Source organism: Streptomyces sp. NPDC002795, from assembly GCF_042888725.1.
In the GTDB taxonomy this organism is placed as follows: domain Bacteria; phylum Actinomycetota; class Actinomycetes; order Streptomycetales; family Streptomycetaceae; genus Streptomyces.
Window position 1 is genome coordinate 80,252 of sequence record NZ_JBIAQB010000011.1, and the last position, 57,671, is coordinate 137,922.

General features: G+C 70.6%; 41 protein-coding genes, 1 tRNA gene, 3 pseudogenes and 1 riboswitch (1 of these 46 cut by a window edge). Of the genes and pseudogenes, 14 read left to right on the forward strand and 31 right to left on the reverse strand.

The genetic code is table 11. From position 1 onward, the window contains the following. Window positions 1-495 precede the first annotated feature (495 nt). Window positions 496-1,524: pseudogene (locus ACFYWS_RS30275) on the reverse strand (ABC transporter ATP-binding protein); the annotation flags it as partial. A gap of 179 nt (window positions 1,525-1,703) precedes the next feature. On the opposite strand from ACFYWS_RS30275, the gene ACFYWS_RS30280 reads away from it, so the two are divergent. Beyond that, window positions 1,704-3,167 (forward strand): aromatic amino acid ammonia-lyase, encoded by a 1,464-nt coding sequence (locus tag ACFYWS_RS30280; protein ID WP_389281706.1) that lies wholly within the window; start codon window positions 1,704-1,706, stop codon window positions 3,165-3,167. A 104-nt stretch (window positions 3,168-3,271) separates the two neighbouring features. Then, complete coding sequence (locus ACFYWS_RS30285; protein WP_389281708.1) at window positions 3,272-4,153, forward strand: MurR/RpiR family transcriptional regulator; 882 nt, start codon at window positions 3,272-3,274, stop codon at window positions 4,151-4,153. A 239-nt stretch (window positions 4,154-4,392) separates the two neighbouring features. On the opposite strand, the gene ACFYWS_RS30290 is transcribed toward ACFYWS_RS30285, so the two are convergent. Then, a complete protein-coding gene (locus tag ACFYWS_RS30290) occupies window positions 4,393-5,784 on the reverse strand; it encodes a cystathionine beta-synthase (protein ID WP_389281709.1) in 1,392 nt (463 codons plus the stop codon). A gap of 158 nt (window positions 5,785-5,942) precedes the next feature. On the opposite strand from ACFYWS_RS30290, the gene ACFYWS_RS30295 reads away from it, so the two are divergent. From ACFYWS_RS30295 to ACFYWS_RS30305, 3 genes are all read left to right on the forward strand, one after another. Then, on the forward strand, window positions 5,943-6,977 hold the full coding sequence (locus ACFYWS_RS30295; protein WP_389281711.1) for an SGNH/GDSL hydrolase family protein: 1,035 nt from the start codon (window positions 5,943-5,945) through the stop codon (window positions 6,975-6,977). Window positions 6,978-7,268: 291 nt separating this feature from the next. Next, a complete protein-coding gene (locus ACFYWS_RS30300; RefSeq protein WP_389281713.1) occupies window positions 7,269-8,489 on the forward strand; it encodes an acetyl-CoA C-acetyltransferase in 1,221 nt (406 codons plus the stop codon). A 244-nt stretch (window positions 8,490-8,733) separates the two neighbouring features. Beyond that, entirely contained in the window at window positions 8,734-9,552 is an 819-nt protein-coding gene (locus ACFYWS_RS30305; RefSeq protein WP_389281715.1) for a hypothetical protein, read from the forward strand. Window positions 9,553-9,611: 59 nt separating this feature from the next. Here the strand turns inward: ACFYWS_RS30305 and ACFYWS_RS30310 are convergent, their stop codons facing one another. Then, entirely contained in the window at window positions 9,612-9,923 is a 312-nt protein-coding gene (locus ACFYWS_RS30310) for a hypothetical protein (RefSeq protein WP_389281716.1), read from the reverse strand. Between the two features lie 87 nt (window positions 9,924-10,010). Here ACFYWS_RS30310 and ACFYWS_RS30315 point away from each other — a divergent pair, with 87 nt between their 5' ends. Then, the gene (locus ACFYWS_RS30315; protein ID WP_389281718.1) at window positions 10,011-10,241 is read left to right on the forward strand and encodes a DUF4287 domain-containing protein; all 231 of its coding nucleotides are present in this window, start codon (window positions 10,011-10,013) and stop codon (window positions 10,239-10,241) included. A gap of 81 nt (window positions 10,242-10,322) precedes the next feature. Here ACFYWS_RS30315 and ACFYWS_RS30320 read toward each other — a convergent pair whose 3' ends face one another. From ACFYWS_RS30320 to ACFYWS_RS30330, 3 genes are all read right to left on the reverse strand, one after another. Next, entirely contained in the window at window positions 10,323-11,228 is a 906-nt protein-coding gene (locus tag ACFYWS_RS30320; RefSeq protein ID WP_389281719.1) for a Bax inhibitor-1/YccA family protein, read from the reverse strand. A gap of 145 nt (window positions 11,229-11,373) precedes the next feature. Further along, window positions 11,374-12,549, reverse strand: coding sequence for a 4-hydroxybenzoate 3-monooxygenase (locus tag ACFYWS_RS30325; RefSeq protein WP_389281721.1), 1,176 nt, complete (start codon window positions 12,547-12,549; stop codon window positions 11,374-11,376). Window positions 12,550-12,785: 236 nt separating this feature from the next. Beyond that, window positions 12,786-12,868: transfer RNA gene (locus ACFYWS_RS30330), tRNA-Leu, on the reverse strand. A 391-nt stretch (window positions 12,869-13,259) separates the two neighbouring features. On the opposite strand from ACFYWS_RS30330, the gene ACFYWS_RS30335 reads away from it, so the two are divergent. Together ACFYWS_RS30335 and ACFYWS_RS30340 are read left to right on the forward strand one after the other, a co-directional pair. Continuing rightward, window positions 13,260-14,033 (forward strand): ABC transporter ATP-binding protein, encoded by a 774-nt coding sequence (locus tag ACFYWS_RS30335; protein WP_389281723.1) that lies wholly within the window; start codon window positions 13,260-13,262, stop codon window positions 14,031-14,033. Window positions 14,034-14,092: 59 nt separating this feature from the next. Further along, window positions 14,093-16,642 (forward strand): ABC transporter permease, encoded by a 2,550-nt coding sequence (locus tag ACFYWS_RS30340; RefSeq protein WP_389281725.1) that lies wholly within the window; start codon window positions 14,093-14,095, stop codon window positions 16,640-16,642. Window positions 16,643-16,724: 82 nt separating this feature from the next. On the opposite strand, the gene ACFYWS_RS30345 is transcribed toward ACFYWS_RS30340, so the two are convergent. The 15 genes from ACFYWS_RS30345 to ACFYWS_RS30415 form a co-directional block, all read right to left on the reverse strand. Beyond that, entirely contained in the window at window positions 16,725-18,044 is a 1,320-nt protein-coding gene (locus tag ACFYWS_RS30345; RefSeq protein WP_389281726.1) for a class I SAM-dependent methyltransferase, read from the reverse strand. Between the two features lie 202 nt (window positions 18,045-18,246). Continuing rightward, the gene (locus tag ACFYWS_RS30350) at window positions 18,247-19,659 is read right to left on the reverse strand and encodes an NAD(P)/FAD-dependent oxidoreductase (RefSeq protein ID WP_389281728.1); all 1,413 of its coding nucleotides are present in this window, start codon (window positions 19,657-19,659) and stop codon (window positions 18,247-18,249) included. A gap of 425 nt (window positions 19,660-20,084) precedes the next feature. Then, a complete protein-coding gene (locus ACFYWS_RS30355) occupies window positions 20,085-21,029 on the reverse strand; it encodes an exopolyphosphatase (protein WP_389281730.1) in 945 nt (314 codons plus the stop codon). Further along, on the reverse strand, window positions 21,026-21,568 hold the full coding sequence (locus ACFYWS_RS30360; protein ID WP_389281732.1) for a DUF501 domain-containing protein: 543 nt from the start codon (window positions 21,566-21,568) through the stop codon (window positions 21,026-21,028). The genes ACFYWS_RS30355 and ACFYWS_RS30360 overlap by 4 nt, the downstream gene beginning before the upstream one ends. Window positions 21,569-21,595: 27 nt before the next feature. Further along, window positions 21,596-22,087, reverse strand: coding sequence for a septum formation initiator family protein (locus tag ACFYWS_RS30365; RefSeq protein ID WP_389281734.1), 492 nt, complete (start codon window positions 22,085-22,087; stop codon window positions 21,596-21,598). 94 nt (window positions 22,088-22,181) lie between these two features. Continuing rightward, window positions 22,182-23,462: a phosphopyruvate hydratase gene (eno, locus tag ACFYWS_RS30370; RefSeq protein ID WP_385769806.1), complete on the reverse strand. Its 1,281-nt coding sequence runs from the start codon at window positions 23,460-23,462 to the stop codon at window positions 22,182-22,184. A gap of 304 nt (window positions 23,463-23,766) precedes the next feature. Further along, window positions 23,767-24,483, reverse strand: a complete 717-nt coding sequence (locus tag ACFYWS_RS30375) for a transglycosylase family protein (RefSeq protein WP_389281736.1) — start codon at window positions 24,481-24,483, stop codon at window positions 23,767-23,769. Between the two features lie 4 nt (window positions 24,484-24,487). Beyond that, window positions 24,488-24,691: riboswitch (cyclic di-AMP (ydaO/yuaA leader) on the reverse strand. A 135-nt stretch (window positions 24,692-24,826) separates the two neighbouring features. Further along, window positions 24,827-25,858: a transglycosylase family protein gene (locus ACFYWS_RS30380; RefSeq protein ID WP_389281738.1), complete on the reverse strand. Its 1,032-nt coding sequence runs from the start codon at window positions 25,856-25,858 to the stop codon at window positions 24,827-24,829. Between the two features lie 239 nt (window positions 25,859-26,097). Further along, the gene (locus ACFYWS_RS30385; protein ID WP_389281740.1) at window positions 26,098-28,065 is read right to left on the reverse strand and encodes a recombinase family protein; all 1,968 of its coding nucleotides are present in this window, start codon (window positions 28,063-28,065) and stop codon (window positions 26,098-26,100) included. Between the two features lie 200 nt (window positions 28,066-28,265). After that, complete coding sequence (locus ACFYWS_RS30390; RefSeq protein ID WP_389281742.1) at window positions 28,266-29,537, reverse strand: cytochrome P450; 1,272 nt, start codon at window positions 29,535-29,537, stop codon at window positions 28,266-28,268. A 27-nt stretch (window positions 29,538-29,564) separates the two neighbouring features. Beyond that, window positions 29,565-30,566, reverse strand: coding sequence for a nucleoside triphosphate pyrophosphohydrolase (locus ACFYWS_RS30395; protein ID WP_389281744.1), 1,002 nt, complete (start codon window positions 30,564-30,566; stop codon window positions 29,565-29,567). A gap of 46 nt (window positions 30,567-30,612) precedes the next feature. Further along, window positions 30,613-31,284 carry a SurA N-terminal domain-containing protein gene (locus tag ACFYWS_RS30400; protein ID WP_389281746.1) on the reverse strand — a complete coding sequence of 224 codons (672 nt, stop codon included), beginning with the start codon at window positions 31,282-31,284 and terminating at the stop codon, window positions 30,613-30,615. A gap of 145 nt (window positions 31,285-31,429) precedes the next feature. Then, window positions 31,430-32,965, reverse strand: coding sequence for a protein kinase (locus ACFYWS_RS30405; protein WP_389281747.1), 1,536 nt, complete (start codon window positions 32,963-32,965; stop codon window positions 31,430-31,432). Beyond that, window positions 32,962-33,582, reverse strand: a complete 621-nt coding sequence (locus ACFYWS_RS30410; protein WP_389281749.1) for a hypothetical protein — start codon at window positions 33,580-33,582, stop codon at window positions 32,962-32,964. The genes ACFYWS_RS30405 and ACFYWS_RS30410 overlap by 4 nt, the downstream gene beginning before the upstream one ends. Window positions 33,583-33,784: 202 nt before the next feature. Then, window positions 33,785-35,884, reverse strand: a complete 2,100-nt coding sequence (locus ACFYWS_RS30415; RefSeq protein ID WP_389281751.1) for an N-6 DNA methylase — start codon at window positions 35,882-35,884, stop codon at window positions 33,785-33,787. A 226-nt stretch (window positions 35,885-36,110) separates the two neighbouring features. Here ACFYWS_RS30415 and ACFYWS_RS30420 point away from each other — a divergent pair, with 226 nt between their 5' ends. Next, entirely contained in the window at window positions 36,111-36,929 is an 819-nt protein-coding gene (locus tag ACFYWS_RS30420; RefSeq protein ID WP_389281753.1) for a DUF4190 domain-containing protein, read from the forward strand. 111 nt (window positions 36,930-37,040) lie between these two features. Here the strand turns inward: ACFYWS_RS30420 and ACFYWS_RS30425 are convergent, their stop codons facing one another. The 3 genes from ACFYWS_RS30425 to mfd form a co-directional block, all read right to left on the reverse strand. Continuing rightward, a complete protein-coding gene (locus ACFYWS_RS30425; protein ID WP_389281754.1) occupies window positions 37,041-37,808 on the reverse strand; it encodes an N-acetyltransferase in 768 nt (255 codons plus the stop codon). Window positions 37,809-37,859: 51 nt separating this feature from the next. Further along, entirely contained in the window at window positions 37,860-38,375 is a 516-nt protein-coding gene (locus ACFYWS_RS30430) for a hypothetical protein (protein WP_389281756.1), read from the reverse strand. A gap of 140 nt (window positions 38,376-38,515) precedes the next feature. Beyond that, on the reverse strand, window positions 38,516-42,049 hold the full coding sequence (gene mfd / locus ACFYWS_RS30435; RefSeq protein ID WP_389281758.1) for a transcription-repair coupling factor: 3,534 nt from the start codon (window positions 42,047-42,049) through the stop codon (window positions 38,516-38,518). 182 nt (window positions 42,050-42,231) lie between these two features. On the opposite strand from mfd, the pseudogene ACFYWS_RS30440 reads away from it, so the two are divergent. Then, window positions 42,232-42,426, forward strand: a pseudogene (locus ACFYWS_RS30440) (type II toxin-antitoxin system Phd/YefM family antitoxin); the annotation flags it as partial. Window positions 42,427-42,847: 421 nt separating this feature from the next. Here ACFYWS_RS30440 and ACFYWS_RS30445 read toward each other — a convergent pair. Further along, on the reverse strand, window positions 42,848-45,433 hold the full coding sequence (locus ACFYWS_RS30445; RefSeq protein WP_389282032.1) for an ABC transporter permease: 2,586 nt from the start codon (window positions 45,431-45,433) through the stop codon (window positions 42,848-42,850). 238 nt (window positions 45,434-45,671) lie between these two features. Further along, the gene (locus tag ACFYWS_RS30450; RefSeq protein ID WP_389281760.1) at window positions 45,672-46,460 is read right to left on the reverse strand and encodes an ABC transporter ATP-binding protein; all 789 of its coding nucleotides are present in this window, start codon (window positions 46,458-46,460) and stop codon (window positions 45,672-45,674) included. A 297-nt stretch (window positions 46,461-46,757) separates the two neighbouring features. On the opposite strand from ACFYWS_RS30450, the gene ACFYWS_RS30455 reads away from it, so the two are divergent. From ACFYWS_RS30455 to ACFYWS_RS30470, 4 genes and pseudogenes are all read left to right on the forward strand, one after another. Beyond that, a complete protein-coding gene (locus ACFYWS_RS30455; protein ID WP_389281762.1) occupies window positions 46,758-48,326 on the forward strand; it encodes an MDR family MFS transporter in 1,569 nt (522 codons plus the stop codon). A gap of 116 nt (window positions 48,327-48,442) precedes the next feature. Beyond that, a complete protein-coding gene (locus ACFYWS_RS30460; RefSeq protein ID WP_389281763.1) occupies window positions 48,443-48,793 on the forward strand; it encodes a DUF485 domain-containing protein in 351 nt (116 codons plus the stop codon). Further along, a complete protein-coding gene (locus tag ACFYWS_RS30465) occupies window positions 48,790-50,427 on the forward strand; it encodes a cation acetate symporter (protein WP_389281765.1) in 1,638 nt (545 codons plus the stop codon). The genes ACFYWS_RS30460 and ACFYWS_RS30465 overlap by 4 nt, the downstream gene beginning before the upstream one ends. 82 nt (window positions 50,428-50,509) lie before the next feature. Further along, window positions 50,510-51,037: pseudogene (locus tag ACFYWS_RS30470) on the forward strand (RNA-guided endonuclease InsQ/TnpB family protein); the annotation flags it as partial. 60 nt (window positions 51,038-51,097) lie between these two features. On the opposite strand, the gene def reads toward ACFYWS_RS30470, so the two are convergent. The 5 genes from def to ACFYWS_RS30495 all read right to left on the reverse strand — a co-directional run. After that, window positions 51,098-51,700, reverse strand: coding sequence for a peptide deformylase (gene def, locus ACFYWS_RS30475; protein ID WP_389281767.1), 603 nt, complete (start codon window positions 51,698-51,700; stop codon window positions 51,098-51,100). 105 nt (window positions 51,701-51,805) lie between these two features. Then, complete coding sequence (locus ACFYWS_RS30480; RefSeq protein ID WP_389281769.1) at window positions 51,806-52,756, reverse strand: cellulose-binding protein; 951 nt, start codon at window positions 52,754-52,756, stop codon at window positions 51,806-51,808. Between the two features lie 152 nt (window positions 52,757-52,908). Continuing rightward, entirely contained in the window at window positions 52,909-53,907 is a 999-nt protein-coding gene (locus ACFYWS_RS30485; protein WP_389281771.1) for an LCP family protein, read from the reverse strand. A gap of 81 nt (window positions 53,908-53,988) precedes the next feature. Further along, window positions 53,989-56,739 carry an SUKH-4 family immunity protein gene (locus ACFYWS_RS30490; RefSeq protein ID WP_389281773.1) on the reverse strand — a complete coding sequence of 917 codons (2,751 nt, stop codon included), beginning with the start codon at window positions 56,737-56,739 and terminating at the stop codon, window positions 53,989-53,991. 7 nt (window positions 56,740-56,746) lie between these two features. Next, window positions 56,747-57,671, reverse strand: partial view of an SMI1/KNR4 family protein gene (locus ACFYWS_RS30495; protein WP_389281775.1) — the 3' portion only. The gene runs 68 nt beyond the window's last position; only the last 925 of its 993 coding nucleotides appear in the window; its start codon lies off the right edge, out of view — the gene reads right to left on this strand; the stop codon is at window positions 56,747-56,749.

Genomic DNA, 57,671 nt, shown 5'->3' on the forward strand with positions numbered 1-57,671 from the left:
CGCCGATCCGGCACCGTCAGCCCCCGGTTCGGCACCATCAAGCCCCGACCCTGCTCCATCAGCCGCCGATCCGGCACCATCAGCCGCCGGTCCGGCACCGTCAGCCCCCGGTTCGGCACCATCAAGCCCCGACCCTGCTCCATCAGCCGCCGGTCCAGCACCTTCAGCCGCCGATCCGGCACCATCAGCCGCCGATCCGGCACCATCAGCCGCCGATCCGACACCGTCAGCCCCCGGTTCGGCACCATCAAGCCCCGGTCCAGCGCCATCAGCCGCCGACCGGGCACCATCAGCCGCCGATCCGGCACCATCAACACTCGGTCCGGCGGCATCAAGCCCCGATCCGGCGCCATCAGTACTCGATTCGGTGCCATCAGCGCCTGACTCAGCGCCATCAGCCCCCGCAGCCGATCCGGCGGCATCAGCCCCCGGTGCGGCCAAATCAAGCCCCGCTTGTGGACGAGAGCCCGCGGAGCCCCGGGGCGTCAGGCCGGACTGGGCGTCGCTGTGCGCCCGGCCAGACCGCTCATGGACGTCGTCCCTCGACGACACACCCGTGAAAACACCATCCGCGTCGACCCGGACCACCAACCCCACCGGCGACGCCACCGACTCGTTCAACGCCGACAACAACGAGTCCCCATCGCGGAGCGCCCGCACAGGCGCCTCCGCAGAGGAACCCCGCTCCCGCCACGCCACCGGCCGCCTCGCACCATCCAGCACCAACTCCCACGCCCCACCCTCCGGCGCGGCGCCCTGCGCCACATCCCCCAACGTCGAGAGCGACAACAGCTTCAAGCCCCGCTCCGCCCCGAGGAAGTCCGCCACGAACTCGTCCGCGGGCCGCGCGAGCAGCTCCTCCGGCGGAGCACACTGCACAAGGTGCCCGCCCTCCCGGAACACGGCTATCCGGTCCCCGAGCCGCACCGCCTCGTCGATGTCGTGCGTGACAAAGACGATAGTCTTGTTCAACTCGGTCTGGAGCCGCAGCAGTTCGTCCTGAAGCTGCGTACGCACGACCGGGTCGACGGCCCCGAACGGCTCGTCCATCAGCAGCACCGGCGGATCCGCGGCAAGCGCCCTCGCCACCCCCACCCGCTGCTGCTGACCACCGGAGAGCTGATGCGGATACCGCTTGCCCATCTCGGCGGACAGCCCGACCCGCTCCAGCAGCTCACCGGCCGCCACCCGCGCCTTCTTCCGCCCCCACCCGAGCAGCAGCGGCACCGTGGCGACGTTGTCGAGCACGGTGCGGTGCGGGAAGAGCCCCGCCTGCTGGATCACGTACCCGATGGAGCGCCGCAGCTCCGCGGCGTCCTGCTCCAGAACATCGCGCCCGCCGACCCGGATGGTGCCCGACGAGGGCTCGACCATACGGTTGATCATCCGGAGGCTCGTCGTCTTGCCGCAGCCCGACGACCCGACGAAGACGGTCACACCCCCTTCCGGCATGTCGAGCGAGAGATCGTGCACCGCTGTCGTGCCGTTCGGGAATCGCTTGTGGACCGCTTCGAACTGGATCATGGAGCGCCTCTGGAGTCCTCTTGCCCGCCCTGCATATCGTCATGCAGAGTTCTCGGTGAGTGAATAATTTGTCAATGCCTCCGCGTTAATCGTCGGTAAATCCAGAGCCGGAGACCGATACGTGAGACGCGGGCGCCCCATTTGGGGCATTTGAACATCGTTCAAAGGGGAAACAGCACATGGTGTCACAGCCGGTCGTCGTGCTCGACGGCCACGGTCTCCCGGTCGCCGACGTGGTCCGCCTCGCCCGTGCGAGCGCCCGCCCGGTCCCCGGCACCGACGCCATGAAGCGCGTGGAGGAGTCCTGGAACGCGGCGCGGGAGATCGCCGCGTGGGGCAGGGTCTACGGCCGCTCCACCGGCGTCGGCGCCAACCGCAGCGAGGACGTGCCCACCGACGCCGCCGCCGACCACGGACTGCGCCTGCTGCGCAGCCACGCCGGCGCGATCGGCGACGAGCTGCCCGAGCGCGAGGTGCGGGCGATGCTCGCGGTCCGGGCGAACCAGCTCCTGGCCGGCGGCGCGGGCCTGCGCCCCACGGTCGTCACGGCGCTCTGCGAGGCGCTGGAGGCGGGCGCGTACCCGTCGGTCAACGAGCACGGCTCGGTCGGCACCGGCGACATCGCGCCCCTGTCCCAGATGGGCCTGGCCCTCGCCGGCGAACACCCCTGGCGCGGCAAGGGCACCCCGCCCAAGCCGCAGCCCCTCGACAACAACGACGCCCTGGCCCTGATCTCCTCCAACGCCCTCACCCTCGGCCAGGCGGCCCTCGCCCTGCACGAAATGCGCGACCTGCTGGCGGCGACGGACCTGGTGGCCGCCATGAGCCTGCTCGCGGTCGACGGCTCCTACGAGGCGTACGCCCTGCCCGTGCACGAGTCCCGCCCCCACAAGGGCAGCTTCGAGGTGGCGGCCCGGATGCGCGGGATCCTCGGCGCCGACGACCACCCCACGCCCCCGCTCAGCCGGATCCAGGACCCGTACGGCTTCCGCTGCGTGCCGCAGATCCACGGCCCCGCGCAGGACGCGGCGGACGCCCTGGAGGACATCCTCACGGTGGAGATCAACGCGGCGGCGGAGAACCCCCTGATCTCGTACACGGAGATGGCGGCCTACCACCACGGCGGCTTCTACATGGCCCAACTCGCCCTCGCGCTCGACCACTTCCGCCTCGCGATCAGCCAGGTGGCCCGCCTCTCCACGTCCCGCCTCTCCACCCTCAACGAACCGAACTTCACCCGCCTTCGCCCGTTCCTCGCGGACGGCGAACCGGCCTCGTCCGGCGTGATGATCCTGGAGTACGCGGCCGGTGGCGCCCTCGCCGACCTGTGCGCCTTCTCCGCCCCCGCGTCCCTCGGCCACGCCGTGCTCTCCCGCGGCGTCGAGGAACAGGCCAGCTTCGCCTCCCTGGCGGCCCGTCAGACCCTGCGCGTGTGCGCGGCCTTCCGCCAGGTGGTGGGCTGCGAACTGGTCGCGGCGGTACGGGCGTTGCGGCTGCGCGACCTCCCTCTCGACCCGGAGCTTCCGGTGGGGCGGGCCTTCGAGCTCGCGGCGCAGGAGCTTCCGACGGAGGTGGCGGACCGGCCCCTGACCGTCGACGTGGAGCGGGCGGCGACCCTGCTGGGACGGTTCGTCGAGGAGTGACGCGCAGGGGGCCGGTCCGCATCGGACGGAAGGGCTGGCGCCCCGGCCCCCGCACTGAATAGAGTCATGCACGAAACGTGACCGTTGAATGGACCGGCGGAGACATGAGCGAGCGCACGGACAGCACACGGAGCGGGACGGACAGCGACGCGGGCGCGCACAGCCCCTCCGCCCGCCTCCAGAGCCTTTTCGAGGGGCACCGCCTCACCCCCACCCAGCGCCGCATCGCGCACTGCATGGTGCGGCGCGCGGCCGAGGTGCCGTTCCTGTCGTCCGTGGAGCTGGCCGACCTCGCGGGCGTGAGCCAGCCCTCCGTGACCCGGTTCGCGGTGGCGCTCGGCTTCGACGGCTACCCGGCGCTGCGCAAGCACCTGCGCGAGACGGCGCCCTCCGAACCGGCCACCACCACCAAGGCCAACGAGTACCAGCAGGCCGTGGAAGCCGAGATCGCCAACCTCCGGCACCTCGCCGAACTGCTCGCCGACCCGGAACCGGTCGAGCGGGCCGGCCGGATCCTCGCCGCCTCACCGACGCTGCTCGTCCTGGGGCTGCGCGCGGCCGCGTCCCAGGCGTTCGGCTTCGCGTACTTCGCCGCGAAGGTCCACCCCGACGTACGTCTCCTCGACGAGGGCGGCACCATGCTCGCCGACCGCATCGACGCGGCCGTCCGCGCGGGCGCCACGACCTTGCTCTGCTTCGCGCTCCCCCGCCATCCGCGCGAGGTCGTCGACACCCTCGCGTACGCGAAGGAGGCCGGCCTGACGGTCGTCACGGTCGCCGACTCCGCCTTCGCCCCGGTCGCCCGCCACTCGGACCTGCTGCTGCCCGCCGCGGTCGGCACGGGCCTCGCCTTCGACACGGCGTGCTCGCCGATGCTGCTGGGCCGGGTGCTTCTGGAGGCGATGTGCGACGAGCTGCCGCAGGCACAGGCACGTCTTGAGGAGTTCGACGTACGGGCGGCGGAGCGCGGCCTGTTCATGGAGTGAGTCGCGCGGGGACCGCCGCACCCCCGTGAACGGGGGGCGGGACGACGGCGGTCCCCGCGAAGGGCGTGCACACCGGTCAGGCCGGATGCGCGCCCAGGGCGTCCGTGGAGGTCCGGGAGCCGCTCCGGAGTTCCTGACGCCACTGACCAATGTGCCGGACCCGTGTTAAGCCGGTGCTGCGCGCACGTGTCGCGCTCGTACCGTTTTCGCGAACCCGGGAAAGCGATCCGCGAAGCGGACTACTTCGCGCCGCCCTTGGCCAGGAACGACAGCAGGTCCTGACGGCTCACCACACCCGTCGGCTTCCCCTCGACCAGCACGATCGCCGCGTCGGCCGCGCCGAGCACGTTCATCAGGTCCGCCACCGGCTCCCCGGAGCCGACCTGCGGAAGCGGCGCCGACATGTGCTTCTCCAACGGGTCGTGCAGGGAGGCCCGTTGGGTGAACAGCGCGTCGAGCAGCTCGCGCTCGACCACGGACCCGATGACCTCGGCGGCCATCACGTCCGGGTGCCCGGCGCCCGGTTTCACGATCGGCATCTGCGAGACCCCGTACTCGCGCAGCACCTCGATGGCCTCACCGACCGTCTCCTCCGGGTGCATATGGACGAGCGAGGGCAGCGCGCCGCCCTCCTTGTCCTTCAGCACGTCGCCGACGCGCGCGCTGGGCCCGGAGTCCTCCAGGAAGCCGTAGTCCGCCATCCAGTCGTCGTTGAAGATCTTCGAGAGGTATCCGCGCCCGCTGTCCGGCAGCAGCACGACCACGATGTCGTCGGGACCGAGCCCCTCCGCGACCCGCAGCGCCGCCACCACGGCCATCCCGCAGGAGCCGCCCACGAGGAGCCCCTCCTCCTTGGCCAGTCGCCGCGTCATCTGGAACGAGTCCTTGTCGGACACCGCGACGATCCCGTCGGCGACCTCCCGGTCGTAGGCCGTCGGCCAGAAGTCCTCACCGACGCCCTCGACGAGGTACGGGCGCCCGGAGCCACCGGAGTACACCGAGCCCTCGGGGTCGGCGCCGATGACCTTGACCCGGCCCTCGCTCGCGTCCTTCAGATAGCGCCCGGTCCCGGAGATGGTGCCGCCGGTGCCGACGCCCGTGACGAAGTGGGTGATCCGGCCGTCCGTCTGCTCCCACAGCTCGGGCCCCGTGGAGTGGTAGTGCGACTCGGGGTTGTGCGGGTTGCTGTACTGGTCCGGCTTCCACGCGCCGGGCGTCTCACGGACGAGGCGGTCCGAGACGTTGTAGTACGAGTCCGGGTGCTCGGGGTCCACCGCCGTCGGGCAGACCACCACCTCGGCGCCGTACGCGCGCAGCACATTGATCTTGTCCGTGGAGACCTTGTCCGGGCAGACGAAGACGCACTTGTAGCCCTTCTGCTGGGCCACCATGGCGAGGCCGACACCGGTGTTGCCGCTGGTCGGCTCGACGATGGTGCCGCCGGGCTCCAGCTCCCCGCTCCGCTCCGCCGCCTCGATCATGCGCAGCGCGATGCGGTCCTTCACGCTGCCGCCGGGATTGAAGTACTCGACCTTGGCCAGGACGGTCGCCCGCAGCCCTTCGGTCACCTTGTTGAGCCTCACCAGCGGGGTGTTGCCGACGAGGTCGATCATCGATTCGTGGATGCGCACCGTGGTCTCCGGGTTCTCCTCCGTAATGGTGCCGCAAGGGTAAGGCGCACACGCTGGACCATGTCGCTTCATCCGGCGTTGCGATTGGCCGACAGGGATAACGGGGCAAGGAGTCCTTGTAGTCGTAAAAGAGTCGCAGAGGCAGGTGGCCGCGGAACATGTCGAGCAGGGCGAGGGTGGCACGGCGGATCGCAGCGGGCGCGGCGTACGGCGGCGGCGGGATCGGGCTGCTGGGCGCGGCAACGATCGGGCTGTTGCTGGCCGAGGTGCACATCGCGCGACGCCAGGTCGGTAATCACGGTCCGGAGCCGGTGCACGTGCCGGCCGCGGACGGCGTGTACGGCCGGCGGATGTACGGCCCCCACGACGGCGAACCGCTGCGCTTCCTGGTGCTGGGCGACTCGACGGCCGCGGGGCAGGGCGTGCACCGGGCGGGGCAGACGCCGGGTGCGCTGCTCGCTTCCGGGCTCGCGGCGGTGGCGGAGCGGACGGTGGAGCTGCGCAATGTGGCGCTGCCGGGCGCGCGCTCCGACGACCTGGACCGTCAGGTGCCGCTCGGTCTCGCGGATCCCGGCTGGCGGCCCGACGTCTGCGTGATCATGATCGGCGCGAACGATGTCACGCACCGCATGCCCGCGACGGAGTCCGTACGACACCTGTCGGCGGCGGTACGGCGGCTGCGCACGGCGGGCGCCGAGGTGGTGGTCGGCACCTGTCCCGATCTGGGGTCGGTGGAGCCGGTCCAGCAGCCGCTGCGGTGGCTGGCCCGCCGCGCCTCGCGGCAGCTCGCGGCGGCGCAGACGATCGGGACGGTGGAGCAGGGCGGGCGGACGGTCTCGCTCGGTGACCTTCTCGGCCCCGAGTTCTCGGCGAACCCCCGCGAGATGTTCGGCCCGGACAACTACCACCCGTCCATGGAGGGGTACGCGACCGCAGCGATGGCGGTGCTCCCCACGCTGTGCGCCTCCCTGGGCCTGTGGCCGGAGGAGGAGCGCCCCGACGCCTCCCGCGCCGAGGGCTTCCTCCCGGTCGCCCGCGCGGCGGCGCAGGCCGCCCAGGAGGGCGGCACGGAAGTCGCTGCCGCTATGCCGACCGGTCCCCGGGGGCCGTGGGCATTGCTGAAACGGCGCCGGCGCCGGCGGGTGTCCAGCGAGGACCCGGTCCCGGCTCATTCAAGCCCCTCCGGCGATTGAGGCGCGGGGTATGGGGCAGAGCCCCAAGCCCAGCCCCGGCTACCCGGCGACCGCTCCCGGGGCTCCGCCCCGGACCCCGCGCCTCAAACGCCGGCGGGGCTGGATCTATCAAGCCCCTGCGGCGATTGAGCAGCGGGGTCCGAGGCAGAGCCCCGAGGCCGCAACCCCGTGGAGCCCTGAGCAAGCGCTTAGTAAAATGCGGTACGGGTCACACACCTCACCCGGTGACCCGAGCCGTACGTACGGGTAACTTCCCTCACGGTCAGCCGTATCGAACTCTGGAGCCGCGTGATGCCCGAAGCAGTGATCGTCTCAGCCGCCCGTTCCCCCATCGGCCGCGCCTTCAAGGGGTCGCTCAAGGACCTCCGCCCGGACGACCTGACCGCCACGATCATCCAGGCCGCCCTCGCCAAGGTCCCCGAGCTCGACCCCCGCGAGATCGACGACCTGATGCTCGGCTGCGGCCTCCCCGGCGGCGAGCAGGGCAACAACCTCGGCCGCATCGTCTCCGTGCAGATGGGCATGGACCACCTCCCGGGCTGCACCGTCACCCGGTACTGCTCCAGCTCGCTCCAGACGACCCGCATGGCGCTGCACGCCATCAAGGCCGGCGAGGGCGACGTCTTCATCTCGGCCGGCGTCGAGATGGTGTCCCGCTTCGCGAAGGGGAACTCGGACTCCCTGCCCGACACCCGCAACCCGTTCTTCGCCGAGGCCGAGGCCCGCACCGCCGAGGTCGCCACGCAGGAGAACACCTCCTGGCACGACCCGCGCGAGGACGGCCTGGTCCCGGACGCGTACATCGCGATGGGCCAGACCGCCGAGAACCTGGCCCGCGTCAAGGGCATCACCCGCGCCGAGATGGACGCCTTCGGCGTGCGCTCGCAGAACCGCGCCGAGGAAGCCATCAAGAACGGCTTCTGGGAGCGCGAGATCACCCCGGTGACGACCCCCGACGGCACGGTCGTGGCCAAGGACGACGGCCCGCGCGCCGGCGTCACGCTGGAGGGCGTCTCGGGCCTCAAGCCCGTCTTCCGCCCCGACGGCCTCGCCACGGCCGCCAACTGCTGCCCGCTGAACGACGGCGCCGCCGCCCTCGTGGTCATGTCGGACACCAAGGCGCGCGAGCTGGGCCTGACCCCGCTCGCCCGCGTGGTGTCGACGGGCGTCTCCGGCCTCTCCCCCGAGATCATGGGCCTCGGCCCGGTCGAGGCCAGCAAGCAGGCCCTGAAGCGGGCCGGCCTCGGCATCGGCGACATCGACCTGGCCGAGATCAACGAGGCGTTCGCCGCGCAGGTCATCCCGTCCGCCCGCGAGCTGGGCATCGACGAGGACAAGCTGAACGTGAACGGTGGCGCCATCGCCGTCGGCCACCCCTTCGGCATGACCGGCGCCCGGATCACCGGCACGCTGATCAACTCGCTCCAGTTCCACGACAAGCAGTTCGGCCTGGAGACCATGTGCGTCGGCGGTGGCCAGGGCATGGCGATGGTCATCGAGCGCCTGAGCTGACCCGGGCCGGACCGAAGCGGTCTACCCGTTCGTGATCCGATCTCCCCCAGGATGTGACGTACATCTCGGGGGAGATTGATTTTCGCAGGTCAGCCCCGTTCCCACCCCATGCAGGGGCTAAACACCCGGACAAAAGACCTGTCCATTTCGTGACGTAATGCACTGACAGCTGGTTCGTCCAGGCTTCAAGCTGATGTAGGAAGTCGGGGGTCGACTTGAAACCGGGAGTACGTCAGTGAGCGCCATGCCCGCAGCCATAAGTGTCCTTGTGCTCGCCACGGCCGCTGCCACGGCCGTCGGAGCCGCCACCCTGCAGCACGTCAGGGGCCTGCGCCGACAGGTGTCGGAGCTCCGCGACGAGCTGGTCAGGGACCGCGCCGTCCAGGCGCTCCCCGCGGTTCCCGCGGCACGCACCACGCCGGACGCCGAGGAGATACGCAACGCCGTCGCCGACGCCCTCGCCGAGGAGCGGGAGCGCGAGCTGGCGGAGGCGCGGGCGTTCTGGGCCGCCCAGGAGGCGCGGGACAGCTCGGAGCTGCCGCCGTTCCTGGCCGGCGGCGCGCTCGGCGACGACATGTTCCTGCCGCGTCAGGCGGACCTCACGGGCCTGGAGCCCTTCGGGGAGCCCTCGCTCGAGCCGGAGGACGAGTTCGCCGGCACGGCCGCCCTCGACGAGGTCCTGGAGGAGTCGCCCGAGCTGGCCGCCGCCCGCCGCAGGCACCCCTCGCACCCCGACTTCGTTCCGGTCCAGTCGCCAGTCGTGGGCGACCACGAGCGCACGGTGCAGTGTCTTGAGGAGCTGGCGCAGACCCGCACCGCCCTCGCCGACGTCCGGCCGGGCCCGCTCGGCACGCTCGACGTGTACGTGTTCGCCGACGGCACGACGCTCTGCATGACCCCCGGCCACCGGGAGACGGCGGAGCAGCTGGCGTCCGCGCTGCGCTCCGGCGAGACCCCGGTGCTGCTCGGCGGCTCGGGCGTCTCCGGCGCGTATGCGCTGACCTTCGAGTGCGCCCGGAACAACGTCTACATACTGGCGGACCGGGTCATAGCCTCAGCCTGAACCGTGGTCGCGCCCCCGGGGCTCCGCCCCGGACCCCGCGCCTCAAACGCCGGCGGGGCTTAAATGTTGGCTCGCTTCATTGCGAGTTCGACCTGTTCCACGGCCGCCGACAGGTCCCCCACGTCCCGGAGGGAGACCGCCAAGTCCCGGCCCGCGACCGTCACTTGGTCCGCCGCGGCGAACATCCCCGCATCGGGCATCTCCCGTACCGACGCGTCGGGCGCGTCCAACTTCTGGGACCGCCCCGAAAGCTCCCTGGCCAGCGCCAGCGCCTCCGCGGCAGCACCCCGCTGCAATCTGCTCTGCGGCGCGGCCCGGAGCCGGTCGGCGAACTGATCCACTGCTGCGGTCAAAGGCGTCGTATCAAGCACGCGCCGACTGTAGCTGTTTACAAGGCCCCAACGCTCAGGCACGGTGGCGTGAAGGACCGGCCACATCGAAGCGTTCCGGAGGCGCCGATGTCCCAAGTCTTCTCCGAGGAGACCCACCGCAATCTGCTGGCTCGCATCCCCCACTGCACCGGTCGTGAACTCGGCGACTGGATGCGCACCGTTGAAGAAGGCCCCTGCTTCCTTCGCTTCGAAGAGAAGGTCAGTTGGCTGCGTGGCGAGCACGATCTCGGGTACGGCCACGCGAAAGCGATCATCCACGAATACGACCTGAGGCGCGCCGCACGGCGATTCCGTTAGAGCCCACAACCCTCACCTCACGGCAAGGGGCCCGCGTACCGGAAGGTACGCGGGCCCCTGACCGTCGGGCGGCTGTTACACCTAGTCGTTGCCCTGCAGGATCGCGATGAGCCGCAGGAACTCCATGTAGATCCAGACCAGCGTCATGGTCAGGCCGAACGCGGCGAGCCACGCCTCTTCCTTCGGGGCGCCGTACGCGATGCCGTCCTCGACCTGCTTGAAGTCCAGGGCCAGGAAGCAGGCACCGAGCAGGATGCCGAGGATGCCGAACACGATGCCGAGGCCACCGCTGCGGAAGCCGAGGCCGTCACCGCCGCCGAAGACGGCGAACAGCAGGTTGATGCCCATCAGCAGGACGAATCCGAGCGCCGCGGCCATGACGAAGCCGTAGAAGCGACGGTTGACGCGGATCCAGCCCGCCTTGTACGCGATGAGGACACCGGCGAACACGGCCATCGTGCCGAGCACGGCCTGCATGGCCGCGCCGTCTGCGATGCGGTTGTCGACGACGCTGGAGATCACGCCGAGGAAGACGCCCTCAAGGGCGGCGTACGCCAGGATCAGCGGCGGGGACGCCTTGCGCTTGAAGGCCTGGACGAAGCCCAGGACCATCGCGACGAGGCCCGCGCCGACGGCGATGCCGATGGACTTGCCGATGTTCGCGTCGTCGACCGGCAGCAGCGCCCAGGCGAGCGCCGCGGTGACGATCAGCAGACCGAGCGTCGTGCCGGTCCGCATGATGACGTCGTCGATCGTCATGCGGCCGGTGGTGGTGGGCGCCTGCGGAGCCCCGTACTGGACGTCCTGCTGCGCGTAGGGGTTCTGCGCGTACGGGTTGCCGGCGGGGGCCTGGGCGTAAGGATTACCTTGCGCCGTGCCGACAGCGGGGCCCCCGGCCTGCGGCTGCTGCGCGTTCGCGTTGAACTGCGCGTAGCCGTTGTCGCGGCTGAACCCCCGTCGCGAGAAGACCGGGTTGCTGCTCCTCATTTCACTCCTCCATAGCCACCCTGTATGGCCTTGCCATCAAGAGTAATGGTCTGGCAAAGATCCGACCCTAGTGCTCAGGGAGGATCTTTCCCATCCTGTTACGAGGAACGTCCCGTGCACCCTGTGTGTTCCGCCTTCCGGGCCCTCATACGGGGAATCCGGTGTACGCCTCGGCGAGATCCGTCTCGGCCGCCTTCGACGTGGTCACGCGGTCCAGCTGGGCCAGCTGGATCTTGTCGTCGAAGGCCGTGGCGTCGGGGGCGCGGTGCAGCATGGTCGTCATCGCGTACGAGAAGCGCTCCGCCTGCCAGACGCGGCGCAGGCAGGTCTCGGAGTAGGTGTCGAGCGCTTCCGTGTCGCCCTTCTCCAGGTACGTGACGAGGGCGCGGGCGAAGGTGATGACGTCGCCGACGGCGAGGTTGAGGCCCTTGGCGCCGGTCGGCGGGACGATGTGCGCCGCGTCCCCGGCGAGGAAGAGGCGGCCGTGCCGCATCGGCTCGTGGACGTACGACCGCATGGGTGTGACGGACTTCGACGTGATGGGTCCGCGGGCGAGGCGCCAGGTCGGGTCGTCGACCTCCAGGCGGCGGTCGAGCTCGGCCCAGATCTCGTCGTCGGACCAGGACTCGGCGTCGGTGCCGGCCGGAACCTGGAGGTACGCGCGCGTGACGTGCGGTGAGCGCATGGACATCAGGGCGAAGCCGCGGTCGGAGCGGTTGTAGATCAGCTCGTCGTGGGAGGGCGCCACGTCGGCGAGGATGCCGAGCCAGGCGTACGGGTAGGTGCGCTCGTACGTCCGGGTGAGCTCCTCGGGGACCGCCTTGCGGGCCACGCCCCAGAAGCCGTCGCAGCCGACCACGTAGTCGCAGTCGAGGGTCTGCTCGCGGCCCTCGTGGCGGAAGCGGACGCGGGGGCTGTCGGTGTCGGCGCCCTCGACCGCCAGCGCCTCCGCCTCGAACAACAGGGGTCCGCCGTCGGCCAGTTGGGCCGCGATGAGGTCCTTGCAGACCTCGGTCTGCGCGTACACCATGACCTGCTTGCCGCCGGTCAGGGCGGGGAAGTCGACGCGGTGGCGGCGACGGTCGAAGCGCAGCTCGATGCCGTCGTGCGGCAGGCCCTCGCGGTCCATGCGCGCGCCGACGCCGGCCTCGCGCAGCACGTCCACGGTGCCCTGCTCCAGGATCCCGGCGCGCTGACGCTGCTCCACGTAGGCGCGATCGCGGCTCTCCAGGACGACCGATTCGATGCCGGCGTTGTGCAGGAGCCTGGCCAGGAGCAGCCCGGCGGGGCCCGCTCCGATGATGCCGACGGTGGTGCGCATACGGGATCCCTCTCGCGTCATTGCGGTTGTTCGCCTGGTGAACTTTCGTTCATAAAGTTCTGTGCGGATCCTCGCCCCGCGCGGGGCGGCTGTCAATGGTCACGAGACCCCCGGGCCGGCCGGGCCGCACGGGGGCTGAACGAATGCCGAACGAATTGCGGGCGCAGGCGCGCCAACACCCCTGGGATCAAAGGAGGTTGGGGGCCGCGACGCGGGCGGAGGGGAAGGGTCGGAGGTGCCCGGAACCGGACTTGAACCGGTACGCCCGTTAAGGGCAGCGAGGTTTAAGCTCGCCGTGTCTGCATTCCACCATCCGGGCAGACTGTGGGGCTCCGCATCGACGTTCCGAGCCTATCCGGCGGCGTCCCCCGATCAGCGGAAGTACATCCCCACGTTGTCTTATTTTATTGGCGTTTTATTGGCGCCTGAGGGTGCATCAGCACACGCCGGGGCCCGTCAACACCTGCCCGGAGCCCTGCGGCCGCCAGGCACGGGTCTCCCACGGAATGACGGGATTTCACCGCCTCGGCCCGCGCATCCCGATCCGGCACCTCTCAGGGGCCGGGGTCATCCCCAGGTATGACCCCGGCTCCCCCCGGTCCCTCCGAAGTCGCCCCCCGGAACGAGAGCTGCGGCTGACCTTCCCGGCCCGATCCGCTGCGACGATGGAAGTGTCCCCGTAAGCACCTGACCGACAGGAGCACCCTCCCGTGACCACCACCCCGCTCGCGGGCCGCCCCACCACCACGGCGGCCGCCCGCGCCACGGATCTGTCCAAGATCTACGGACAGGGCGAGACCCGGGTGGTCGCGCTCGACCAGGTCTCCGTCGAGTTCCGGCAGGCCGAGTTCACCGCGATCATGGGGCCGTCCGGCTCCGGCAAGTCGACGCTGATGCACTGCGTCGCGGGCCTCGACACGTTCTCCTCCGGGTCCGTCCGGATCGGCGAGACCGAGCTGGGCTCCCTGAAGGACAAGCAGCTCACCAAGCTCCGCCGCGACAAGATCGGCTTCATCTTCCAGGCGTTCAACCTGCTGCCGACGCTGACCGGCCTGGAGAACATCACGCTCCCCATGGACATCGCGGGCCGCAAGCCCGACAAGCAGTGGCTGGAGAACGTGATCCAGATGGTGGGCCTCTCCGAGCGCCTCGGACACCGGCCCGCGCAGCTCTCCGGCGGGCAGCAGCAGCGCGTGGCGGTGGCCCGCGCACTCGCCTCCAAGCCCGAGATCATCTTCGGTGACGAGCCCACCGGAAACCTCGACTCGCGCTCCGGGGCGGAGGTCCTGGGCTTCCTGCGCAACTCCGTGCGGGAGCTGGGGCAGACCGTGGTCATGGTCACCCACGACCCCGTCGCGGCGGCGTACGCGGACCGGGTGGTGTTCCTGGCGGACGGCCGGATCGTGGACGACATGAGCGATCCCTCGGCGGACTCGGTCCTGGACCGGATGAAGCGGTTCGACTCGAAGGGCCGGACGACCTGACCAGCCACGAGAGCTGACGGCCCCCGCTTGAATCCACTGACCCAGGACTGAGTAGACCCATGTTCCGAACCGCGCTGCGCAACGTGCTCGCGCACAAGGCGCGCCTCCTGATGACCGTGCTCGCCGTCATGCTCGGCGTCGCCTTCGTCAGCGGCACCCTCGTCTTCACCAACACCATCTCCGGCGCCATGGAGAAGTCCTCCGCCAAGGGCTTCAGCCACGTGGACGTGGCCGTCACCGCCCAGCGCGCCGAGGACAAGGGCAACACCGTCGGCAAGGAGACCGAGCTCTCCGACGCCACCCTCAAGGCCGCTCAGGACACCCAGGGCGCCGGCTCCGCGTACGGCGTCGTCAGCGGTTACACCGCCGTCGCCGACCAGGACGGCAAGCTCGTCGGCAACGGCTTCTCCACCAAGGGCGCCAACTACTGGGGCTCCGCGGACAAGGCAGCCGGGCCCGACTCCCGGTACCCGCTGAAGAAGGGCACCGCCCCGCACGGCGCGGACCAGGTCGCCCTCGACGCGAAGACCGCCGAGCGCGCCGGCTACAAGGTCGGCGACCAGGTACGCATGTCCGTCGACGGCCCCGTGCTGACCCCGACGCTCACCGGCATCTTCAGCACCGACGACGGCAACGTCGCGGCGGGCGGCTCGCTCGCCCTCTTCGACACCCCGACCGCGCAGCAGCTCTTCCACAAGCCGGGCGCGTACGACGAGATCGATGTGACGGCCGCGGCCGGGACCAGCCAGGACCAGCTGAAGTCCGCGCTGGACAAGACGCTGCCCACCGGCCAGACCGAGACCACCACCGCGCAGCAGCTCGCGGACGACCAGGCCGAGCAGATCTCGTCGTCGATGAGCTCCATGAAGACGATGCTGCTCGTCTTCGCGGGCATCGCGCTCTTCGTCGGCATCTTCATCATCGCCAACACCTTCACGATGCTGGTCGCCCAGCGCACCAAGGAACTCGCGCTGATGCGGGCCGTCGGCGCCTCCCGGCGTCAGGTCACCCGCTCCGTGCTCCTGGAGGCCTTCGTCGTCGGCGCGGTCGCCGCCGTGGCCGGTCTCGCCGCAGGCATCGGCATCGGCGCGGGCATGCGGGCGCTCATGGGCACGACCGGCGCGATCATGCCGGAAGGGCCGCTCGTGGTCTCCGGCGGGACGGTCGTCTCCGCGCTCGTCGTCGGCATCCTGATCACGATGCTGGCCGCCTGGCTGCCGGGCCGCCGCGCCGCGAAGATCCCGCCGGTCGCCGCGATGAACGCGGTGCACGCCGCGCCCAGCGCCAAGTCCCTGGTGCTGCGCAACACGCTGGGCGCCCTGGTCTCCGCCGCCGGCGTCGCGGCCGTGCTCTACGCGACGACCCTCAGCGGCGACAGCGGCCAGGCCCCGATGGGGCTCGGCGCGGCCCTCCTGGTCATCGGCGTCTTCATCCTCACGCCGCTGCTCTCCCGCCCGCTGATCGCGCTCGCGGCCCCGGTCCTGCGCGCCTTCGGCATCTCCGGCAAGCTGGCCCGCCTCAACTCGGTGCGCAACCCGCGCCGCACCGCCGCCACCGCGTCGGCCCTGATGATCGGCCTGACCCTGATCACCGGCCTCACGGTGATCGCGGGCAGCGTGCAGTCGGCGATCAACAAGATGGCTGCGGACTCGATCAAGGCGGACTACGTCGTCGCCATGGCGAACGGGAACCAGCTCTCCCCCGACGTCGTGAAGACCCTGGACAAGACGCCCGGCGTCACGGCCGTCAGCGGCCTCACCAACTCGCCCGCGCGCATCGACGGCGGCACCGAGTACCTGACCGGCGTCAACGGGAAGACGATCACGCAGCTCGCCGAACTCCCGCTGGACAGCGGCACGTTCACTGTCGGCGGCGGCCAGGTCGTCGTCGACGACAAGACCGCGAAGGAGCACGACTGGACCACGGGCTCGACCTTCACCACGCACTACGAGGACGGCAAGCGGCAGAAGCTGGCCGTCGCGGGCGTCTACGAGGCCAACGAGATGATGCGCGGCATCATGATCGACAGCCCGACCCTCGCCCCGCACCTCAGCGCCGACTCCGGTGACATGCAGGTCATGCTGAAGACGTCCGGCGGCGCGTCCGACGCCACCAAGGACAAGATCACGAAGGCGCTCGGCGAGAACCCGGCGATCCAGGTCCAGGACAAGCAGGACATCTCCAACCAGGTCGCCCAGGTCTTCACGCTGATGCTGAACATGCTCTACGGCCTGCTCGCCATGGCGGTGATCGTCGCCGTGCTCGGCGTCATCAACACCCTGGCGATGTCGGTCTTCGAGCGTCAGCAGGAGATCGGCATGCTCCGCGCGATCGGCATCGACCGCAAGGGCATCAAGCGGATGGTCCGCCTGGAGTCCCTGGTGATCTCCCTGTTCGGCGGCGTGCTCGGCATCGGCCTCGGCGTGTTCTTCGGCTGGGCGGCAGGTCAGCTCATCGGCAACTCCATGGCGACGTACGAACTGATCCTGCCCTGGGGCCGGATGGGCCTCTTCCTCGCGCTCGCCGCGGTCGTCGGCATCCTGGCGGCCCTGTGGCCGGCCCGCCGCGCGGCCCGCCTCAACATGCTCGACGCGATCAAGTCTGAGTAGCGGTACGGGGGTTACGACATCGGGGCGCATCCGCGGTTCGCGGATGCGCCCCGATGCGCGTACGGGACTTTCGAAACACGCCCTAGCTGACGACGTCCCAGGTGCGCGCACGCAGCGGCATCCCGGATGTCCCGCTCTCCGGTGTCTTCACCGCGAGGATCTGGTTGACCCCGATGCGGTTGCGCTCGAAGCTCAGCGCGGACGCCGCCATGTAGAGCCGCCAGACCCGGGCCCGGCCAGGACTGACCAGCTTCAGGGCCTCGGACCAGCGCGCCTCCAGGTTCCTGACCCACTGGCGCAGCGTGAGCGCGTAGTGCTCGCGGATCGCCTCGACGTCCCGCACCTCGAAACCGGCCCGCTCCAGCTGTCCGGTGGTGGAGCCGACCGGCGCGAGCTCCCCGTCCGGGAAGACGTACGCGTCGATGAACTCGTCGACCTCGTACGCCGACTCGTCCCGCTGCGGCCGCCGCGCGATCTGGTGGTTGAGCAGCCGCCCGCCGGGCTTGAGAAGGGCGTACAGATCGGACGCGTACTCCAGGTACCGCTCGGCACCCACGTGCTCCGCCATGCCGATGGACGAGATCGCGTCGTACGGGCCGTCGCGCACGTCGCGGTAGTCCTGGACGCGGATCTCGACGCGGTCGGTCAGACCCTCGTCGGCGACCCGCTTCCTGGCGAACGCGGCCTGCTCCTGGGAGAGCGTGACACCGACGACCTCCACACCGTGCTCACGCGCGGCGTGGATCGCCATGGAGCCCCAGCCGCAGCCCACGTCGAGCAGCCGCATGCCGGGCTTCAGGGCCAGCTTGCGGGAGATCAGCTCCAGCTTGTCGCGCTGCGCCGATTCCAGACCGGCCTCCGGCGACTCCCAGTAGGCGCACGAGTAGACCATCGACGGGCCGAGGACCAGCTCGTAGAAGTCGTTGCCCACGTCGTAGTGGTGGCTGATGGCCTGCTTGTCGCTGCCCTTGGTGTGCAGGTGGAGACGGCCACCCCTGCGCATTTCCTCGGGCGGCGGCGCGGGCGGCAGCGGGGTGCCGGCGAGCTTCACCAGCTCCTTGGCCGCGGAGCGCACATCGGGGTCCTTGAGGGCCTGCGCGAGGCTCCTGGGCTCCTCGCCCTCCCCGTCGGGGTCCCGCTCCCAGATGAGGCCCGCAACCCGGTCGAGGGCCTCGTACAGGTCCCCTTCCACGTCCAGTTCCCCGGCGACCCAGGCCCGCGCGAGCCCCAGCTCCCCCGGTTTCCAGACCAGTCGGCGCAGAGCGCGACGGTGGCGCACGATGAGCACGGGGGCGTCCGGTGGACCTGCCTCCGAGCCGTCCCAGGCACGCAAGCGCACCGGGAGTTCGGCGCCGAACAACTGCTCGGCGAGATTCTTCAGCCGCTGTGCGGCGTCCTGCATGGCGCACACCTCCGTGACAGGGGGAAAATCCCGGAACGGTCCAACAGCAGGTAAACACCGACAGGCCGCCTGCGCAGTCCCATTACCGAGTCACGGATCGGCAAAATACTTGTAGCCACCACACACCTTGGTGCGCAAACACCGAAGGGGCCGCCCGCACCACGGATGGCGAGCGACCCCTTCGGGATGAACTAAACGCAGGTCAGGAGGCCTTGGCCTTCTCCTCGACCTTCTTCGTCGTGTTGTCGTCGGCCTTCGGCGCCTCGGCCGCGGGCTTCGGCGCCGGCTTGGCGGCCTCGTAGAACTCCTCGCGCGGAGTCTCCAGGGCGCCGAGCGCGGTGATGTCGCGCTTCTGGAACATGTTGATCGTCCACTCGGCGATCACACGGATCTTGCGGTTGTACGTCGGCATGGCGAGCCCGTGGTAGCCACGGTGCATGTACCAGGCGAGGCGACCCTTGAGCTTGATCTTCATCTTGCCCATGACGATCATCGCGACGCCCTTGTGGAGGCCGAGACCGGCCACCGCACCCTTGTTGGCGTGCTTGTACTCGCCCTGCGGGAAGCCCCGCATGCCCGAGACCACGTTGTCGCCGAGGACCTTGGCCTGGCGCATCGCGTGCTGGGCGTTCGGCGGGCACCAGGCGTTCGGGTTGCCGTTGGCACGGCCGACCAGGTCCGGAACCTGGGCGTTGTCGCCCGCGGCCCAGATGTAGTCGCTGCCGGCGACCTGGAGGGTGGCCTGCGTGTCCACGTGACCACGCGGGCCGAGCGGCAGACCGAAGCGGGCGAGGGCCGGGTTCGGCTTGACGCCCGCGGTCCACACGATCGTGTTGGAGTCGACCTCAAGACCGTTGCTCAGGACGACGTGGCCGTCGACGCAGGACGGCATCGTGGTGGAGAGGTAGACCTCGATCCCGCGGGACTCCAGGTGCTTGCGGCCGTAGACGCCGAGCTCCGGGCCCACCTCGGGCAGCACCTTGTCGGCGGCGTCGACGAGCACGAAGCGCATGTCCTCACGCTTCACGTTCTTGTAGAACTTGGCCGCGTCGCGCGCCAGGTCCTCGACCTCACCGATGGTCTCGGCGCCCGCGAAGCCACCGCCGACGAAGACGAAGGTGAGCGCCTTGCGGCGGATCTCCTCGTCCGTCGTCGACTCGGCCTTGTCGAGCTGCTCGAGGACGTGGTTGCGCAGGCCGACGGCCTCCTCGACACCCTTCATACCGATACCGGCCTCGGCGAGGCCCGGCGTCGGGAAGGTGCGGGAGACCGCGCCGAGCGCGATCACCAGGTAGTCGAAGGGAACCTCGTACGCCTCGCCGACGATCGGCGCGACGGAGGCGACCTTGCGGTCCTGGTCGATGGAGGTGACGCGGCCGGTGAGAATCTCGGCGCCCGGCACAGCGCGTCGCATGGGGACGACGACGTTGCGCGGCGAGATGCTGCCGGCGGCGGTCTCGGGGAGGAAGGGCTGGTACGTCATGTACGAGCGCGGGTCCACGACCGTGACGGTCGCTTCCGCGTAACGCATCTTCTTCAGGATGCGTCGCGCCGCGTACAGGCCTACGTACCCACCCCCGACAATGAGGATCCTGGGACGCTCCGTGGTGCTCATGCCATCGAGTATCCACCCGTCTGGCGGGGGTCGCTCGTGCGCCCCTTCACAAGCTAGTAGGGGGGCTCTGCTACACTGCGCCGCCCACGTGACCCATGTCATGACACTCCAGGGGAACCACGACACCGTCCCAGACGTTGCTCACCCCCCTTGAGCAGCCATAGTGAGCATCTGGCCGTACTGGACCACTCCGGTCCGCAATCGGCTCGCAACACTGCGGCAACCTCACGCGCGACGCCCGCGAGGCCCCCGGCGAGCCCCCTAATGGGCCCGAGAGCGCGTAACAGCGTCCAAGTGGGCCGATTTCCTTGTGAAGAAGTTCACGAACTTTCCCGACAGCATGTCGTGGCGGGGTACCAGAAGCGCCCCGCGAGGCGCTCAGACGCTGCGCGGGGCGCTCAGGAGAGGCGCGAATCGCCGCGAAATCAGGCGACGGACCAGGCGATCCCGTCGAGGATGTCGTGCTCGCTCACGACCACCTCGCGCGCTCCGATCCACTCCATGATCAGACGCAGCACGAGCGCGCCCGAGGCGATGACATCGACCCGGCCGGGGTGGATGACCGGCTTCAGCGCGCGCTGGTCGTGCGTGGACTCCAGCAGCCAGTCGGTGAGCTCGGCGACCTTGTCGAAGGAGATCCGGGAGTGGTGGATCGCCGTCGAGTCGTACTCGCTCAGCCCCAGGGCGAGCGCGGCCACCGTCGTGACCGAACCCGCGAGACCCACCAGCGTGCGCGCCGAGGTCAGCGGCACCGTCTGGGTGACCAGGTCCAGGGCCTCGCCGATGTCCTGGCGGATCGCCTCGATCTGCGCCGGCGACGGCGGGTCGGTGACCGCACCGTCCTCGGCGACGAGGTGCCGCTCCGTCATCCGTACGCAGCCGATGTCCACGGAACGCGCGGCCCGCACGGTGTCGTCGCCGACGACGAACTCCGTGGACCCGCCGCCGATGTCCACGACCAGGTACGGCTTGTCCAGGTCGGCCCGCCCGGTGAGTTCCTTCGTCGCACCCGTGAAGGAGAACGTCGCCTCCTGGTCACCGGTGATGACCTCGGGCTCGACACCCAGGATGTCGAGGACACCGCTCACGAAGTCCGCGCGGTTCTCGGCGTCACGGGACGCCGACGTCGCCACGAAGCGGAGCTTCTCGGCGCCGTGCTCCTTGATGACCTCGGCGTACTCACGGCACGCCGCGAACGTCCGCTCCAGGGCCTCCGGCGCGAGCCGGCCCGTCTTGTCGACCCCCTGGCCGAGCCGCACGATCGTCATCCGGCGGTCCAGATCGACGAGTTCACCGGTTTCCGGATTCGCGTCCGCGACGAGCAGCCGGATCGAGTTCGTACCGCAGTCGATGGCGGCGACGCGCGTCACTCGGCCACCTCCGAGGCGGGCTCGGTGGACGCCCCCACACACGCGCCCTTCCGCCACCACTCCGGCAGCATCGCGATCGCCTCGTCGCCCAGCGGGTTCACACCGGGACCCGCGGCCAGCGAGTGGCCGACCAGGACGTGCAGGCACTTCACCCGGTCGGGCATGCCACCGGCGCTCGGGAAGTTCTCCAGGACCTCGATGGCGTCGCGCCGCGCGATGTAGTCCTCGTGGGCAGCGCGGTACTGACGGGCCAGCTCCGGGTCCGTCTTGAGGCGCTCCGTCATCTCCTTCATGACGCCGTTCGCCTCGAGCGTGCCGATCGCCGACGCCGCCCGCGGGCACGTCAGGTAGTACGTCGTCGGGAACGGCGTGCCGTCCTCCAGGCGCGGCGCCGTCTCCACGACATCCGGATTGCCGCAGGGGCAGCGGTGCGCGATGGCACGCAGGCCGCGCGGCGGGCGCCCCAGCTGCTCCTTGAACGCCTGGATGTCGGCATCCGTGGGCGCGGTGGGCTCGGTCTGCGGCGGGGGAGTTTCCATCGCTCGGGTGTTTCCTTCAGTGATGTGTCAGTTGTTCGCCTGGTCGGCCTTGTCGACGCCGTCCCAGACGTTGGAGTACCAGGGGCGGTCCTCCGCGCCCTGCTCGGCGCGCTCGGACGCGGCGGTGCGCTCGTCCGGCACCACGTAGCCGGTCTCGCCCGGCATCACCATGTGCAGGCGCTCCCGGATCCGCTGCTCGGCGAACGCGTCGTCCTGCCAGCGGGCCTTCTGGTCACGCAGCTTGTCGACCCGCTCCTTGGCCTCCTGCTGCTGGCGCCGCAGGTCCTCGATCTCGCCGCGCTGCGAGACGTACTGCCTTATCGGGTACGCGAGCGCGACCACGAGGGTGCACAGAACGAGGGCGAGCAGGGCCGCGCGGCCCGTGAGACGTGAGCGGCGGGCCTGCCGCTTGCTCTGCGAGCGATAGACGCGCTCGGCGGTCTGCTCACCCAGAACGCGCAGGCGGGTGGCCGTCGAGAAACGATCTCTGGAGTCCCTGTCCCGAACCTTTCCGGGCATCGCCTGCTACCGCCTCCCCGCTCACGTACGTACGTCCCCGCACACGGTACGGGACCGAGTGCGGGGACGTACGGAACTGCTGCCTCAGTGAGGCTCAGCCCTTGAAACGCGGGAACGCGGAGCGACCGGCGTAGACCGCCGCGTCGTCCAGGATCTCCTCGATGCGCAGGAGCTGGTTGTACTTGGCGACGCGCTCGGAGCGGGCCGGGGCGCCGGTCTTGATCTGGCCGCAGTTCGTGGCGACGGCCAGGTCGGCGATGGTGACGTCCTCGGTCTCGCCGGAGCGGTGGGACATCATGCACTTGAACCCGTTGCGCTGCGCGAGCTCGACGGCGTCCAGGGTCTCGGTCAGCGAACCGATCTGGTTCACCTTCACGAGCAGGGCGTTCGCCGAGTTCTCCTCGATGCCGCGGGCCAGGCGCTCCGGGTTGGTGACGAAGAGGTCGTCACCGACGAGCTGGACCTTGTCGCCCAGCTTCTCGGTGATGACGTTCCAGCCGGCCCAGTCGTCCTCGTACAGCGGGTCCTCGATGGAGACGAGCGGGTACGCGGAGACGAGCTCCTCGTAGTACTCCGTCATCTCGGCGGCGGAGCGCTCCTTGCCCTCGAACTGGTACTTGCCGTCCTTGTAGAACTCGGAGGCGGCGACGTCGAGCGCGAGAGCGATCTGCTGGCCGGGGACGTAACCGGCTTCCTTGATGGCCTCGAGGATCAGGTCGAGGGCCTCACGGTTCGAGCCCAGGTTCGGGGCGAAGCCGCCCTCGTCGCCCAGGCCGGTGGCCAGGCCCTTGCTCTTCAGGACCTTCTTCAGCGTGTGGTAGACCTCGGCGCCCCAGCGCAGGGCCTCGGAGAAGGACTCCGCGCCGATCGGCGCGATCATGAACTCCTGGATGTCGACGTTGGAGTCCGCGTGGGACCCACCGTTCAGGATGTTCATCATCGGGACCGGCAGCAGGTGCGCGTTCGGACCACCGAGGTAGCGGAACAGCGGCAGGTCGGAGGCCTCGGAGGCGGCGTGGGCGACGGCGAGGGAGACGCCGAGGATGGCGTTGGCGCCGAGCGAGCCCTTGTTGTCGGTGGCGTCCAGGTCGAACATCGCCTGGTCGATCAGGCGCTGCTCGGTGGCGTCGTAACCGACGAGCTCCGGGCCGATCTGCTCGATGACGGCGAGGACGGCCTTCTCGACACCCTTGCCGAGGTAACGGTTGGGGTCACCGTCACGGAGTTCGATGGCCTCGAAGGCACCGGTGGAGGCACCCGACGGGACGGCCGCGCGGCCGGTGCTCCCGTCGTCGAGGCCGACCTCGACCTCGACCGTGGGGTTGCCTCGGGAGTCCAGGATTTCCCGGGCTACGACGACGTCGATGGACGGCACGAGCATCTCCTTCTGGGATGTGACGCAGGCTATGCGGGCAACTGCTTGGAACGTGGCCCCGCACCCCTGAGCGTAACCGGCTCGCGGGCATCGGCCATCCGAACGCCCGCCTCGTGGACAACGCCCTGAGCGAAATGTTCCTTAACGGAACAAAAACAGCGACCTCCGTCCCGGATGTGCGGGACGAAGGTCGCGGAAGTGAGCGGCCCGTGGGGACGGGGGGCGGCGGGGGCTCGACGTCCGCCGATGCCGAGCCCGCGCCTGATGGCCTGGGAGGGCCTGAGGTCCTGTGCGGACCTGACGCTTAGCTGAGGTGCAGCTGCTGACCCGGGTAGATCAGGTTGGCGTCCTTGACGATGTCCTTGTTCTTCTCGAACAGCTGCTGCCAGGTCGTGTCGTGCGCCTCGGCGATCTTGCTGAGGGTGTCACCGGACTCGACCTTGTACTCGCCGTCACCCTTCTCGACCTTGTTACCGGTCGGGGTGGTGACGGTGTCCTGCTTCGGGGCCTCCTGCTTGGGAGCCTCCTGCTTCGGGGCCTCCTGCTTGGGGGCCTCCTGCTGCTGCGGCTGCTCACGCTGCTCGGAGCGGTCCGCACGCTGCTGGGTGTCCTGCTGCGAGGACGAGTCGTCCGCGGCACCCTCGTTCGGGGTGGAGGACAGGCTCGAGCCGCAGTTCGGCCAGGCGCCGGCGCCCTGCGAGGCGAGAACCTTCTCGCCGACGGCTATCTGCTCGGCCTTGGAGGCCTGGTCGGCGGTGGACGCGTACTGGTCGCCGCCGTGGGCGGACCACGTGGAGGCCGAGAACTGCAGGCCACCGTAGAAACCGTTGCCGGTGTTGGTGGACCAGTTGCCACCGGCCTCGCACTGCGCGACCTGGTCCCACTCGGACGTGGTGGCCGCGGAAGCGGAAGTGGCACCCATCAGCGGCACGGCGACGGCAGCAGCGGCGACGCCGCCGAGCGTGGCGACGCGAACGGCCTTGGACGGGCGGCGGTGCTTGTTCTTGCCGGAAAACAGCATGGAGACATCTCCTCACCGACGCCTGCGAGGTGAGCTGTCGGGTTCGGGCCAGTGAGTGCCCGGCAGACGCATCCTTGTGCGCTGCTTAACCCCAAGCCCGTCCGGTCTCCCGGAAGGGCGGCTTACCTGGGTCCCCCGCTCCTGCCTACGGCGCTGACGCGTCGACTGTTCCCGTACGGACGTTGGCAGGATTCGGCGTGACGTCCATCGGGGCCCGCTGAAGCGAGCGGTCACGAACGTAAGCGGTCGATCCGCCCGATTTCAAAGTTGATCAGGGGCTTTGAGACCCATGTCTCACTCACCCGACACCGGACAAAGCCCCCTGAACCGCCCCGAACCCTCGCTACCTTTTGTCCGTTCCGTCCCCAAGATCCAGGCTCTGACCAGGAAGGATGAGGTCTGGGTCGGTACCGACCGTCTCCTTGTTCCGCTCGTAGAGCGCGCCCCATCCGCCGTGCACGTCCTGAGCCTTCGCGATGTCCCAGAGGTTGTCGCCGGCGTGCACCTCGTACGCGTCGCCGGCGCGCTTGTCGTCGCGTGAGGCGTGACGCCCGTCTCCCGTACGGGAGTCGGAACCGTCGTCGTCATCGGCGGCGCGATCGCCGCGGTGGCGGCCGGACGTGGCGTCGTCCGACGCCTCGTCGGAGGGCGAGGCGGACGGCGGGGCGGACGGCGGGGCCGTCTCGGGGGCGGCGTCGTCAGAAGGCGCGTGGGACTTGTCACTTGAAGGGGTCGAGGAGTCCTCGGCCTTGTTACCGGAGGTATCGCCCGACGAGTCCGCCGAGGGGGCGTCCGACGGGTCGGAGCTCTCGGAGTCGTCGTGACTCTTGTCTCCCGAATCGGTCGGGTCGGTTGAATCGGCCGAATCCGTGGAGCCCGCCTTATCGGCGTCCTCGTCCGACTTGTTGTCGGTATCGGTGTCGGACGACGCGGACGACTCCGCCGACTCCGACGGCTGCGGCGACGCGGACACGCCCGGGTCGACGTCCGCCGAGTCGTCGCCGTTGGTGAGGCCCGACGTGAGCGAGCACATCGGCCAGGCGCTCACACCCTTGTCGTCAAGAACCTTCTCGGCGACGGATATCTGCTGCGAGCGGCTGGCCTGGTCGGCACGCGGGGCGTAGTCGAGCCCCCCGTACTGCTCCCATCTCTCCTGCGTGAACTGGAGACCGCCGTAGTAGCCGTTACCGGCGTCCAGACTCCACTGCCCACCGCTCTCGCACTCGGCGAGCTTGTCCCACGCCTGCGTGGTCGCGGCGCTCGCGCCGCTCGCGGCGAACAGCGGGATCGCGATGGCGCTGCCGGCGACTCCGGCGGCGACGACGAGAGCAGGGGCCTGACGGGGGCGTCGGTGTCGACCGTTCCCGGAGAGCATGCGGTTGCCTTTCGCGAGACTGATGCTGCTACGCGCGACGGGTGGTGCAAGTGGTGCGGGTTGTGTCTGTGTCGCGATGATCCGTGAACGTAGCTGCACTCGAACGCCTGTCACAAGTCGATGCAGCGTAGATCACGTGAAAGTCACAGTGTTGACGGTCCGTCAGTTCTGGAGTGTTCCGCACTCCGCGAACTGTGCGACGAATCCGCACAGTTCGCGGCAATTCAGGCCCGCCACTCTCAGGCGGCCGCCTCACCACTGACCCATGCGCCGAAGGGCTCGGTACCGCACTCACCGACGTTAGTGATGATCCGGAACGGGGGTACAACGGAACGTCTGAACATCGGTTGGCCCCGCTCCGCCGCGTGGAGCACCGCCATGACCGCAGGCCACGCCCCCTTCTTCCACCAGGACAGCTGACGCTCCCGGATCGCATACGCCGGCCCCCAGGTGGGCGGCATATCCGTCCAGCTCAGCCCATGCCGCAGCCGATGCAACATCCCGTTGAACTGCTGTCGGATGTCGTACTTGCTCGTGAAATGACGCTTGGTGAAGAAGGGGCGAAGCGCTACGAGAACCGCCTGCCACTCCTCATCCGTGGGATCGGACGGCACCAGCGTGCCGGTCTCTTCGTGCCAAGCGCCAACTGGGCACCTGGCGCCCTTCCTGTACAGGTCCTCGCGCGTAGCGCAGTGCACTTCGACGTCGAATTCCTCGAACAGCCCGCGCACCTGTTCAGGCTCCAGGCCAGGGACGCCGGAGGCCCCGGTCGCGATGGCGTCGAGCAGGCCGTCCCGCCGCGCGTCGCGCACCTCCCGCCCGGTGAGCCACTCTGCTGCCACAGCCCGCTGGCGGCGCAGATCGTCGAGCTCCTCCTGTATGCGCTCGACAGCGGCCTGCAGCACGGCCGGAGCGATGCCTGCGGCGGCGTACTCCGGTACCTTGCGCAGCAGTAGTTCCTCATGGCATGCGACGGCGTGGTCCATCTCCCGTACCCGTCGCCCGTATTGCGCCCGGTCACCAGGCACAGCCGCATACCGGTCCCGAATCGCGCCGTCGGCCAGGCGTTCGTTGCCACGGAGCAGACCGAACACCTCATCCAGGACGGCCGCTTCAATCTCGTCGGCCCGTAGATTGGGTTCGCAGCACAGCCCCGTCACCCGCCCTCGGCACCGGTACACCCGACGTTCCCCCTCGGTCGCGCCGAAGTACGTCTCACCGCACTCCCCGTGGAGCCGACCGGAAAGAGGATAGGCACGGTTGCTGCGACGACCGTTCTGGAACCCCGTCCTCCGGAGCGCCTCCATCAGTTGCCGGGACCGCTTCTGCGTCAGGATGGGCGGCACCCCGATCCTGGCCGGGGTGCCGTGAAGTGGATCGCCGCTCTCCGTTCGCCGGGTGGCATTGCGCGAGGCACCGCGGCTCGTCTTCCGGTACACCACGTATCCCTGGTGAATGGTCTCGCCGCTCAGCCGGGCACGGAGGTTCGCCGCTTCCCAAGGCCGACCGCTCCGCGTCGGCATTCCTCTTTCGTTGAGCTCGGCTGCGGCCTGACCACAGTTCATGCCTTGGTCGATCACCAACGCGGCCGCGACACTGATCACCGCCGACTCCCGTTCGTCCGTGACGAGAACGGACAGGGCCCTGCGTCCGCCGTCGGTGTCCACCACATCGGAGGCGATCCGATACCCGTAGGGCGCTGGCCCGCCGGGCCAGCCTCCGTAGGAGATCGTCGACTCACGGCCCGCTACGGTGCGTTGCCGGATCCGGCGCCATTCCATGTCCGAGTAGGCGACGTGCCGACGGAACTCGGCCCACCCTGCTTCGACGCTCGTATCGATCCCTTCCAGGACCGAGACGACGTGGACGCCCAGGTCCGCCAAGTCCCAGGCCCACTGGTAGGCGGCTCGGGCCGTCCTGCCTACACGGTCCACGCTCGAGACAAGGACCCGATTGAAATTGCCCGAGCGGGCGGCGCGCACCAACTGCTCGAGTGCTGGGCGGAGTTCACCCACCCCCGATGCGGCTTCGTCCGTGTACTCACCGACAGCCTCGGCGTCCGGATGGGCGGAGAGCCAGGTCCTGCAGTACTCACCCTGCTCCTCCAGGCCGGAGCCTTCCAGCTGGCCCGGTGTGGACACGCGGCGGTACGTGACCACCCTCAGTTGTTCCTCACCGGCCGAAAAAGGGGATGCCACAATGGCCATGTGCAGTCCTCTCGCGACTGTTCCAAACCCGGGGTGGTAGGACACCGCCGGGATCTGTCCGGCCCCGGAGTGCTCGCTCCGGGGCCGGTTCCCATGGATAACGCTACGTGACGACATGCACACGTACGACGGAATCGGGAATTATCCCCAACTTCCTTTTTGAGCCAGCTGGTTCGCCCCATGCACAGCCGGGCCACACGTCAGTTGCCCGGCTCCCGTAGCCCTCCTTGTGGAGCGAAGGACACCGGCAGGCTTCTGAGCCCACGCATGATCAGGCCTCCGCGCCAGCGCAGCTCCGCAGGGGCTGCGGCGAGTTCCAGGTCGGGGAAGCGGCCCAGGAGGGTCGCCAGGGCGGTGCGGGCTTCGAGGCGGGCAAGCGGGGCGCCGAGGCAATAGTGGATGCCATGGCCGTAGCCGAGGTGGGGATTGGTGCGCCGGTCCAAATCCAGTACGTCTGGGTGCTCGAAGCGAGCTGGATCCCGGTTGGCCGCAGCCAATACCACCAGTACAGGCTCCCCCGTCGCGATGCGCTGCCCGCCGATTTCCAAGGGCTGGATCGCGAAGCGCCAGGTGGCGAATTCCACTGGGCCGTCATAGCGCAGCAGTTCCTCGACCGCCGCATCCAGGACCGAAGTGTCTCCCTGGGCAGCCGCTGCCCGGAATCTCCGCATCTGCTCATGGTCTCTCAGCAGGGCATGCGTGCCGTTGCCGACAAGGTTGACCGTAGTTTCAAACCCAGCCAGGAGGAGCACGAAGCACATCGCCGCCACCTCGTTCTCCGTGAGGTGTTCGCCGTGGTCGGAGGCGCGGATCAGGTCGGAGATCAGGTCGTCGGAGAGGTCGCCGCGCTTGCGGTGGATCAGGTCCACCAGGTACGCGCGGATCCGCTTCACCGCGCGTCCCACCCCGCCGCGCGGTCCGCCGCCGTGGCGGATCATCATGCCGGCCCACTCGCGGAAGTCGTCCTGGTCCTCGCGGGGGACGCCGAGCAGGTCGCAGATGGCGTAGATGGGCAGGGGGAAGGCGAAGTCGTGGATCAGGTCGGCTTCGCCCTTTGTCGCGAAGGCGTCGATCAGGTCGTCCGTCAACTGCTGGACGCGTGGCGCGAATTCGGCGACCCGGCGTGGGGTGAACGCCTTCGAGACGAGGCGGCGCAGGCGGGTGTGGTCGGGCGGGTCGATGTTGAGGAGGTGGGTCGTCAGCTCGGCCTTGCGTTCGCCCGGGATGCCCGTCTTGCCCTTGGCGTGGCTCGGCTCGTCGTGGTGGTCCGCGTTCTTGCTGAGCCGTTGGTCGGCGAGCGCCTGGCGGGCGTCGGCGTACCGGGTGACCAGCCAGGCCTCGACGCCGCTCGGCAGCGTGGTGCGGTGCACGGGGGCGTGCTCGCGCAGCCAGGCGTAGGCGGGGTACGGGTTGCTGGCGAACTCCCAGCTGAAGAGTTCGGGGGCGCTGGAGGGGGTGGGGCTCTCGGTCACCACCTGACCGTAACCGGCCCCAGGCCCCTACTCGTCGGTGAGTCCCTCGGTGGTCCGCACCGCGTCCCGGTAGGCGCGGGCGGCGGCTCTGAGGGCGGCCTCCGGGTCGATGCCCTCGGCCTCGGCGCGCAGGGCGAGGGCCAGGAGTTCGTAGCCGACGCCCTCTCCCGTGGGGACCGGTACGTCCAGGCCCGCCGTGCGCACCCGGGAGCCGAGCTTGGCGGCGAGGGCGAGGCCCGGCTGGCCGACGGGGACGCCGTCGGTGACGGAGGCGCGGCGCTTCTCCTCGGCCTTGGTGCGCAGCCAGTGCTCCTTGACCTCTTCGGGGGTCGTGGCGGTGTCGTCTCCGAAGACGTGCGGGTGGCGGTGGATGAGCTTGTCGACGATGCCGCCCGCGACGTCGTCCACCGAGAACGGCTCGTCGGTGTCCTCCTCGGCGATGCGTGCGTGGAAGACGACCTGGAGGAGTACGTCGCCGAGCTCTTCTCGCAGTTCGGTCCGGTCGTCCGTCTCGATGGCCTCGACCAGTTCGTACGCCTCCTCGATCGCGTACTTGGCGAGGTCCTCGTGGGTGCGCTGCTTCGACCAGGGGCATTCGCGGCGGATGCGGTCCATGACCTGGACGAGGTCGAGGAGGCGGGCGCCGGGCAGGTCGTAGGAGCCGGGGAGCAGTTCGAGGTTCGGCATCTGTTCGCGGCCCGAGCCCGCGAGGCGCGCCAGGCCGTCCGTGAGCTGCCGGTCGCCCTCCGCCGTGGCGAGGACGACGAGCGTGCGCCCGCCGTCCGCGCAGCGGTCTACGAGCTCGCGGGCGGTGGGCGAGGCGATCGTCACCTGGACGCCCGCGTCCTTCACGTACGGCAGCTGCGGGTGCGCGGAGTCGGCGCACAGCACCTCGTCGGCCGTGCGCAGCGCCTGCCATGCCTGCCAGGACAGGAGGCCGGGGGCGACCCTGTGGCTGGTGGTGAGCAGGACGACGCGGCCGGCGGTGTCGGCGGGGGCGTGGTGGTCGTGCGCCTCGGGTTCGTTCACCCCTCGAACGTAACGCAAGCCACTGACAACCCCGCCGTCCCCGGGCCTATGTGGTCTGCTGCTCCGCCGCGGGTTCCTTGGTGATCTGCTTCAGCCAGGGGGTCTTCGCGTCGACCCGGCTGTTCTTGGTGACGTCCCAGGTCCCGTAGCGGGGGTTGAGGTCGACGTTCAGTTCCTTGGAGGCGCTGGAGAGTGCCTTCCAGAAGACGGCTTTGCCCTGGGGGGTCTGCATGTCGGCGCCGAGCGCGGTCGACAGTTTCTGCGCTTCGATCTCGGTGCGCAGGCTCTCGGTGAGCCGCTGTGGCGGGATGTTGTACTGCTGGAGCCAGGCGACCTCCAACTCCTGTGCTCCGCCTGCCTGTTGTTCCAGGCCGGACCGCATGCTCTGCATTTCCTTGCGGGTGACGGAGATGCCCGCGTCGGTGGCGGCGCGGTGCAGGACCCGGTCGAGGACCATGGTGTGCAGCGTGTTGCGGGTGAGGCCGCCGGTCTTGGCGATGGCCTGTTCGTACTGCGCGGAGTCCTTGGTGGCGGTCTGTTGCGCGTCCCGTACCTCGTTCACCCGGCTCTCCAGTTGGGAGACGGTGATGCGCTGGCCGCCGACGACGGCCGCGGCACCGGGGTGCGCTTCGTTGCCGCAGGCGGTCAGGGCTGGGACGGCGGCGATGGCGGCGGCGGACAGGACGAGCGCGGTGCGGCGGCTGGTGCGGCGGTGCAAGGTGGGCCTCCCTGCGAGCAGTTTGTGCTTCGGTGCACAAAGTCCGGCGTTGATCGATGTTAGGCAGTGACCGCTTGCTAGGCCACCTATTCGACAACGATTCGCCATGAGTTGAGGTACCGGAGGTACCGAAAGGTGCCGGGGGTCAGCCTCTGACCTGGCCCAGCCACTGCAGTGTGCGGCGCACCTCGGCGGGAAACGGGTGGCCGGGTCCGTGCAGTCGTTCGGCGTCGTGCAGCAGCCGGGTCAGCGTCGCGTGGGCCGCGCCCCTGTCGCCTACGGAGAGCAGCAACTGGCCGATGCGGCGGCGTACTTCGAGGGCGAGCCTGAGGTCCGTGGTGGCGTACTGGTTCTCGTAGTACGGGAGGAGGGAGCGGTATTCGGCGAGCGCCGCGGCGGGTTCGCCGAGGGCTTCGAGGCATTGGGCGGCCTCGTAGCGGAACTGGAGGGACTGCGGGTCGGCGTGGCCGGCCTCGGCGGCGCGTTCGTCGGCGAGGCGGCGCAGTTCGGGCAGGGCGCGCCGGTACTGGCCGTCGTCCATGAGGGTGGCCGCGTACTGCTTGCGCAGGGTGCGGACGACGGGTGAGTGCTCGCCGTGCTGGGCGGCCGCGGCGGGCAGGATCGCGCCGAGGATGTCGACGGCCTGGGTGATGCGGCCTTCGCCGAGCAGCACCTTCACTTCGTCGACGGCCCGTGCCACGTCGGGGCGGTCGCCCTGGACGTCGGTTCCGGCGGGCTGCGGTGCCGGGGTGACGGCGCGGTCGGGCCAGGGGGCGTGCGGGCGCAGGAAGGGGCGGGTGGGGTCGAGCGGGCGGCCGGTGGGGACGCCGCGGGCGGGCAGCAGCGGGAGCAGTTCCTCGTAGGTCTGCTGGGCGGAGGCCGGGCGGTCCTGCGGGTCCTTGGCGAGCAGGCGCAGCACCAGGTGTTCCAGGGCCTGCGGTACTTCGGGGCGCAGTTGGCGGACCGGGACGGGGGCTTCGTAGAGGTGGCGGTGGAGGATGCCGAGGGCGGTGGTGCCCGCGAACGGCACGTCGCCGCTGAGGAGTTCGTGCAGCAGTACGCCGAGCGCGTACAGGTCGGTGTGCGGGCCGACGGCGCCGCCCATCGCCTGCTCGGGCGCCATGTAGGCGGGTGTGCCGATGGGTGATCCGGTGTGGGTGAGGCGGGTGGTGTCGGTGTCGAGGACGGAGGCGACGCCGAGGTCGAGGACGGTGAGCGTGCCGTCCTGCTTGACCATGACGTTCCGTGGCTTGAGGTCGCGGTGCACGATCGGCACGGCGTGCACGGCGGAGAGCACGGCGCACAGTTGCGCGGCGACGGCGACTGCCCAGGGCCAGGGGAAGGGGCTGTGTTCGGCGAGGTGGTCGGCGAGGTCGGCGCCGTCGATGTACTGCATGACGAGGTAGAGCTCGTCGTCCTCGGCGCCCGCGTCGTGCACGGTGACCAGGCCGGGGTGGTCGACCTGTGCGGTGACGCGGCATTCGCGCAGGAAGCGGCGGCGCAGCTCGTCGGCCTCGGCGCCGGCGACGCGGTCGGGGCGCACGAGCTTGACGGCGACGCGGCGGTCGAGGCGCTGGTCGTACGCCGTCCAGACCTGGCCCATGCCGCCCTGGCCGATGAGCGTGGACAGTTCGTAGCGCCCTGCGACGACGCGGCCGCCGGCCCGGGGCTGCCCGGTCACCGGCCGCCGTCCTGCTTGCGCAGGTAGTCGCTCAGCTCGTCCAGCTCGGCGCGGACCTGGTCGATGCGGTGCGGCGGCGGGGCCTGGTTCTGCGGCGGCGCGGGCGGCGGGGTGGGCGCGGGGGCAGGCGCGGGTGTGGGTGTGGGTGTGGCCGTGTTCATGGGGGGCCGCGGGGGCATCGCGTGCGTCTGCGGCGGCGCGGCGGGCCAGGGCTGCTGCCGCTGTGGCTGCGGGTGTCCGTAGGCGGAGGGCCCGGCCGGTGGCCTCGGCGCGTACCCGGTCAGCGAAGGCGCGGTGGGCAGCCTGCGTATGTCGTAGACGAGGAAGTACACGGCGCTGCCCAGCGCGATGAGCAGGAGCAGGGCGAGGGCGACGTCGGTGCGCGTGTCCTCCTCCGGCAGCGAGCCGACGATGCCGAACAGCGTGATGCTGACCGGCAGGGAGGCGATGGCCAGGGCCCAGTCGAGCGGCCTGCGCCGCAGCACCGCGATGCGGAACAGCGGGGCGCAGGAGAGCACGCCGCAAGTGAGCACGGACAGCGCAGGGAACAGCACCCTCAGGGTGATGGCCGTACCGTCGCTCTCGCGTCGGGGCGGCACCGCGCCGGGCCCATACATGGCAGCTCCTGGTCACTCGTCCGGGGTAGGACGCACGGCAATGCGATGCCGGTTCCTTTGAGCGTATAGGCGGACTCGGACATCGGGCCCGGGGTTGTACGGAACGGATGTCGCTCTGCTCACACCGGGGGCGGTGGAACGGTTGCCTCCGGCGCTGCTGGGCCGGTCCTACGCCGCGGGGCTCCGCCCCGGACCCCGCTGCTCAATCGCCGCAGGGGCTTGAATCCGGTGGCAGTGTGCCCGCCGTCAGGCCGTCGTGGAGGCCCTGGACGAGTTGTTCGCCGAGGCGGGACGCGCGGCGGAGGGTGTCCTCGAAGGTGGCGAGGGATTTGAAGTGCTTGCCGTAGTCGGCCTGTTCCGCGAGGGGGAGGCGTGGGAGCTGGAGGCGGCGGACGTCGAGGCGGGTGGCGGTGGAGGCGTAGCTGGAGGCCTGACGGTTGTTGGCGGTGGAGCGCAGGAAGCCGGCGAGGAACCACGGGTCGAGCGCGGCCGGTTCGGGCCGCAGGAGGGCCAGGCCTCTGCCGAGCGCGGCGCCCGCGTCCGCCTCGTCGACGACGCGGACCGCGGCGGCGCCGCCGACCACCGGCACGACGACGTCCCCGGCTTCGAGGATCACGGGGTCGTCCTCCGCGGCGTGGGCGCCGCCGGAGGGCGCGGTGCTCGTCAGCACGTCGTGGTCGGTGAGCACGGGTACGCGCGCGTGCCCTCCCGGTCCGCTGCCCGCCGCCGCGGTGCGCAGCGTCAGGGCGCCCGCGCGCGCGAGTTCGCCGACGGTGGTCAGTGGCCAGCGGGCCGGGGCGGTGGTCCCGGGGATGGCTCGCGGGGCGAGTTCCGTGGTCAGCCGCAGCGTGTCGGCGAGCTCCTCGCGTACGGAGGTGAGTTGCGCGGCGCCGCCGCCCGCGGCCGGCGGGGGCAGGCGGCGGGCGGGCGCGAGGTCGACCTCGTCGTCGAGCAGGTCGATGACCGGTACGGAGCGGGCGAGGCCCGGCTGCTCCTCCAGGGAGCCGTCCCGGTCGTGGGCGCGCCAGGCGTCGAGCACGGCGGCCCGCACCTCGTCCCACACCTGCTGCTCCCGTACGTCGCCGGATTCGGCGAGCGCGGCCGTGTCGACGAGGAGCAGTTCGGGGGTGACGGGCGCGCTCGTGCCGGGGCGGCGCAGCACCCACAGGTGCAGTGGGATGTTGTTGGGCGGGACGGCTCCCGCGGGCAGTGCGATCACCGCGCGCAGGGCGCCGCGGCGCAGCAGGTCGGCGCGGATCCGGCGGCCCGAGCGGCGCGAGGCGACGGTGGGCGGCATCAGGAGGACGGCGCTGCCGCCGTCCTTCAGGCGTGCCAACGCGTGCTGCACCCAGGCCAGTTCGGACTCGGTGCGGGCGGGCAGGCCGTATTCCCAGCGCGGGTCGTAGGCCAGCTCGTCGTGCCCCCAGCCGCGCTCGTTGAACGGCGGGTGGGCGAGCACCACGTCGGCCCGTACGTCGCTCAGTGCGTCGGCGCGCAGGGTGTCGGCGGCGGCGGTGCGCACGGCCGGGGCGTCCGTCCCGCCGTTGCCGTCGAGGGCGAGGCGTAGCGCGGTGAGCGCGGCGAGTTCGGCGGAGGCGTCCTGGCCGTACAGGGTGCGGCCGGGCCGTGGGGCGTGGGCGCGCACGGCGTCGAGGAGGGCGCCGGTGCCGCAGGCCGGGTCGAGGGCGGTGGTGGCGGGGCCCGCGAGCGCGGCCATCAGTTCGGCGGGGCCCTGCGGGGTGAGCGTGTACTGACGCGGGTTGGCGTCGAGGTGCCGACCGAGCAGGAACGCGAAGGTGCCGCGGGCGCCCAGCTCCGCGGCGAGTTCGGTGGCGCCGCGCAGCAGCGGCACCGACGGCAGCAGGTCGGCGGGCGACGGTGTGCCGACCGCCCGCTCCGTGGCATGGCCGAAGCGTGGGGTGAGGACGCCTTCGAGGGCGGCCGACAGGCGGTGGGCCAGGTCCCGGTCCTTGTCGGTCGCGGCGAGCGCGAGCCATTCGGTGGGCCGGTCGTGGACGAGCAGCAGGGCGCAGCCGGTGTGCAGGAGGGCGGCGACGGGCCCCGCCGGGTGTCCCGCGAGCTGCTGCCACACGCGCTCGCGCAGCGGGACCTCGGCGAGCTTGCCCTGGTCGCGCAGCCACTCCTCGACCTCGGTGAGCGCGAAGGAGGGGCTGGTCTCGGTGCCGCCGACCGGCCTGGGGAAGTCCGCGTGCCTGCGGCGCCAGTTGCTGACGGCGGCGCGGCCCACCCCGGCGAGCCGGGCGATTCCCGCGGCCGTCACCTCTGTCGCGTTGTCCTGCACCGAGCCGACTCCTCTCCGGACGCCTGTCCCGCCGTTGCGTCCTGACGTGCCTGTGCGACCGACCATACAGACTCCCGCGTAAGACCCGCATTCACAGCCGTGAGCGCATGAAGTTTTGTGAACGAGGTTGACTCGGTTCACAGGCAGTGCTGTTATTGCCTCAGCCAACCGCCGGATACACGGAAGCCGGGGGGAGGTTGGCTTCTCTCATCTCGGAGGAACAGCTATGTCCCAGACCCAGCCGCAACAGCAGTACCCCCAGTACCCGCCGTTCCAGCAGCAGCCGCCGCGGCAGGTCGCGCGCAACGGGCTGGGGACGGCCGCGTTGATCCTCGGTGTCATCGGCGCCCTGTCGGGGCTGATCCCGCTGCTGTTCTGGCTGGCCGGGCTGCTCGGCGTGATCGCCCTGATCCTGGGCCTGACGGGGCGCGGCAGGGCCAAGCGCGGCGAGGCCACGAACAAGGGCGTCGCCCTGACCGGGGCGATCCTCGGCATCGTGGCCATGGGCCTCGCGGTCTTCGGTGCGTACACGACGTTCAAGGCGGCGGACGACCTGGTCGACGAGCTCAACAAGTCGGTGTCCGACACGAAGGCCAAGGGCACGTCCGGCAAGGACTCCGGCGCCGACAAGTCCGAGGACGAGCCGGCCGGGGGCAAGACGCTCGCCGCGGGCGACTCCGTGGTCTACGACGACGACCTGACCGTCTCGGTCTCCAACGCGGTCACGTTCAGCCCGAGCGAGTTCGCGGCGGGCCACAAGAACGGCAACCACGCGTACAAGGTCACCGTCACCGTCACGAACGACTCCAAGGAGAAGTTCGACGCGACCTTGCTGACCGCCGACGCCCGCGCCGGCAAGGACGGCACCAAGGCGGAGCAGATCTTCGACGACAACGTCGGCGACGCGTTCAGCGGCACGATCCTGCCCGGCAAGAAGGCCACGGTCGTCTATGGCTTCGACGCCCCGGCGGCCGCGAAGAACCTGACCGTCGAGGTCACGCCGGGCTTCGACTACGACGGCTCGCAATGGGACCTGAAGTTGTAACCGGCTTCAGAAAATGGGGGGGGGTGGACGCGGCACGCGCTCAACGCGCGTGCCGCGTCCGCGTGTTCACGGGGCGCGGGTGGTTCACAGGCGAGATTCACAGGGCGAGATTCACAGGGCGTGCCGCACCCATACGTTCGGCTCGACGTACACGGCGTAGCCGTGCCCGGGCTCGCAGCGCACCGGCACCAGCGCGGCGGGCACCTCGACGGGCCCCTCCTTCTCGAAGGGCAGCCCGGTCCACTCCCGCCACTGTTCCAGCGACCCGGCCACGACCATGGACGCGGGCGCGACCTTCTCGATGACGCCGCCCGCCCGCACATGCACCCGCAGCCACGGATCGTGCGGCAGGCCGTCCGACTCCCGCACCCGGAACGCGTATTCGCCGATGGGCGCCTCGGGTTCGAGGTGTTTGGCGCTCGGCCGCACGGGCGCGACTACCTCGCCGAACCCGCGGGCACGCGCGTTCTCCCGCATCGCCGCGAGCATCCGCCCCGACAGGCCGCGCCCCTGGAGCCCCGGCGTGACGGCGATCTCGATGGCGCTCACGGTGTCGGGCGCGACCCCGTCGGCCCGGTCGGCGAACGCCCACTGCAACACCTGGTCCCAGCCGCCGTCCGGCAGCGCCCCGCGCCGCCCCTCGGCGTGCAGCGCGAACGGCACGCTGTACGCCTTGGCGACCACCGCCCCTGCGGCGTCCGTCGCCACGAACGCGTACTCGGGCAGCTCCTGCCAGATGCGCCGCAGGAAGATCCCGGCGCACAGGTCGTGCCCGATGAACGCGGGCCAGGTGTCCGGCATCGTCCACATGGGGAGCGCGAGTTCGGGGCGCTCGGCGAGGGTGGTGATCGTCGGATCGGTGCCCGGGTCGGGATTCATGCGCACATCGTGCAGCGGACGGGGCGGCGCCGCAGCCGGTTTTCCTTCACATCAGACGTAGACCCAGCGGTTGGAACCGGAGCTGAGGGTGCACTTGACGATCCGGCCGTTGGCGGCGTGCGTGGTGCGGCCGACGTCGGCGTTGCGGCAGAACTGGCCCGCGTTGTAGCAGTTGCCCGCGTTGGAGACGATCTCGCAGGTGGGAGCGGCCGGCTTCGGGGCGGCTGTCGTACGGACGGGTGCCGGGGCCTCGGTCCGCGTCGGGGTGGGCGCGGGGGCCCGGGTCTTCGCCGGCGTAGGTGTGGGGGTCGCCTTCGGGGTGGGCGAGTGCGTGGTGCGGGTCGGAGTAGGAGTCGGAGTGGGAGTGGGAGTGGGGGACTCCGTGGAGGGGGTGGGGCTGGGAGTCGGCGTCGCGGAGACGGACTTGGTGGGCCGCGTGTCGGCGGCGTCGTCCGTGCTGGAGCCGGACCCGCAGGCGCCGACGGCCAGGGACAGTGCGACCGCCCAGGCGGCGGCGAAGCCCGCGGAGCGTCTGCGTATCGACGGCCGACCAGATCTGTTGAACATGTGGACCCCGTATGGAGGAAGCGTGAAGAACTGCGGTCGTCGCGCACAGTAATCCACGAGGCGTCACACGGGGAGCCTCTTCGGTTTTCTGGTGCCGGTGGGGCGGGCCCCCTGCCCGCCCCACCCGTCGTTCAGCCGCCCTACGCCCCCAGGATCGACGCCAGGAACTCGCCGACCCACGCCAGCAGTTCCCGGCCGACCACCGGCTTGCCGCCCATCTTCTGCGGCTTCGGGCGCGGGACGAGGAGCTGGTGGGTGGACGACTTGATGACCGTGCCGGGGTAGAGGCGCTTGAGGCGGAGTTCCTGGGACTCCCGCAGCTCCACGGGCGCGAAGCGGACGTTGTTGCCCTGGAGCACGATCTCGCCGACCCCGCAGGCCCGCGCCAGCATCCTCAAGCCCGCCACGAGCAGCAGGTTCTCCACCGGTTCCGGCAGCTTGCCGTAGCGGTCGACGAGCTCCTCGCGGACCTGCTTGACGTCGTCCTCCGTGTTCGCGGAGGCGATGGCCCGGTAGGCCTGAAGGCGCAGCCGCTCGCCGGGCGCGTAGTCGTGCGGGACGTGCGCGTCGACCGGGAGCTCGATCTTGACCTCCAGCGGCGGCTCCTCCTGCACGCCGCCTTCCATCTGGGCCCGGTAGTCGGCGACCGCCTCGCCCACCATGCGTACGTACAGGTCGAAGCCGACGCCCGCGATGTGCCCGGACTGTTCGCCGCCGAGGAGGTTTCCGGCTCCGCGGATCTCCAGGTCCTTCATCGCGACGTACATGCCCGCGCCCATCTCCGTGTGCTGGGCGATGGTGGCGAGGCGTTCGTGCGCGGTCTCGGTGAGGGGCTTCTCGGGCGGATAGAGGAAGTAGGAGTAGCCGCGCTCGCGGCCACGGCCCACGCGGCCGCGCAGCTGGTGGAGTTGGGAGAGGCCGAAGTTGTCGCCGCGTTCGACGATGAGGGTGTTGGCGTTGGAGATGTCGATGCCGGACTCGACGATCGTCGTGGAGACGAGCACGTCGAACTTCTTCTCCCAGAAGTCCACGACGACCTGTTCCAGGGCCTGTTCGGACATCTGGCCGTGCGCCGTCGCGATCCGCGCCTCCGGCACGATCGCGCGGAGCCTCGCCGCCGCCCTGTCGATGGACTCGACCCGGTTGTGGATGTAGAAGACCTGGCCCTCGCGCAGCAGCTCGCGGCGGATCGCGGCGCCGATCTGCTTCTCCTCGTACGGGCCGACGAAGGTCAGGACCGGGTGGCGCTCCTCGGGCGGCGTCGTGATCGTCGACATCTCACGGATGCCGGTGACCGCCATTTCGAGCGTACGGGGGATGGGGGTCGCCGACATCGTCAGCACGTCGACGTTGGCCCGCAGCTTCTTCAGCTGCTCCTTGTGCTCGACGCCGAACCGCTGCTCCTCGTCGACGATGACCAGGCCCAGGTCCTTGAACTTGGTCTCGGAGGAGAACAGCCGGTGCGTGCCGATGACGATGTCGACCGAGCCGTCCCGCAGCCCTTCGAGGGTCGCCTTCGACTCGGTCTCCGTCTGGAAGCGGCTCAACGCCTTGACGCTGACGGGGAATTGGCCGTACCGCTCGGTGAACGTCCCGAAGTGCTGCTGGACGAGGAGGGTCGTGGGCACGAGGACCGCGACCTGCTTGCCGTCCTGGACCGCCTTGAAGGCAGCGCGGACCGCGATCTCCGTCTTGCCGTAGCCGACGTCGCCGCAGATCAGGCGGTCCATCGGGACCGTCTTCTCCATGTCCTCCTTGACCTCGGCGATCGTGGTCAGCTGGTCGGGCGTCTCCACGTACGGGAACGCGTCCTCCAGCTCGCGCTGCCATGGGGTGTCCGTGCCGAAGGCGTGTCCCGGCGCCGCCATGCGCGCGCTGTACAGCTTGATCAGGTCGGCCGCGATCTCCTTGACGGCCTTCTTGGCCTTCGCCTTCGTCTTCGTCCAGTCGGCGCCGCCCAGGCGGTGCAGCGTCGGGGCCTCACCACCCACGTACTTGGTGATCTGCTCCAGCTGGTCGGTGGGGATGTAGAGGCGGTCGCCGGGCTGGCCGCGCTTGGCGGGCGCGTACTCGACGACGAGGTACTCGCGGGTCGCGCCCTGCACCGTGCGCTGCACCATCTCGATGTAGCGGCCGACGCCGTGCTGCTCGTGCACGATGTAGTCGCCGGATTCGAGGGTGAGCGGGTCGATGGTCTTGCGGCGCCGCGCGGGCATCCGGGCGCCTTCCTTGCCGGCGGCGCGCTGCCCGGTGAGGTCGGTCTCGGTGAGGACGGCGAGCTTCAACCCCTGGTCCACGAAACCGAATTCGAGGCTGCCGCAGGACACCTGGACGACGGACGGGGCGAGTTCGCCGAGGTCCTTCTCCAGGCGGGCCGCGATGCCCTCGCCGCCGAGCACCTCGACGGTGCGGGCCGCGGGGCCGTGGCCCTCGGTGACGTAGACCGCGCGCCAGCCGTCGGCGAGCCAGCCCTTGGTGTCGGCGAGCGCGCGGGCGGTGTCACCGCGGTACGTCTCCGGGGCGTGCATGCCGAGCTGGAGGGTGTCGGCCTCCCCCTCCGCGGTGTCCGCCGCGAACGGGGACACCGACCACCACATCATCCCGAGCTCGCGCGCCCGGTCCCGGACGTCCGCGATGGCCCGCAGGGACGCGGCGCCCACGTCGATGGGGGCCTTGCCGCCGGTCGCCGAGGCCGCCCACGACGCCTGGAGGAACTCCTGGCTCGTGGCCACCAGGTCCGCGGCGCGCGTACGGACCCGCTCCGGGTCGCAGACCATGGCCATGGACCCGGCGGGCAGCACGTCGAGCAGCAGTTCCATGTCGTCGACGAGGACGGGGGCGAGGGACTCCATGCCCTCGACGGCGATCCCCTCGGCGATCTTGCCGAGCAGTTCGCCCAGCTCAGGGTGTTGTTCGGCGAGCTCCGCCGCCCTGGCGCGGACGTCGTCCGTGAGCAGCAGCTCGCGGCAGGGCGGGGCCCACAGTCCGTGCTCGGCGATTTCGAGGGAGCGCTGGTCGGCGACCTTGAAGTACCGGATCTCCTCGATGTCGTCGCCCCAGAACTCGACGCGGAGGGGGTGCTCCTCTGTCGGCGGGAAGACGTCGAGGATGCCGCCGCGCACGGCGAAGTCGCCGCGCTTCTCGACGAGTTCGACCCGTGCGTACGCCGCCGCTGCCAGCGCCTGGACGGTCTCCTCCAGGTCGGCGCTCTGCCCGGTGCGCAGGGCCACGGGCTCCAGGTCGCCGAGCCCCTTGACCTGCGGTTGCAGCACGGAGCGGATGGGCGCGACGACGACGGAGACCGGGCCGGTCTCCGGGTCGTCGGTCCTCGGGTGCGCCAGGCGGCGCAGCACGGCGAGGCGCCGGCCGACGGTGTCCGACCGCGGGCTGAGCCGCTCGTGCGGCAGCGTCTCCCACGACGGGTACTCGACGACCCCGCTCTCCGGCAGCAGCGAGCGCAGCGCGGCGGCCAGGTCCTCGGCCTCGCGGCCGGTCGCGGTCACCGCGAGGACGGGCCGCTTCGCCTCGCGGGCGAGCGCGGCGATCGCGAAGGGGCGGGACGCGGGCGGCCCCACCAGGTCGACGTGCATCCGGTTGCCGTCACCCGCGGCCTTCACCGCTTCAACGAGTGCCGCGTCCTTGACGACGGCGTCGAGCAATCCGTGCAGGCTCATGGAGAAGATCCATCCCGGGTCAGTGGGCAACGCAAAGGGCCCGACACGTGGGACGGGCCGGGGGTTTCCAGGGTACGTCGCCGGGGAGCCCGTCACCCGTCAGAGGGAAGGCGCCGACCCGGAGGGGGAGGCGGGCTACCTTGGAACCACGGCCCTAGTCCGTTCCTACCAAGACCCACTTCTCCCGCATATTGCAACTGGTGGAGACAGGGGAGGAAGTCATCATCAGCCGGGCAGGACATCCGGTGGCGAAGGTGGTTCCGCTCAAGGAAATGGCCAACCGCACCGACTACGGAGCGCTTCGCGGCCAGATCCACATCCCCGACGACTTCGATGAGCTTCCGGACGACATCGCCGAAGCATTCGGGATGCGGTGACCACTCGATGGCGTATCTGATCGACACCCACATCGCGCTCTGGTGGCTCGGTGCCTCGCCCGAGCTGTCCGACGACCTCAAGGAACTGCTGCGGACGGAGCCCGCCGTGCACATGAGCGCGGTGACGCCCTGGGAGATCTCCCTCAAACACTCCCTGGGCAAGCTGGCGGAGGTGCCGGGACTGCCCGGGCGCGTCCGTGATCTGCAGTTCAAGCCGCTGCCCATCACCTTGGACCACGGCATGCACAACCACGCTCTTCGACCGCATGCTCGTCGCCCAGGCCCAGGCGGAGGGTCTGACGATCATCACGCGCAACGCGTGGATCCCCAAGTACGACGTCCAGGTGCTCCGCGCATGAAACGGGTGGGCCCGGGAAGCACATGCTCCCCGGGCCCGCCCCGCTCCCCCGCCACAAAAGCCCTACTCGGTCGCGATCGCCCCCAGTACGTTCATCCGCCCCGCCCTGAACGCCGGGACCATCGCCGCGAAGAGGCCCACGAAGGCCGAGACGATGAAGACGCCGATGATCGTCGGCCAGGGGATCTCCAGGACGCCGAGGCCCTCAAGGGCCAGGAGCTGCTGGGCCGTCGCGCCCCAGCCCATGCCGAGACCGAGGCCGAGGAGCGCGCCGAAGACGGCGATGACCACCGACTCCAGGCGGATCATGCGGCGCAGCTGCCGGCGCGAGAGCCCGATGGCCCGCATCAGGCCGATCTCGCGGGTCCGCTCGACCACGGACAGGGCCAGCGTGTTCACCACACCGAGCACCGCCACGATGATCGCGAGCGCGAGCAGCCCGTAGATCATGTTCAGGAGCTGGCCTATCTGGTCCTTCAGCGTCTCCTTGTAGTCGGTCTGGTCCCTGACCTTGACGGTCGGGTCGGAGGCGACGGACGCCTTCAGTGCCTTGTACGCCTGGGCGGCCTTGGCGCTGTCGTCGCTGCCCGCGGCCTTCGCGAACATCATGCCGTTCAGCGGCAGCCGGTCCGCGGGCACGTACTGGGCGGCGGTCGCCACGTTCGTGTACATCGCGCCCTTGTCGAACACGGCGTCCTTGTCCTGGGTGATCGCCGCGACCCTGAGCTTGACGGTCCGCCCGTGGTCGAAGGCGACGGTCATCCGGTCGCCGACCTTGATGTGGCGCTTCGCGGCGAACTCCGAGCCGACCGACATCGCGTTCTTCCCGTACGCCGCCGAGAGCTGCCCGGCGGTCGTCTCGCGCCGCAGGTCCTCGGCGTAGGTCGGGCTCGCCGCGGAGAGCTCCTCCTTCTCCTTGACGCCGGAGGGCGTGGTCAGCGTCGCCTTGACGAACTTGACCTCGGTGACATGGGAGACGGACCCGCTCTGCTCGACCTTCTTCAGGGCCGCGGCCGCCTGCGGCGTGATGCCGCCGTTGCTGGGCTCGACGATGAAGTCGGCGCCCACCGACTTGTCGAGCTGGTCGGTCGCCGAGGCCACCATCGAGGAGCCGACGACGGAGAGGCAGGCGACGAGCGCGAGGCCGATCATCAGGGCCGCGCCGGTGGCGCCGGTGCGGCGCGGGTTGCGCAGCGCGTTGCGCTCGGCCATGCGGCCCACCGAGCCGAACATCCGCAGCAGTACGGCGCTGATGACGCGGACCACGATGCCGGCGAGCAGCGGGCCCACGACCACGAAGCCGATGAGCGAGGCGACGATGCCGGCGCCGAGCCACAGCGCTCCCTGGCTCGCCTTGTCGGCCTGCGAAGCGAGGTACAGCGCGAAGCCGCCGCCGCCCGTGAGGACGAGGCCGATGACGCCGCGCACGACGCCCGCCTTGACGTCGGCCGGGGTGCCCGCGTCGCGCAGCGCGGCCATCGGGGAGACCTTCCCCGCACGACGGGCCGGCAGGTACGCGGCGAGGACGGTGACGACGACGCCGAGCAGCAGGCCGATCGCCGGGGTCGTCCACTTCACGGTCAGGTCGCCGGTGGACAGCTCCATGCCCATGGACGACATGAGCTTCATCAGGCCGACGGCCAGGCCCACGCCCGCGCCGACGCCGAACACCGAGCCGACGACGCCGAGCAGCAGCGCCTCGACGAGCACGGACCGGTTGACCTGCTTGCGCGAGGAGCCGATGGCGCGCATCAGGCCGATCTCGCGGGTGCGCTGGGCGACCAGCATCGAGAACGTGTTGATGATCAGGAAGATGCCGACGAGGAAGGCGATGCCGGCGAAGCCGAGCAGGGCGTACTTGATGACGTCCATGAAGGAGCCGACGTCGGAGGCGTTGGCGTCCGCGGACTCCTGCTGGGTCTGGATCTTGTACGTGCCGTCGGCGCCGAGGGCCGCGGCGACGTCCTTCTTGAGCTGCGTGTGGCTGACACCGCTGTCGGCGGCGACGTTGATCTGGGTGAACTGGCCCGTCTTGCCCATGAGTTCGCGCTGGGCGGTCGCCGTGTCGAAGTAGACGACGGCGGCGCCGGGGTTGGTCATCCTGAAGGAGGCGATGCCGGTGATCTTCGCCTTGAAGTCGCCCGTCGCCGCGATGGTGCGCAGCTCGTCGCCCGCCTTCAGGTGGTGCTTCTTCGCCGTGTCGGCGTCGACCATGACCTCGGTGGGGCCGCGCGGCGCGTGACCGGAGGTGATCTCCATGGAACGCAGGTCGTTGTGCGTCCAGTTGCCCGCGATGGTGGGCGCTCCGGTGGTGGACCCCATGTTCTTGTTCTCGGAGTCCACCACGGTCACGTTCATCGAACTGACCGCGCCTTCGGCGGTCTTGACGCCCTCGGCCTTGCGGACGGTGGCGAGCGCGGCGGCGGACAGGGCCTCGGGCCGCCCGGTGTCGTTGCCCTCGACGTCGGCGTCCTTGGGGCTGACGGTGACGTCGGAGGCGGTGGCGCTGAAAAGCTTGTCGAAGGTCTTGTCCATCGTGTCGGTGAACACGAGGGTCCCGGTGACGAAGGCGACCGAGAGCAGCACGGCGACCGCCGAGAGGGCCATCCGGCCCTTGTGCGCGAAGAAGTTGCGCAGCGACGTCTTCATGACGGTGTTGGCACTCACGAGGTCCGCCCCCGGGCATCGGGTCCGGCACCCGGCCGGCACTCATCGGCGTGCGCGCGGCAGGCGCACGAGGTCACGGTGTCGGCGGTCCTCACGAGGTCCGTCCCCCGGCGCCGGGAACCGGCATACGACCGACGCTCACCGGCGTGCGCGCGGCAGGCGCACGAGGACGCGGACGCCACTGTGGCGCGCGACAGGGAGGTCACGGTGTCGGCGGTCCTCACGAGGTCCGTCCCCGTGCGTCGAAGTCCTTCATGCGGTCGAGGACGGCTTCGGCGGTCGGGCGCTGCATCTCGTCGACGATGCGGCCGTCCGCGAGGTAGAGGACACGGTCCGCGTACGAGGCGGCCACCGGGTCGTGCGTGACCATCACGATGGTCTGGCCCAGCTCGTCGACGGAGCGGCGCAGGAAGCCGAGGACTTCGGCGCCCGCGCGTGAGTCGAGGTTTCCGGTCGGCTCGTCACCGAAGATGATCGACGGCCGGGAGGCCAACGCCCTTGCCACGGCGACCCGTTGCTGCTGCCCGCCGGAGAGCTGCGTCGGCCGGTGCTTCAGGCGCTCGGAGAGCCCCACGGTCTCGACGACCTGGCGCAGCCACGCGGCGTCCGGCTTGCGGCCCGCTATGTCCATCGGGAGCGTGATGTTCTCGATCGCGTTCAGCGTCGGGAGCAGGTTGAACGCCTGGAAGATGAAGCCGATCCGGTCCCGGCGCAGCTTGGTGAGCTTCTTGTCCTTGAGGCCGGTGATCTCGGTCTCGTCGAGGAGGATCTGCCCCGACGTGACCGTGTCCAGGCCCGCCAGGCAGTGCATCAGCGTCGACTTGCCGGAGCCCGACGGGCCCATGATCGCGGTGAAGCGGCCGCGGGCGATGTCCACGTCGACGTGGTCCAGCGCGACGACTCGGGTCTCCCCCGTCCCGTACGCCTTCACGAGCTGGCGCGCCCGTGCGGCGACGGCCGAGTGCTGTCCAGTGTCCCTGTACCCGGGAATGGTTGCAGCCGTAGTCACGGTAAGTCTCCTAAGTCGGTCACGCGTCGGATGCGTGGGATCAACGCCTGTGTGCTCAAGTCTGGTGGAGCGGGGTGCCCCGGCGCGTTGAGGAAAAGCCCCCTCTTTTCCGGGGGTAAACCCCCGCATCCAAACGCTACGAAGGCCCCCGCGCCCACTCGTCCTCCAGCGGGACGAACCGACCCTGCCCCGTTGTACGGAGGCTCCCTTAGGGGGTGTCCACCCTTCGGTGGACCTCTACTCAGGGTCGTCTCCACCCGCCTAAGCTCCTGACGTAGATACGTGCAGGGGGAACACATGCAGGGAACCAACGGCCGCCGCCGCGCGGCCGTCGTCGCCGCGCTGATGCTGAGCATGGCGCTCGCCGCGCTCGACACGACCATCGTCTCGACCGCGGTGCCGCAGATCGTCGGCGACCTCGGCGGCTTCTCCGTCTTCTCCTGGCTGTTCTCGGGCTATCTGCTCGCGGTCACCGTCACCCTCCCCGTGTACGGGAAGCTGTCGGACACCTTCGGCCGCAAGCCCGTCCTGATCGCGGGCAGCGTGCTGTTCCTGGTCGGCTCGCTGCTGTGCGCGTCCGCGTGGAACATGGGCGCCCTGATCGCCTTCCGCGTGGTGCAGGGCCTGGGCGGCGGCGCGATCCAGGGGACGGTGCAGACCCTGGCGGCCGACCTCTACCCCCTGAAGGAACGGCCCAGGATCCAGGCCAAGTTGTCGACCGTATGGGCCACTTCGTCGGTCCTCGGCCCGGCGCTGGGCGGGCTGCTCGCCTCGTCCGTGGGCTGGCGTTGGATCTTCCTGATCAACCTGCCGGTCGGCGCCGTCGCGCTCTTCCTCCTCGTACGGCATCTGCACGAGCCCCGGGCGGACCGGGAGGGGGCGGCGCGGCCGCGGATCGACTGGGCGGGCGCGCTCGCGGTGTTCGCGGCCGGTGGGGCGCTGCTGACCTGGCTGGTGCAGGGCGGCGTCGCGTGGGCGTGGGGGTCGGCGCCCTCGATCGCCCTGCTCTGTACGGGAGTCGGGCTCATCGGCGCCGTCTTCGTGATCGAACGGCGGGTGGCCGAGCCGATCCTGCCGGGCTGGGTGTGGCGGCGGCGCACCATCGCCGCGGTCAATCTGACGCTCGGCGCGATGGGCCTGCTGATGGTGGCGCCGACCGCGTTCCTGCCGACGTACGCGCAGTCCGTCCTCGGCCTGTCCCCCACGGCCGCCGGCTTCGTGCTCTCCGTCATGACGCTGAGCTGGCCGGTCTCGGCGGCCCTGAGCCAGCACGTGTACCGCAGGATCGGCTTCCGTGACACGGCGGCGATCGGCATGGCGGGGGCGCTGGTGCTGCTCGCCGCGTTCCCGCTGCTGCTGCCGTACCCGGGCGAGGTCTGGCAGCCGGTGCTGCTGAGCCTGTTGCTCGGCGCGGCCCTCGGTCTCTTCCAGCTCCCGCTCATCGTCGGCGTGCAGTCCACGGTCGGCTGGGAGGAGCGCGGCACCGCCACCGCGTCGGTGCTCTTCTACCGGCAGATCGGGCAGACGGCCGGCGCCGCCGTCTTCGGCGCGGTCGCCAACGGAGTGATCTCGGCCCGCCTCGGCCCCGGCGCCGACCTCGACTCGGTGGCCCGGGACACCGGCGCCGACGGGGTGCGCCGGGCGATCGACGCGGCCGTCGACTCGGTGTACGTCGGCGCGGCCTGCGCGGCCGCGCTCGCCCTGCTCGTCCTCCTGACGCTGGCCCCGCGGCGCTTCCCCGTACTGGACGCGGAGCCCGCCGATCCCGTAGCGGAGACGAGCGGGCAGGAAAAGTCATCCGCCGCACAAGTCCCCCACCAGCAACACTCACCTCACGTACAAGAAAAGTCGCCCGGCACCGACTGATCGTTCATCCAAACGCTCCCCAACTCCTCTACCTACGAGTAACGTTCCGGCTCCCCACACGCTCCCTGCGGTCCACCCAGTCCCCGGCGGACCCGAGCCACGCAAGGAGAACAGGGTTGTCGTACCAGCCGCACTCACCCCGCTCGCACCGTCTCCCGCGCCATCCCGAAGCCCCCAGCGGCGAACTGCGCCTGCTGCGCACCGCCTATCGCTGGCAGCGCCGCGTCGCCACGCTCACGGCCCTCGGGTACTTCACGCTCTTCCTGCTGCTCTCCGCGTTCGCGCCGGGCCTGATGAACCGCTCGGCCACCGGCGGCCTCTCCACAGGGCTGCTCATCGGCCTGTGCCAACTCCCCGTCACCTGCCTGGCGTTGCTCCTCTACGAGTACACGGCGCGGCGCCGCGTGGACCCGCTCCTCCACCGGATCCGCCGCCAGTGCCGCACGGACGGGGGCTACGCGCGATGACCACGGGTCCGGCCGTCGCCGCCGCGTCCACCGACGCCATGTCCCTGGTCGCGTTCACGGCGGTGGCGACGATCACGCTCCTGCTGTGCATCATGACCGGCCCCGACCGCGACGGCCTCCAGGAGTTCTACACGGGCTTCGGCCACCTCGGCCCGATCCGCAACGGCCTGGCCATCGCGGGCGACTACATCTCCGCGGCCACCGTCCTCGGCACCGGCGGCGTCATCGCGCTGCTCGGCTACGACGGCGTGGCGCTCGCCCTGAGCACGGCACTCTCCCTGATGCTGCTGATGTTCCTGCTGGCCGAACCGCTGCGCAACGCGGGCCGGTTCACCATGGGCGACACGCTGGCGCGGCGGATGCCGGGACGTTCCGTACGGATGGCGGCCTGCGCGGCCACGCTCGCGGCCCTGATGCCGATCATGCTGGTCCAACTGGCGGGCGCGGGCGACCTGTTGGCGTTCCTGCTCGGCTTCACCAACGAGACCTTCAAGACGGCCTGCGTGATCGCGCTCGGCGCGCTCATGATCAGCTACGCGGCGATCGGCGGCATGAAGGGCACCGCCGTCATCCAGATCTTCAAGATCGTGATGCTGCTCGGCTCGGGCGTGGTGATCGCCCTGCTCGTCCTGCGCCGCTTCGACTGGGACCCCGGAACCCTGCTCACGGCCGCCGCGCGCGGCAGCGGCGCGGGCAACGCCTATCTGACCTCGGGCCTCCAGTTCGCGCACAGCCCCGCTCCCCGCCTCGACATGATCACTTCGGAGCTGACGGTGGTGGTCGGCGGAGCCGCGCTGCCGCACGTCACGATGCGCATGTACACGGCCCGGCACGCGCGCGAGGTGCGCCGCTCGATGACCTGGGCGGTGTCCGCGGTCGGCCTCTTCGTCCTGGTCATCTCCGTGGTCGCCTTCGGCGCGACGGCGATGCTCGGCGCCCCGGCGATCGCCCAGGCCGACCGGCAGGGCAACACGGCGTATCTGCTCGGGGCGCGGGCGGTCTTCGGCGCGACGACGAGCACGGGCGAGTCCCTGCTGTTCACCGCCGTCACCACGGCGCTGTTCCTGACGCTCCTCGCCTCGGTCGCGGGCATGATCCTGGCCTGCGCGAACTCCCTGGCGCACGACGTGATCGCGTACGCCAGAAGGGGGCTGACGGACCGTACGGAACTGACGATCGCCCGGATGTCGGCCCTCGGCGTCGGCGCCTTCGCGATCGCCCTCGCCTGCGTGTTCCAGCACCGCAACCTGCAACCGCTGGTCATGCTCTCGATCTGCCTGGGCGCCTCCGCCATCGCCCCGGCCCTCGTCTACAGCCTCTTCTGGCGCCGCTACACGCGCGCGGGTCTGCTGTGGACGCTGCTCGGCGGCACGGCCGCCTGCGCCGTCCTGATGACCGGGACCAACCTGGTGTCGGGCTCGCCCACTTCGGCGTTCCCCGGCATGGACTTCAACTGGTTCCCGTTCACGACGACCGGTGTCGTGTCCATCCCGCTGGGCTTCCTGTTCGGCTGGCTCGGCACGGTCCTCACGGACCGGCGCAGGGCCGACGCGCAGCGGCAGCAGTACGAGGCCGTGGAGGCGTGGATCCTGGCGGGCTCGCCGACGGCGCCGGGCGGGGGCACGCGGCGCTGAGCGCGACCCGGGCGCTACTTCTTGGCCCCTGACGAGAGTGATGAGGCGAACGGGTGTTCCCGGTTACAGAGGGTGTGGTCCCGACGGCACGAAGATCGACTCTCCGCGCTTTTTGCGGCGCGCGGAGAAGAAGCTGAAGAAGGCCCAGCGGGAGCTGTCCCGCAAACAGAAAGGATCCAAGAACCGGGCCAAGGCCCGCCTGAAAGTCGCCCGCGCACACACCAAGGTCGCCGACGCGCGCCGCGAGTTCCACCACCAACTCTCCACGAAGCTGATCTCCGAGAACCAAGGGATCGCCGTGGAGGACCTGCCGGTGGCGGGGCTGGTACGCGCACCAGGCTGGCCAGGTCCGTGCACGACGCCGGAGCCAACCTCCCAGACCTGCTCCACCTGCGGCGTCAAGGACGGACCCAAACCCCTGGGCGTGCGGGAATGGACCTGTACCGCTAGCGGGGTCGTTCATGACCGGGACATCGACGCCGCGATCAACATCAAGACGGCCGCCGGACTGGCGGTATCGGCCTGCGGAGCGCCGGTAAGACCGGGAGCAGTCCCGGCACAGCGCGCAGAAACAGGAAGCCACGGAATCCCGACCCAAGCCCGTACCGCGTCGCGGCACAGCACTCGGTCAGGAAGGCCAGAATCCTCGGGCTTCAGCCCGAGGAGCATGTCATTTGCCGAGCCGCTCCGCCAGCTCGGCACGGCGCGCGAGCACGCCGTCCTTCAGCTCCTCCATCTCCCGCAGCGCGTCCCGGCGTTCACGCTTGGCGAGCCGGTCGATGTAGAGGCGACCGTACAGATGGTCCGTCTCGTGCTGGAGGCAGCGGGCGAAGTAGCCGTCGCCCTCGACGACGATCGGGCTGCCGTCCTTGTCCTGGCCGCGCACCACGGTGTGGTCGGCGCGCGCCACCGACTTGTAAGGACCCGGCACGGAGAGGCAGCCCTCCATCCCGTCGATGAGCCTGCGCTCCGCCGGCGGCTGCTCGTCGAGCACGGGGTTGCAGATGTGGCCGGTGTGCCGCACGCCCCAGTCGTCCTCCATGTCGTAGACGAACAGCTGGAGGTCCACGTCGACCTGGTTGGCGGCGATGGCCGCGCCGTGCGCCACGTGGTTCGTCGCGAACATGTCGTCGATCAGGCGGTCGAGTTCGGGTGTGCCGAAGTGTGCGCCGGTGACAGGTTCGCAGCGGCGCCGCAGAACGTCTTCGCCGACGATCGTGATACGCCGGACCGCACCGCGCTCCACCTCCGGTGGCAGCTGGCCATCACCCATGTCGACTCAACCTTTCGCATCCGCGCCCCACTTGCCGACCGCCCAACCTTAAACGGTGCGGTCGTCCGTCCCCACGTCTCGGGGCTCCGCCCCGGACCCCGCGCCTCAATCGCCGGCGGGGCTTGATTTTTCAAGCCCCTGCGGCGATTGAGCAGCGGGGTCCGGGGCGGGGGCCTTGCCCGTGAGGGTGGCCAGGGAGGCGCGGACATGCTCCATGTGGGCGCGGAGCTCCTCGCGCTCCTCCTCGTGACCCTCGATGATCGACTCCGTCTCCCGCTCGATCCGCTCCGCACGCGCGCGTGCCTGCGCGAGCAGCTCCGCCGCCGCGGCCTCCGCGTCCTCCTGGCCGTGCCGCGCCTCCTCCTCGGTCTCACCGAGCGTCCGCTTCGCCTCCGACAGGCGGCCCTCGGCCTCGGCGACGGCGCCCGCCTCCCACGCCTCGGACGCGGCCACCTGCCCGGCCGCCTCCCGGTCCGCCTCCTCGATCCGCTCGGCGTGCTCCCTGGCCTGGTCGGCGAGGGCCGCGTCCGTGCGCTCACGCATCTCGCGCAGCGCCGCCAGGGACTCGCCCCGCATCTCCTTCACGTCGCGCCGGGCGGACACCCGGATGTCGTCTGCCTCGGCCTGCCCGGCCGCGATGCGCCGCTGCGCGTACTCCTCCGCCTTGCCGCGCACCTCGTCGGAGTGCGCCTGCGCGTCGTCCCGCGCCTCGTCCGCCGCCGCCCGCGCGGCGTCGGCCTCGGCCTGCGCGTCGGCCAGCGCGGCGCCGCGCACGGCCGTGTCCTCCTCCTCGGCCAGCTCCAGGAGGTACTGGGCCCGCTTGCCGAGCGTCTCGTACGTCTGCGGGGCGAGGTTCGCGACGGCCTCGCGCAGTCGCTCGGCCTCCTCCTCCATCTCCTTGGCGAGGACGGTCAGGCACGCGGCCCGCTCCCAGGCCTCGTCCCGTTCCCCGGAGAGCGTGGCGGCGGCGGCCTCCACCTGCTCGGGCCTGTACCCCCGGCCCCGTACGCCGACGAAGCCGTACTGCGACGACTCCGCTCCACCCGCACCGCTCATCTGGATCCCCTCTCCGGCAAGGCACCGACCGGCACCGGCACGCTCGATCTACGACATTTTGCGCGATTGGCGCACATCTTGATGGAACAACCGGAGGCGGCCACATTCCGACACACGTGACACCCAGGTCGACCCACTCGGTCCAGGATGCGTCAATTGCCGCCGAAAGTCGGAATCGCCTTGTCCTCTCGCAGCGCGGTGAAGAGCTGATCGGCCTCGCTCTCGTTCCACATCACCACGTCCCCGGCCCCCGAAACATTGGGCTCACTCCCCACAGGGACGGTCGTCGTCGCGGCCGGGTCGGACATCTTCACACCCATGGTGGCCAGCGCGGGGACCCCGGTGTCCTGGTCGACGACCAGCGCGTCGAGCGAGGCGCTCATGAACGGGATCAGGTTCCACGGCGGCACCAGCACCCCCGGGCTGAGCGCCTTGGCTGCGATCGCGTCCACCAGCTGCTGCTGCCGCTTGACCCGGCCCAGGTCGCCGGTCGGATCGGAGTAGCGGGCACGCGCGAACTGCAGTGCCTGCGTGCCGTTCATCGTCTGGCAGCCCGCGTCGAAGTCGGCGCCCGACTTCTCGTCGTGCAGACCTCCGTCGGCCACACAGATCTCGACCCCGCCGAGCGAGTCGACGACATCGACGAGGCCCAGGAAGCTGACCTCCGCGTAGTGGTCCATACGCAGCCCCGTCGACTGCTCCACGGTCTGCGTGAGCAGCCTCGCGCCGCCCACCGAGTACGCGTAGTTGATCTTGTTCTTGCCGTAGCCCGGGATCGAGACGTACGAGTCGCGCGGGATCGAGACGAGATACGGGCCGTTGTCCCCGTAGTGCAGCACCATGATCGTGTCCGTGCGGTCGCCCGCGTCGTTGCCGACGTGCAGATCCTTGCGCTGTTCGGGCGTCAGGTTCTCCCGCGAGTCCGAACCGACCAGCAGCCAGTTCGTGCCCGCGCCCGCGGCCGGACGGCCTTCGTAGTCGCTGAACGCGTCCGTCGTCTGAAGCCGCGAATCCGCCCAGAAGTACAGGCCGATGCCGTACGCGACGAGCACCACGAGGACGACGAGCAGGGTCAGCGCGACCCGCTTGGGCCAGCGCCGCCGCGGCCGCGCCGTCCGCATCGTCGTCGGCTCACTCCACTCACCTGCCATGTGCGCATGATCGGGGCGCCCGACCCGTCGCGCAGGTCGAGCGCCCCCTCAGAGCCCATGAGCGGAGGCGTACACAGCTGCCTACAGCAGGCCGTCCCACATCTGCTCAAGCAGCACCGACCACCAGGTCTCGGGCGAGCCGAGCGCCGCGGAGTCGATCGCGCTGAGCTCCGCCTGGAAGTCGACGGTCCAGCGGCCCGCCTGCTCCTGGTTGAGCCCGAAGCGCAGCCGCCACATCCGGCCGAGCAGAGCGATGGAGCGGGCGAACTCCGGCAGCCCGCTGTTCACGAACTGCGGTGGAGCCGGGGCCGCGTCGGGCCCCGCCTCCACCGGCACGGCCACGATGTTCGCCGTCCCGTACTGCACGCACAGCGCCTTGCCGAAGTCGCTGCCCATCACGAGGTACGAGCCCGCGTCCGACGCCGCCTGCACGCCACGCTCCTGCGCCAGCTCGGCGAGCGTCGGCACGGGGCGGCCCGGCTGCGCCTGCGCCCAGAAGAACGGCCCGAAGTCGGACGGAAGACCCGCGACGACGAGCGTGTGCGCCACGGTGTCCGGGACGCCCTGCCGCGACACGGCCCGCTGGTCGAACCGGAACACACCGGGGCCGAACGCCGCGGCCAGCTCCTGCGCGATCGCCTCCGGCGCGGCCGGGGGTGTGGGGTGCGCGGGGTGCAGCGGGGCGCGCACGGGGGCCGGGCGCGCCGGGCCGTCGGCGACCTGGTGCAGCTCGCCCTGGTGCGCGAGGAGCTGCCGCATGCCCTGCTGACGGCTCGCGTGATCGGTGCCGTACGGCGCGATCGACGTGATCCGCGCCTGCGGCCACTGCTCCTTGATCATGCGCGAGCAGTACGCGCCGGGCAGCGAGCAGGACTCCAGCTCCGTGTGGAGTTCGAGGACCTGGTCCGGCGGCACGTTCATGCCGCGCAGCTCGTGGAAGATCTGCCACTCCGGGTGCGGCGTCCCCGGCGCGGACCGCCGGATGAGCTGCTGCTCGGACCCGTCGGGCGCGCGGTACCGCAGCACGGCCTGATACCCGGGCCCCACGGTCGGCTGCCCCGCCGGCTGGGCGGGCTGCTGAGGTTGCTGAGGCTGCGGATACCCGTACGCCGCCGGGGGCGGGCCGGGAATCTGCTGACCGGGAGCGCCCGGAGGCGGAGGCGGACCGGGCGGCGTCGCGCCGGGGCCGGAGAGCATCGTCGCGGCGTGGTGCACGCCCTCGCCGGGAGCGCCGGGGGGCGGAGGCGGCGACGACGGGTCGGAGCCCGAGAGCACCGTCGCGGCATGGTGCACGCCCGCGCCCGGAGCACCAGGAGGCGGGGGCGGGCCCGGGACGCCCGGAGGCGGACCCGAGAGCATCGTCGCCGCGTGGTGCACGCCCTCGCCAGGGGCGCCGGGCGGTGGCGGCGGGCCGTCCTGGCCGGGCGAGGACGGCATCTGCGGAGGAACGTGGCCGCCCGCCGGAACACCGGGCGGTCCCGGCGGCGGAGTCTGCGCGCCACCACCCCGCGGCGGCTCCGCCTTGCTGGTCGCGGCGTTCGCGATGTCACCGGCGGCGCCCTGCGGGTATCCGTACGAAGCCCCCGGAGGCGGCGGCCCGGGAACCGCGGTCCCCGGAACGGGCGGCGGGAACGAGGCCCCGGCCGCACCTGGACGCTCCGCGGACGGCTGGGCACCAACGCCGGGCGCCCCCTGCGGGAACCCGTACGAAGGAGCGGGCGGAGCCGACGGGGGCTGGGAGCCCGCGTCAGACGCCGACTGCGGGAAGCCGTACGAAGGAGCAGGCGCGGCCGACGGAGACTGGGAGCCCGCGTCAGACGCCGACTGCGGGAAGCCGTACGAGGAAGCAGGCGCGGCCGACGGAGACTGGGAGCCCGCGTCAGACGCCGACTGCGGGAAGCCGTACGAAGGAGCAGGCGCGGCCGACGGAGACTGGGAGCCCGCGTCAGACGCCGACTGCGGGAAGCCGTACGAGGAAGCAGGCGCGGCCGACGGAGACTGGGCAGCCGCATCGGACCCCGACTGCGGGAAGCCGTACGAAGGAGTAGGCGGGGGCTGGGGGCCCGCGTCGGGCGCGGGCTGCGGGTGGGCGTAGGAGACAGGCGTGTCCGACGGAGGCGGCGGCGGGGGCGGTGGGATCGGGCCCTGCGGGAAGCCGTACGACGGTGCCTGCGGTTCGGCGGGGTCCAGAGCCGGGGACACCGCCGTCGGCGGCAACTGGCTGCCGCCCACGATGCGGGCCGTCTGCGCTTCCGGCGTGACACCGGGCGGCGGCGCATCCTCGGCGAGCGGCGGCGAGAACACCGTGTCCGGCAGCGGAACCGAACGGTCCTCCTCGTCACCCACCCCGTTCGTGTCCGTACCGGCCCACGGCGTCGCATCGACCGGAAGCGGAGGCACGGCGTCCTGCGGCTCGGCGTGGACCGACGCCGGGACCGCGTCCTCGGGCGTCTCGTCGACCTGCTTGTCCGCCGCCTCCTGCAACCACTCCGGAGGAGTCAGCAGGAACGACGTCTGATTCAGGTCCACCCGCTCCGGCGGCCTCGCCGCCACCCGCTCGGCCGGCGCGTCCGGCAGCCCGTACTCCTCCTCGTACCGCCGGATCACCTCGCCCACCGGCAGCGAGGGCCACAGCGAGGCGTCCCCGCTGTCCCGCGCGATCACGAGGCGCTGCCGCCCGCCGTCGGACACCGGACCGGTCTCCCGGTCCTCCGCCCACACGACGAAGCCCAGCTCGAACTCCCGCACCCGCACCTCACGGTGCGCGGACACGGGCACGTCCCCGTTGATCCATTCCTCGGCGCGCTCCTGCGCCTGCGCGAACGTCACCATCGCAAGCTCACTCCCCACCGGCGACCGGGACGGCCTGCGCGAAGCCACCGTCCACCATCAGATTCGCCACCGTCTCCAACTCCGGCGGACTGCCCGCGAGTCGGGACAGAAACCCGTCGAAGTCCTCACCACAGGGCAACAACAGCCGCTCCACCCGCTCGGCCACCGGCAGCGCCGCCGTCTCACCGCTGTCCCGCGCGTCGTCGTACGCGCAGAACCACACGGAACCGACCGCGTCACCCCGCACCTTCACGGCGAGCAACCCGCCCTGCACGAACGCGACACCCAGATAGTCCTTCGTCAGGTGATCGCGCAGACACTTGTTCACATACACGAGGTCGTTCACGGCCGCCTCGTCGCGCACCGTGAAGAACGGCTGGTCGACCAGGAGGCCCAACTCGGCGTCCAGACCCGTCCCGACAGGCGCGCAACCGCCGCCCGCCTTCAGGAACGAGCGGTACGCCCCCGGTAGCCGGCACCCCAAGTCCTCCTCCGCGGACAGCACTTGGCTCTCCGACACCGCGACCCCGGACTTCGGCAGACCGAAGTGCACGGGCCGCGTGTCCTGCAACGGCCGCGTGCCACGCTTGTGCTGGTCCACCGCCGCCGTCGCCAGACCACCGTGATGCCGCAGCAGGGCCTTCACCTCGACCGGAACCAGTTCGAGCCGCCGCGAGGCGCGCGCGTGGTGCCACGTCCAGCCGTGCGGCGTCGCCACCGGCGGGATCATGTCCCACAGTTCGTGCCCGGACGCGGCGAGCGCCGCGTTCGCCGACACGTAGTCCGTCAGCCGCAACTCGTCGACACCGAAGCCCTGCGGCGGATCCGCGATCTGCGCCACGGCACGGGCATACGGGGCGAAATCCGGGAAACCGTCATCATCCACGCGAACTCCGCGCGGATGACGGGCGGCACGGACCGGGTCCGGGAAG

Coding starts and splice junctions, on each gene's coding strand:
- ACFYWS_RS30280 (WP_389281706.1), top strand. CDS start 1,704: ATGGTGTCACAGCCGGTCGTCGTGCTCGACGGCCACGGTCTCCCGGTC.
- ACFYWS_RS30285 (WP_389281708.1), top strand. CDS start 3,272: ATGAGCGAGCGCACGGACAGCACACGGAGCGGGACGGACAGCGACGCG.
- ACFYWS_RS30295 (WP_389281711.1), top strand. CDS start 5,943: ATGTCGAGCAGGGCGAGGGTGGCACGGCGGATCGCAGCGGGCGCGGCG.
- ACFYWS_RS30300 (WP_389281713.1), top strand. CDS start 7,269: ATGCCCGAAGCAGTGATCGTCTCAGCCGCCCGTTCCCCCATCGGCCGC.
- ACFYWS_RS30305 (WP_389281715.1), top strand. CDS start 8,734: ATGCCCGCAGCCATAAGTGTCCTTGTGCTCGCCACGGCCGCTGCCACG.
- ACFYWS_RS30315 (WP_389281718.1), top strand. CDS start 10,011: ATGTCCCAAGTCTTCTCCGAGGAGACCCACCGCAATCTGCTGGCTCGC.
- ACFYWS_RS30320 (WP_389281719.1), bottom strand. CDS start 11,228: ATGAGGAGCAGCAACCCGGTCTTCTCGCGACGGGGGTTCAGCCGCGAC.
- ACFYWS_RS30325 (WP_389281721.1), bottom strand. CDS start 12,549: ATGCGCACCACCGTCGGCATCATCGGAGCGGGCCCCGCCGGGCTGCTC.
- ACFYWS_RS30340 (WP_389281725.1), top strand. CDS start 14,093: ATGTTCCGAACCGCGCTGCGCAACGTGCTCGCGCACAAGGCGCGCCTC.
- ACFYWS_RS30345 (WP_389281726.1), bottom strand. CDS start 18,044: ATGCAGGACGCCGCACAGCGGCTGAAGAATCTCGCCGAGCAGTTGTTC.
- ACFYWS_RS30350 (WP_389281728.1), bottom strand. CDS start 19,659: ATGAGCACCACGGAGCGTCCCAGGATCCTCATTGTCGGGGGTGGGTAC.
- ACFYWS_RS30360 (WP_389281732.1), bottom strand. CDS start 21,568: ATGGAAACTCCCCCGCCGCAGACCGAGCCCACCGCGCCCACGGATGCC.
- ACFYWS_RS30365 (WP_389281734.1), bottom strand. CDS start 22,087: ATGCCCGGAAAGGTTCGGGACAGGGACTCCAGAGATCGTTTCTCGACG.
- ACFYWS_RS30375 (WP_389281736.1), bottom strand. CDS start 24,483: ATGCTGTTTTCCGGCAAGAACAAGCACCGCCGCCCGTCCAAGGCCGTT.
- ACFYWS_RS30380 (WP_389281738.1), bottom strand. CDS start 25,858: ATGCTCTCCGGGAACGGTCGACACCGACGCCCCCGTCAGGCCCCTGCT.
- ACFYWS_RS30385 (WP_389281740.1), bottom strand. CDS start 28,065: ATGGCCATTGTGGCATCCCCTTTTTCGGCCGGTGAGGAACAACTGAGG.
- ACFYWS_RS30410 (WP_389281749.1), bottom strand. CDS start 33,582: ATGTATGGGCCCGGCGCGGTGCCGCCCCGACGCGAGAGCGACGGTACG.
- ACFYWS_RS30420 (WP_389281753.1), top strand. CDS start 36,111: ATGTCCCAGACCCAGCCGCAACAGCAGTACCCCCAGTACCCGCCGTTC.
- ACFYWS_RS30425 (WP_389281754.1), bottom strand. CDS start 37,808: ATGAATCCCGACCCGGGCACCGATCCGACGATCACCACCCTCGCCGAG.
- ACFYWS_RS30430 (WP_389281756.1), bottom strand. CDS start 38,375: ATGTTCAACAGATCTGGTCGGCCGTCGATACGCAGACGCTCCGCGGGC.
- mfd (WP_389281758.1), bottom strand. CDS start 42,049: ATGAGCCTGCACGGATTGCTCGACGCCGTCGTCAAGGACGCGGCACTC.
- ACFYWS_RS30445 (WP_389282032.1), bottom strand. CDS start 45,433: ATGAAGACGTCGCTGCGCAACTTCTTCGCGCACAAGGGCCGGATGGCC.
- ACFYWS_RS30455 (WP_389281762.1), top strand. CDS start 46,758: ATGCAGGGAACCAACGGCCGCCGCCGCGCGGCCGTCGTCGCCGCGCTG.
- ACFYWS_RS30465 (WP_389281765.1), top strand. CDS start 48,790: ATGACCACGGGTCCGGCCGTCGCCGCCGCGTCCACCGACGCCATGTCC.
- def (WP_389281767.1), bottom strand. CDS start 51,700: ATGGGTGATGGCCAGCTGCCACCGGAGGTGGAGCGCGGTGCGGTCCGG.
- ACFYWS_RS30480 (WP_389281769.1), bottom strand. CDS start 52,756: ATGAGCGGTGCGGGTGGAGCGGAGTCGTCGCAGTACGGCTTCGTCGGC.
- ACFYWS_RS30485 (WP_389281771.1), bottom strand. CDS start 53,907: ATGGCAGGTGAGTGGAGTGAGCCGACGACGATGCGGACGGCGCGGCCG.
- ACFYWS_RS30490 (WP_389281773.1), bottom strand. CDS start 56,739: ATGGTGACGTTCGCGCAGGCGCAGGAGCGCGCCGAGGAATGGATCAAC.